Annotated in this window: 54 protein-coding genes (2 of these 54 cut by a window edge); 26 read left to right on the forward strand and 28 right to left on the reverse strand. The window is 59.9% G+C overall.

Annotated features, from left to right (window positions below):
* A protein-coding gene (gene hemF, locus ACM6I5_RS23815) for an oxygen-dependent coproporphyrinogen oxidase (RefSeq protein WP_008155665.1) crosses the window boundary here: on the forward strand, positions 1–343 show its end. Its footprint begins 572 nt before the window's first position; the window shows 343 of its 915 coding nt (coding positions 573–915); its start codon lies off the left edge, out of view; it ends in the stop codon at positions 341–343.
* Between the two features lie 13 nt (positions 344–356).
* A complete protein-coding gene (gene aroE, locus ACM6I5_RS23820; RefSeq protein WP_017341728.1) occupies positions 357–1,178 on the forward strand; it encodes a shikimate dehydrogenase in 822 nt (273 codons plus the stop codon).
* A gap of 127 nt (positions 1,179–1,305) precedes the next feature.
* On the opposite strand, the gene ACM6I5_RS23825 is transcribed toward aroE, so the two are convergent.
* From ACM6I5_RS23825 to betC, 3 genes are all read right to left on the reverse strand, one after another.
* Complete coding sequence (locus tag ACM6I5_RS23825; RefSeq protein ID WP_017341729.1) at positions 1,306–2,874, reverse strand: SulP family inorganic anion transporter; 1,569 nt, start codon at positions 2,872–2,874, stop codon at positions 1,306–1,308.
* Between the two features lie 153 nt (positions 2,875–3,027).
* Entirely contained in the window at positions 3,028–3,948 is a 921-nt protein-coding gene (gene choX, locus ACM6I5_RS23830) for a choline ABC transporter substrate-binding protein (RefSeq protein ID WP_017341730.1), read from the reverse strand.
* Between the two features lie 16 nt (positions 3,949–3,964).
* Entirely contained in the window at positions 3,965–5,479 is a 1,515-nt protein-coding gene (betC, locus tag ACM6I5_RS23835) for a choline-sulfatase (RefSeq protein WP_414884826.1), read from the reverse strand.
* Positions 5,480–5,593: 114 nt separating this feature from the next.
* Here betC and ACM6I5_RS23840 point away from each other — a divergent pair, with 114 nt between their 5' ends.
* Positions 5,594–6,544, forward strand: coding sequence for a choline sulfate utilization transcriptional regulator (locus ACM6I5_RS23840; protein WP_017341732.1), 951 nt, complete (start codon positions 5,594–5,596; stop codon positions 6,542–6,544).
* 85 nt (positions 6,545–6,629) lie between these two features.
* Here the strand turns inward: ACM6I5_RS23840 and ACM6I5_RS23845 are convergent, their stop codons facing one another.
* Positions 6,630–7,289 (reverse strand): NAD(P)-dependent oxidoreductase, encoded by a 660-nt coding sequence (locus ACM6I5_RS23845; protein ID WP_414880293.1) that lies wholly within the window; start codon positions 7,287–7,289, stop codon positions 6,630–6,632.
* A gap of 84 nt (positions 7,290–7,373) precedes the next feature.
* Between ACM6I5_RS23845 and ACM6I5_RS23850 the strand changes: the two genes are divergently transcribed.
* Positions 7,374–7,700 carry a DOPA 4,5-dioxygenase family protein gene (locus ACM6I5_RS23850; RefSeq protein ID WP_414884827.1) on the forward strand — a complete coding sequence of 109 codons (327 nt, stop codon included), beginning with the start codon at positions 7,374–7,376 and terminating at the stop codon, positions 7,698–7,700.
* Here the strand turns inward: ACM6I5_RS23850 and ACM6I5_RS23855 are convergent, their stop codons facing one another.
* Positions 7,701–8,102 (reverse strand): GFA family protein, encoded by a 402-nt coding sequence (locus ACM6I5_RS23855; protein ID WP_017341735.1) that lies wholly within the window; start codon positions 8,100–8,102, stop codon positions 7,701–7,703.
* Positions 8,103–8,512: 410 nt separating this feature from the next.
* Here ACM6I5_RS23855 and ACM6I5_RS23860 point away from each other — a divergent pair, with 410 nt between their 5' ends.
* The 9 genes from ACM6I5_RS23860 to ACM6I5_RS23900 all read left to right on the forward strand — a co-directional run bounded on the left by ACM6I5_RS23860 (position 8,513) and on the right by ACM6I5_RS23900 (position 18,990).
* Positions 8,513–9,820 carry a CitMHS family transporter gene (locus ACM6I5_RS23860; protein WP_017341736.1) on the forward strand — a complete coding sequence of 436 codons (1,308 nt, stop codon included), beginning with the start codon at positions 8,513–8,515 and terminating at the stop codon, positions 9,818–9,820.
* 85 nt (positions 9,821–9,905) lie between these two features.
* Complete coding sequence (locus ACM6I5_RS23865; protein WP_017341737.1) at positions 9,906–10,673, forward strand: TerC family protein; 768 nt, start codon at positions 9,906–9,908, stop codon at positions 10,671–10,673.
* Between the two features lie 267 nt (positions 10,674–10,940).
* Positions 10,941–12,599: a Na/Pi cotransporter family protein gene (locus ACM6I5_RS23870; RefSeq protein WP_017341738.1), complete on the forward strand. Its 1,659-nt coding sequence runs from the start codon at positions 10,941–10,943 to the stop codon at positions 12,597–12,599.
* Between the two features lie 192 nt (positions 12,600–12,791).
* Positions 12,792–14,168: a M16 family metallopeptidase gene (locus ACM6I5_RS23875; RefSeq protein WP_017341739.1), complete on the forward strand. Its 1,377-nt coding sequence runs from the start codon at positions 12,792–12,794 to the stop codon at positions 14,166–14,168.
* Between the two features lie 230 nt (positions 14,169–14,398).
* On the forward strand, positions 14,399–15,427 hold the full coding sequence (locus ACM6I5_RS23880) for a DUF5924 family protein (RefSeq protein WP_017341740.1): 1,029 nt from the start codon (positions 14,399–14,401) through the stop codon (positions 15,425–15,427).
* 54 nt (positions 15,428–15,481) lie between these two features.
* Positions 15,482–16,630 carry an MlaE family lipid ABC transporter permease subunit gene (locus ACM6I5_RS23885; RefSeq protein ID WP_414884828.1) on the forward strand — a complete coding sequence of 383 codons (1,149 nt, stop codon included), beginning with the start codon at positions 15,482–15,484 and terminating at the stop codon, positions 16,628–16,630.
* Entirely contained in the window at positions 16,627–17,430 is an 804-nt protein-coding gene (locus ACM6I5_RS23890; protein WP_017341742.1) for an ABC transporter ATP-binding protein, read from the forward strand. The genes ACM6I5_RS23885 and ACM6I5_RS23890 overlap by 4 nt, the downstream gene beginning before the upstream one ends.
* A 1-nt stretch (position 17,431) precedes the next feature.
* Entirely contained in the window at positions 17,432–18,370 is a 939-nt protein-coding gene (locus ACM6I5_RS23895; RefSeq protein WP_017341743.1) for an MlaD family protein, read from the forward strand.
* Entirely contained in the window at positions 18,367–18,990 is a 624-nt protein-coding gene (locus tag ACM6I5_RS23900; RefSeq protein WP_414884829.1) for an ABC-type transport auxiliary lipoprotein family protein, read from the forward strand. The genes ACM6I5_RS23895 and ACM6I5_RS23900 overlap by 4 nt, the downstream gene beginning before the upstream one ends.
* A 74-nt stretch (positions 18,991–19,064) precedes the next feature.
* Here the strand turns inward: ACM6I5_RS23900 and ACM6I5_RS23905 are convergent, their stop codons facing one another.
* The 5 genes from ACM6I5_RS23905 to ACM6I5_RS23925 all read right to left on the reverse strand — a co-directional run bounded on the left by ACM6I5_RS23905 (position 19,065) and on the right by ACM6I5_RS23925 (position 23,563).
* Positions 19,065–20,294, reverse strand: a complete 1,230-nt coding sequence (locus ACM6I5_RS23905; protein WP_017341745.1) for a nucleoside recognition domain-containing protein — start codon at positions 20,292–20,294, stop codon at positions 19,065–19,067.
* A 221-nt stretch (positions 20,295–20,515) separates the two neighbouring features.
* Positions 20,516–21,847 carry a glutamate/aspartate:proton symporter GltP gene (gltP, locus tag ACM6I5_RS23910; protein WP_414884830.1) on the reverse strand — a complete coding sequence of 444 codons (1,332 nt, stop codon included), beginning with the start codon at positions 21,845–21,847 and terminating at the stop codon, positions 20,516–20,518.
* A gap of 715 nt (positions 21,848–22,562) precedes the next feature.
* The gene (locus ACM6I5_RS23915) at positions 22,563–23,027 is read right to left on the reverse strand and encodes an inhibitor of vertebrate lysozyme family protein (RefSeq protein ID WP_414884831.1); all 465 of its coding nucleotides are present in this window, start codon (positions 23,025–23,027) and stop codon (positions 22,563–22,565) included.
* Between the two features lie 2 nt (positions 23,028–23,029).
* Positions 23,030–23,194 (reverse strand): DUF1328 domain-containing protein, encoded by a 165-nt coding sequence (locus tag ACM6I5_RS23920; protein ID WP_003177151.1) that lies wholly within the window; start codon positions 23,192–23,194, stop codon positions 23,030–23,032.
* An 81-nt stretch (positions 23,195–23,275) separates the two neighbouring features.
* The gene (locus ACM6I5_RS23925; protein WP_017341748.1) at positions 23,276–23,563 is read right to left on the reverse strand and encodes a hypothetical protein; all 288 of its coding nucleotides are present in this window, start codon (positions 23,561–23,563) and stop codon (positions 23,276–23,278) included.
* Positions 23,564–23,999: 436 nt separating this feature from the next.
* Here ACM6I5_RS23925 and algB point away from each other — a divergent pair, with 436 nt between their 5' ends.
* Entirely contained in the window at positions 24,000–25,346 is a 1,347-nt protein-coding gene (gene algB, locus ACM6I5_RS23930; RefSeq protein ID WP_017341749.1) for a sigma-54-dependent response regulator transcription factor AlgB, read from the forward strand.
* A gap of 10 nt (positions 25,347–25,356) precedes the next feature.
* A complete protein-coding gene (locus ACM6I5_RS23935) occupies positions 25,357–27,147 on the forward strand; it encodes a KinB sensor domain-containing domain (RefSeq protein ID WP_414884832.1) in 1,791 nt (596 codons plus the stop codon).
* Between the two features lie 7 nt (positions 27,148–27,154).
* Here the strand turns inward: ACM6I5_RS23935 and ACM6I5_RS23940 are convergent, their stop codons facing one another.
* The 7 genes from ACM6I5_RS23940 to ACM6I5_RS23970 form a co-directional block, all read right to left on the reverse strand.
* Positions 27,155–28,768 (reverse strand): EAL domain-containing protein, encoded by a 1,614-nt coding sequence (locus tag ACM6I5_RS23940; protein ID WP_017341751.1) that lies wholly within the window; start codon positions 28,766–28,768, stop codon positions 27,155–27,157.
* Positions 28,769–28,844: 76 nt separating this feature from the next.
* Complete coding sequence (locus ACM6I5_RS23945; RefSeq protein WP_017341752.1) at positions 28,845–29,627, reverse strand: N-acetylmuramoyl-L-alanine amidase; 783 nt, start codon at positions 29,625–29,627, stop codon at positions 28,845–28,847.
* A 100-nt stretch (positions 29,628–29,727) separates the two neighbouring features.
* Complete coding sequence (locus ACM6I5_RS23950; RefSeq protein WP_414884833.1) at positions 29,728–31,773, reverse strand: diguanylate cyclase; 2,046 nt, start codon at positions 31,771–31,773, stop codon at positions 29,728–29,730.
* On the reverse strand, positions 31,770–32,648 hold the full coding sequence (locus ACM6I5_RS23955; protein ID WP_017341754.1) for an endonuclease/exonuclease/phosphatase family protein: 879 nt from the start codon (positions 32,646–32,648) through the stop codon (positions 31,770–31,772). The genes ACM6I5_RS23950 and ACM6I5_RS23955 overlap by 4 nt, the downstream gene beginning before the upstream one ends.
* A 14-nt stretch (positions 32,649–32,662) precedes the next feature.
* Positions 32,663–33,304, reverse strand: coding sequence for a thiol:disulfide interchange protein DsbA/DsbL (locus tag ACM6I5_RS23960; RefSeq protein WP_414884834.1), 642 nt, complete (start codon positions 33,302–33,304; stop codon positions 32,663–32,665).
* Between the two features lie 200 nt (positions 33,305–33,504).
* Positions 33,505–34,116 carry a c-type cytochrome gene (locus ACM6I5_RS23965; RefSeq protein ID WP_017341756.1) on the reverse strand — a complete coding sequence of 204 codons (612 nt, stop codon included), beginning with the start codon at positions 34,114–34,116 and terminating at the stop codon, positions 33,505–33,507.
* Positions 34,117–34,162: 46 nt separating this feature from the next.
* Positions 34,163–34,453 (reverse strand): c-type cytochrome, encoded by a 291-nt coding sequence (locus ACM6I5_RS23970; protein ID WP_017341757.1) that lies wholly within the window; start codon positions 34,451–34,453, stop codon positions 34,163–34,165.
* A gap of 191 nt (positions 34,454–34,644) precedes the next feature.
* Between ACM6I5_RS23970 and yihA the strand changes: the two genes are divergently transcribed.
* Entirely contained in the window at positions 34,645–35,286 is a 642-nt protein-coding gene (yihA, locus tag ACM6I5_RS23975; RefSeq protein ID WP_017341758.1) for a ribosome biogenesis GTP-binding protein YihA/YsxC, read from the forward strand.
* A gap of 290 nt (positions 35,287–35,576) precedes the next feature.
* Here the strand turns inward: yihA and polA are convergent, their stop codons facing one another.
* Positions 35,577–38,348, reverse strand: a complete 2,772-nt coding sequence (gene polA, locus ACM6I5_RS23980) for a DNA polymerase I (RefSeq protein ID WP_414884835.1) — start codon at positions 38,346–38,348, stop codon at positions 35,577–35,579.
* A 74-nt stretch (positions 38,349–38,422) separates the two neighbouring features.
* On the opposite strand from polA, the gene ACM6I5_RS23985 reads away from it, so the two are divergent.
* Together ACM6I5_RS23985 and ACM6I5_RS23990 are read left to right on the forward strand one after the other, a co-directional pair.
* On the forward strand, positions 38,423–38,713 hold the full coding sequence (locus ACM6I5_RS23985; protein WP_017341760.1) for a DUF2782 domain-containing protein: 291 nt from the start codon (positions 38,423–38,425) through the stop codon (positions 38,711–38,713).
* 58 nt (positions 38,714–38,771) lie between these two features.
* Positions 38,772–39,722 carry a homoserine kinase gene (locus ACM6I5_RS23990; protein ID WP_017341761.1) on the forward strand — a complete coding sequence of 317 codons (951 nt, stop codon included), beginning with the start codon at positions 38,772–38,774 and terminating at the stop codon, positions 39,720–39,722.
* Positions 39,723–39,828: 106 nt separating this feature from the next.
* Here ACM6I5_RS23990 and ACM6I5_RS23995 read toward each other — a convergent pair whose 3' ends face one another.
* Positions 39,829–40,749, reverse strand: coding sequence for a zinc ABC transporter substrate-binding protein ZnuA (locus ACM6I5_RS23995; RefSeq protein WP_031319205.1), 921 nt, complete (start codon positions 40,747–40,749; stop codon positions 39,829–39,831).
* 66 nt (positions 40,750–40,815) lie between these two features.
* Here ACM6I5_RS23995 and zur point away from each other — a divergent pair, with 66 nt between their 5' ends.
* Genes zur through ACM6I5_RS24015 form a run of 4 tightly spaced genes read left to right on the forward strand, consistent with a single transcriptional unit; the run spans position 40,816 to position 43,618 of the window.
* Positions 40,816–41,298 (forward strand): zinc uptake transcriptional repressor Zur, encoded by a 483-nt coding sequence (zur, locus tag ACM6I5_RS24000; protein WP_017341763.1) that lies wholly within the window; start codon positions 40,816–40,818, stop codon positions 41,296–41,298.
* On the forward strand, positions 41,298–42,083 hold the full coding sequence (gene znuC / locus ACM6I5_RS24005; RefSeq protein WP_017341764.1) for a zinc ABC transporter ATP-binding protein ZnuC: 786 nt from the start codon (positions 41,298–41,300) through the stop codon (positions 42,081–42,083). Before zur ends, znuC begins: the two co-directional genes overlap by 1 nt.
* Entirely contained in the window at positions 42,076–42,864 is a 789-nt protein-coding gene (gene znuB, locus ACM6I5_RS24010; RefSeq protein WP_017341765.1) for a zinc ABC transporter permease subunit ZnuB, read from the forward strand. The genes znuC and znuB overlap by 8 nt, the downstream gene beginning before the upstream one ends.
* 37 nt (positions 42,865–42,901) lie before the next feature.
* Positions 42,902–43,618 carry a PA5502 family lipoprotein gene (locus ACM6I5_RS24015; protein ID WP_017341766.1) on the forward strand — a complete coding sequence of 239 codons (717 nt, stop codon included), beginning with the start codon at positions 42,902–42,904 and terminating at the stop codon, positions 43,616–43,618.
* A gap of 119 nt (positions 43,619–43,737) precedes the next feature.
* Here ACM6I5_RS24015 and katE read toward each other — a convergent pair whose 3' ends face one another.
* Positions 43,738–45,876 (reverse strand): catalase HPII, encoded by a 2,139-nt coding sequence (gene katE / locus ACM6I5_RS24020; RefSeq protein WP_414880281.1) that lies wholly within the window; start codon positions 45,874–45,876, stop codon positions 43,738–43,740.
* A gap of 265 nt (positions 45,877–46,141) precedes the next feature.
* Here katE and ACM6I5_RS24025 point away from each other — a divergent pair, with 265 nt between their 5' ends.
* The 3 genes from ACM6I5_RS24025 to ACM6I5_RS24035 are packed head-to-tail and all read left to right on the forward strand — an operon-like array spanning position 46,142 to position 48,650.
* Complete coding sequence (locus ACM6I5_RS24025) at positions 46,142–47,149, forward strand: methionine ABC transporter ATP-binding protein (protein WP_017341768.1); 1,008 nt, start codon at positions 46,142–46,144, stop codon at positions 47,147–47,149.
* The gene (locus ACM6I5_RS24030) at positions 47,149–47,823 is read left to right on the forward strand and encodes a methionine ABC transporter permease (RefSeq protein ID WP_008002212.1); all 675 of its coding nucleotides are present in this window, start codon (positions 47,149–47,151) and stop codon (positions 47,821–47,823) included. Before ACM6I5_RS24025 ends, ACM6I5_RS24030 begins: the two co-directional genes overlap by 1 nt.
* A 56-nt stretch (positions 47,824–47,879) precedes the next feature.
* A complete protein-coding gene (locus ACM6I5_RS24035; protein ID WP_017341769.1) occupies positions 47,880–48,650 on the forward strand; it encodes a MetQ/NlpA family ABC transporter substrate-binding protein in 771 nt (256 codons plus the stop codon).
* An 85-nt stretch (positions 48,651–48,735) separates the two neighbouring features.
* On the opposite strand, the gene ACM6I5_RS24040 is transcribed toward ACM6I5_RS24035, so the two are convergent.
* From ACM6I5_RS24040 to ACM6I5_RS24060, 5 genes are read right to left on the reverse strand one after another with little or no spacing between them, the layout of a single operon-like run.
* The gene (locus ACM6I5_RS24040; RefSeq protein WP_414884836.1) at positions 48,736–49,371 is read right to left on the reverse strand and encodes an SCO family protein; all 636 of its coding nucleotides are present in this window, start codon (positions 49,369–49,371) and stop codon (positions 48,736–48,738) included.
* Entirely contained in the window at positions 49,368–50,267 is a 900-nt protein-coding gene (cyoE, locus tag ACM6I5_RS24045) for a heme o synthase (RefSeq protein WP_017341771.1), read from the reverse strand. The genes ACM6I5_RS24040 and cyoE overlap by 4 nt, the downstream gene beginning before the upstream one ends.
* Positions 50,255–51,328 (reverse strand): COX15/CtaA family protein, encoded by a 1,074-nt coding sequence (locus ACM6I5_RS24050; protein WP_017341772.1) that lies wholly within the window; start codon positions 51,326–51,328, stop codon positions 50,255–50,257. The genes cyoE and ACM6I5_RS24050 overlap by 13 nt, the downstream gene beginning before the upstream one ends.
* A 10-nt stretch (positions 51,329–51,338) precedes the next feature.
* Positions 51,339–51,932: a hypothetical protein gene (locus ACM6I5_RS24055; RefSeq protein ID WP_414884837.1), complete on the reverse strand. Its 594-nt coding sequence runs from the start codon at positions 51,930–51,932 to the stop codon at positions 51,339–51,341.
* Entirely contained in the window at positions 51,898–52,638 is a 741-nt protein-coding gene (locus ACM6I5_RS24060) for an SURF1 family protein (RefSeq protein ID WP_414884838.1), read from the reverse strand. Before ACM6I5_RS24060 ends, ACM6I5_RS24055 begins: the two co-directional genes overlap by 35 nt.
* 70 nt (positions 52,639–52,708) lie before the next feature.
* Here ACM6I5_RS24060 and ACM6I5_RS24065 point away from each other — a divergent pair, with 70 nt between their 5' ends.
* Positions 52,709–52,912 carry a twin transmembrane helix small protein gene (locus ACM6I5_RS24065; RefSeq protein ID WP_008152470.1) on the forward strand — a complete coding sequence of 68 codons (204 nt, stop codon included), beginning with the start codon at positions 52,709–52,711 and terminating at the stop codon, positions 52,910–52,912.
* A 3-nt stretch (positions 52,913–52,915) separates the two neighbouring features.
* Here the strand turns inward: ACM6I5_RS24065 and ACM6I5_RS24070 are convergent, their stop codons facing one another.
* From ACM6I5_RS24070 to ctaD, 3 genes are all read right to left on the reverse strand, one after another.
* Positions 52,916–53,803, reverse strand: a complete 888-nt coding sequence (locus tag ACM6I5_RS24070; RefSeq protein ID WP_017341775.1) for a cytochrome c oxidase subunit 3 — start codon at positions 53,801–53,803, stop codon at positions 52,916–52,918.
* 25 nt (positions 53,804–53,828) lie between these two features.
* Positions 53,829–54,380: a cytochrome c oxidase assembly protein gene (locus tag ACM6I5_RS24075; RefSeq protein WP_017341776.1), complete on the reverse strand. Its 552-nt coding sequence runs from the start codon at positions 54,378–54,380 to the stop codon at positions 53,829–53,831.
* Positions 54,381–54,545: 165 nt separating this feature from the next.
* Positions 54,546–56,068, reverse strand: partial view of a cytochrome c oxidase subunit I gene (gene ctaD, locus ACM6I5_RS24080; protein WP_017341777.1) — the 3' portion only. Its footprint extends 67 nt past the window's final position; 1,523 of the gene's 1,590 nt are visible here — the last part of the coding sequence; the start codon falls outside the window, past its right edge — the gene reads right to left on this strand; it ends in the stop codon at positions 54,546–54,548.

The following is a 56,068-nucleotide window of genomic DNA, read 5'->3' on the forward strand; positions in this document are numbered from 1 at the left end:
GAACGAGTGGGACTTCGACACCAGCTTCGCCTTCATGCGCGCCATTGGTGATGCTTTTATCGACGCTTACTTGCCGATCGTGCAGCGTCGCAAGAACGATGCGTTCACCGCCAAACAGCGCGAATTTCAGGAGTTCCGCCGCGGCCGTTACGTCGAATTCAACCTGGTTTACGACCGTGGCACGCTGTTCGGCCTGCAATCGGGCGGGCGTACCGAGTCGATCCTCATGTCGCTGCCGCCGCAGGTTCGCTGGAGCTATGACTGGAAAGCCGAGCCGGGCAGCGAAGAAGCGCGCCTGACCGAGTACTTCCTGCAAGATCGCGATTGGTTGGCCAAGGCCTGAACGAGGAATCCTGATGGACCGTTACGTCGTATTCGGTAACCCGATTAGCCACAGCAAGTCGCCAATGATTCATCGTCTGTTCGCCGAGCAGACCGCTCAGCAACTGGACTACAGCACTTCGCTGGCACCGCTTGATGATTTTTCCGACTTTGCCCGGGAGTTTTTCCTTGAAGGTCGCGGGGCGAACGTGACGGTTCCGTTCAAGGAAGAAGCGTTTCGCCTGGCGCACAGTTTGACGGCGCGAGCGCAGCGCGCCGGTGCGGTGAACACCCTGAGCAAACTCGCCGATGGCACACTGCTGGGCGACAACACCGATGGCGCCGGGCTGGTAAGGGATCTGACGGTCAACGCCGGATTCAGTCTCAAGGGCAAACGCATCCTGCTGCTCGGTGCCGGTGGCGCAGTGCGCGGCGCGCTTGAGCCCCTGCTGGCCGAGCAGCCGGCCTCGGTGATCATTGCTAACCGCACGGTGGATAAAGCCGAGTTGCTGGCGGAGTTGTTCGCTGATCTGGGGCCGGTGTCAGCCAGCGGTTTCGATTGGCTGCAAGAGCCGGTGGACCTGATCATCAACGCGACGTCCGCCAGCCTGACAGGCGATGTACCGCCGATTGCCAGCAGTTTGATCGAGCCGGGCAAGACCGTTTGCTACGACATGATGTACGGCAAGGAGCCGACCTCGTTCTGCCGCTGGGCTACGGAACAAGGCGCGGCAGTGTCGATGGATGGCCTGGGGATGCTCGCTGAACAAGCAGCAGAAGCTTTCTTCCTGTGGCGTGGCGTGCGCCCGGACACGGCGCCGGTGCTGGCCGAACTGCGCCGCCAACTGACACTTTAGGCTTTTGTGGCGAGGGAGCTTGCTCCCGCTGGGGTGCGAAGCAGCCCTGATATCTGGAGGGCGCTTCGCTCCCTAGCGGGAGCAAGCACCCTCGCCACAGGTATTTGGTTGTCCAAAAAGCGGTGTTTCAGTCTTCAAACCGGATCGGGCATTTCTCCGCGCCTTCGAGCTTCCTCAACTCCTCCACCACCGGCGGCCGCGCACCGCGCAAGGTCAGGCTGCGGTCCTGCTTACGCAGCCGTCGCGCTTCCTGGTGCAGCATTTCCACACCCGAATAGTCGATGAAGTTGATGTGCTGCGCCTCGATCACCACGCGCGCGCCGTGCATCCGTTGCAGGCGCACTTGCAGGTAATGGCTGGCGCCGAAGAAGATCGACCCGCCGACCCGCAGAATGTCTTCATCGCCGTCGCGCCAGTGCTGCACACGAGGTTGTGAGGTGCGCTTGAGGTAGAAAAACAGGGACGCGAGCACTCCGGCATAAATCGCCGTCTGCAACTCCAGCAACAGCGTGGCGATACAGGTCAGCGCCATCACCACGAACTCGGCGCGGCTGACCCGCAGCAACGCGCGAATGCCGCGATGGTCGATCAATCCCCAAGCGATCAACAGAATGCTGCCGGCCATGGCCGGAATCGGAATATGCGCAATCAGATGGGCGCCGAAGATCGCGAACAGCGCCACCCACATCGCCGAAAAAACCCCGGCCAGCGGCGAGCAGGCACCCGCTTCGTAACTCAGTCCCGAGCGTGTGAAGGACCCGGCTGACAGCGAGCCGGAAAAAAACGCCCCGACAATGTTCGACAAGCCTTGGGCGCGAACTTCCTGATTCGCATCGAGCAACTGCTGCGACCGCGCCGACAAGGAGCGGGCAATCGACAGACTCGTCACCAGCCCGAGCATCCCGACCGCCACGGCGCTGGGCAACAGACGCAGGATCAGATCAAGGTCCAGCGGCAACGGGCTGAAGGGCGGCAGGCGCCCGACAAACGCGCTGACCAACTGCACGTGACCAAACATCGTTGGCCAGAGCCATACCAGTAATCCGCTCAGGACCAGGGTGATCAATAGCGTTGGCCAGCGCGGCAACAGCAGTTTCAGCGTCACCCCCACGACGACAGTTGCCAGGCCCAGCACCAGCGAAGGTTGGTCTACCTCGCCGAGATGCCTGAACAGCATCATAAAACTGTCCAGTGCCGTGGCTTGGTTGGGCACGTCCAGCCCCAGCAGATTGGGTATTTGACCGATGGCAATCACTACCGCGGCGCCAAGCGTGAAACCGAGCACGACCGAGTGCGAGACAAAATTTACCAGCGCGCCGAATCGCAGCAAACCCAGCAGCCACTGGAAAATACCGGCGAGGAGCGTCAGAAGCAGGATCAGCGTGATGTAGTCCTTGGACGCGGGAACGGCCAGAGGACTGACGCTGGCGTACAGGACAATCGAAATGGCCGCCGTAGGGCCGCAGATCAGATGCCACGACGATCCCCAAAGACAGGCAATCAGCACCGGGATGATCGCCGCGTACAAGCCGTATTCCGGTGGGAGACCGGCAATCAGCGCGTAGGCAATGGATTGCGGCAACGCGAGAATGGCGCCGCTGAGGCCGACAATCAGGTCACGGCCGACGCTGGCGCGGGTTTGCCGGGGCAACCACGTGAGGAAGGGAAAGAGTGAATGGCGGCTGGGAAGGGCCATGGGTCCTCTCGGTCGGGGGTTTTGCGCAGGGTAACAGGACGACGCGATCATTGTGGTGAGGGAGCTTGCTCCCGCTGGGCTGCAAAGCAGCCCTAGACATCTGCGGGCGCTTCGCACCCGAGCGGGAGCGAGCTCCCTCGCCACAGATCATGCTTACAACTTGGCTTTCACTGCCGGCAACGCATCCTTCCCGTCCACGGTCTTCACGCCATCCAGCCACTTGTCCAGCACCGCCGGATTAGCCTTGATCCACGCTTTTGCTGCATCGGCATTGCTGACCTTCTTGTTCACCACGTCCGCCATGATGCTGTTTTCCATTTCCTGAGTGAAACTCAGGTTGGTGAGCAATTTGCCGACATTCGGGCAGGCCTGTGCATAACCTTTGCGGGTCAGCGTGTGAACGCTGCCGGTATCGCCGAAGTATTTCTCGCCACCTTTCAGGTAATGCATTTTCAACTGCACGTTCATCGGGTGCGGCGTCCAGCCGAGGAAGGTCACGAACTTCTGCTTCTTCACGGCACGAGACACTTCGGCCAGCATTGCCTGTTCGCTGGACTCGACGAGTTTCCACTGACCCATGTCGAAGTCGTTCTTCTTGATGATTTCTTGCAGTGAAATGTTCGCCGGGGCTCCGGAACCGATGCCGTAGATCTTCTTGTCGAATTTGTCGGCGAACTTGTTCAGGTCGGCAAAGTTATGCACACCCGCGTCCCACACATAATCCGGAACAGCCAGGGTGAACTCGGTGCCATCGAGGTTCTTCGCCAGTTGCGTGACGTCGCCGGTGGCCACGAACTTGTCGTAGAAACCCTGCTGCGCAGGCATCCAGTTACCCAGGAACACGTCAACCTGACCATCCTTCAAGCCGCCAAAGGTAATCGGCACCGCGAGGGTGTCGACTTTGGGCTTGTAGCCCATGCCGTCCAGCAGAAACCCGGTGATGGCGTTGGTTGCGGCGATGTCGCTCCAGCCAGGGTCGGCCATTTTCACCGTCTCGCAGCTCTGATCGGCATACGCCGATGCACTGCCCAGGGCCAGCAGCCCGACCGTCAGTACTGTGGATAACTTTTGCATGGACTTCCCCTTAACATTATTGGTTTTGGCAGGGTTGTGGATAACGTGCTTTGCGCTCCAGGTCGTCGAGGTCGATGTGGTTGCGCATGTATTGCTGACTGGCGTCCACCAGCGGCTGGTGATCCCAGCTCTTCAGCTTGCCGATGGTCAGCGCGTCGGCGACAAAGCGCCGGCGACGCTGGCTTGCGAGCACCTGCTGGTGTATCGCCGGGATGTTCCATTTGGCCCGCGCTTCGGCCAGAAACTCTTCGAACAGTGGCCGATGTTGCGGCGATTGGCTGAGTTCTTCCTGCTCACGCGGGTCGTTGTGTACGTCGAAGAGTAGGCATGGGTCGTCTTCGCTGTAGATGAATTTGTAGGCGCCGCGACGAATCATCATCAAGGGGCTGATGGTGCCCTCGGCCATGTATTCGCCGAAGACTTCGTCGTGACCGCCCTGCCCTTGCAGGTGCGAAACCAGCGAGCGGCCATCCAGTGGCAGGCCCGGCTCCAGCGAGCCACCGGCCAACTCTACAAACGTCGGCAACAGGTCGGCGGTGGATACCGCTGCGCTGACCCGCCCTGCGCCGAACTGTCCCGGCGCACTTATCAACAGGGGAACGCGCGCGGCCATTTCGAACCAGTGCATTTTGTACCAGAGCCCGCGCTCGCCGAGCATATCACCGTGGTCGCCGGAGAAGACGATGATCGTGTCGTTGATCAGCCCCGTTTCTTCGAGTGTTTGCAGGAGTTTGCCGACATTGCTGTCGATATAGCTGCATGCACCAAAGTACGCACGGCGCGCATCCCGGATTTTATCCACAGGCAGCGGTTTGTCCCACAGGTCGTAAACCTTGAGCAAACGCTGGGAGTGCGGATCGAGCTCGGTTTGCGACGGCGTCTGGGGCAACGGGATGTCCGCATCGTCATACATATCCCAGAACGCCTTGGGAATCGTGTACGGATCGTGTGGGTGAGTCATCGACACGGTCAGGCAGAACGGCTGATCGCCATCTTCGCGGATGTGATCGAACAGGTATTGCTGGGCCTTGAACACCACCTCTTCGTCGAAATCCAGTTGATTGGTACGCACGCACGGCCCGGCTTGCAGCACCGACGACATGTTGTGATACCAGGTCGGACGCACGTCCGGTTCATCCCAGTTCACCGCCCAACCGTAGTCGGCCGGGTAAATGTCGCTGGTCAGGCGTTCTTCGTAACCGTGGAGCTGGTCCGGGCCGCAGAAGTGCATTTTGCCGGACAGTGCGGTTCGGTAACCGAGGCGCCGCAGGTAGTGGGCATAGGTCGGTACATCAGCAGGGAAATCCGCCGCGTTGTCATAAGCGCCGATCTTGCTCGGCAACTGACCGCTGACCAGGGTAAAACGCGACGGCGCGCAAAGTGGGCTGTTGCAATAGGCGGCGTCGAACACCACGCCTTCGGCGGCGAGGCGGCTGAGATTGGGGAGTTTGATCGGCGAAGGACCGTAGAACGGCAACATTGGCGCGGCCATCTGATCGGCCATGATGAAAAGAATATTCTTGCGCTTCATGTGATCGCGGCATTCCATAGTGAATATTTATGCGAGAGTGCTGTGATCGAGCATGGAGTCCATGCTCTTTGTGGTAAAGCCCATGCCAGGCAATGACTAGGATAAGCACAGCTTATGTATGACGCTCTGGGTGATTTGTCCCTTGATCTGCTCCGTGCCTTTGAAGCCGCGGCGCGCCAGCGCAGCTTCACCGCTGCCGCGGTTGAACTGGGCACCACGCAACCGGCCATCAGTCAGCAGATCAAACGACTGGAAGATCAGCTCGCCACCCGGCTGTTCGATCGCATTTATCGCGGCATTGAGCTGACCGAGGCTGGGACGATTCTTTTTGAGCAAGTTCAGCTCGGTTTGCAGAATATCGACGCAGGGTTGAGCGCAATCAGTGCACAGCATCAGCATGAAGTATTGCAGGTGGCCACCGATTTCGCCTTCGCCGCCTATTGGCTGATGCCCCGTCTGCACCGCTTTCATGCCGCCAATCCGCAAGTGGACGTCAGCCTGGTCACCAGCGAGCGCAGCCTCAATATGCTGCGCACCGACATTGATGTGGCGGTGCTGTTTGGCGACGGGCGTTTCAAGCAGGGCGAAAGCCACTGGCTGTTCAGCGAAGAAGTGTTTCCGGTGTGCAGTCCGCTGCTGTTGAAGGATCGTGCCCTGCCCTTGCCTGCACAGTCGCTGCTGGAATTTCCGCTGCTGCACCTGCGCGGCGAAAACAGCAGCAACTGGTTCGACTGGAGCGGCGTGTTTCGCGAGTTAGGGATCACGTCGGCGCCAGCGCCCGGACAACTGCGGTTCGACAATTACACCCTGCTGATTCAAGCGGCGATTGGCGGCCAGGGAGTGGCGATTGGCTGGCGGCACCTTGTGGATAACTTGCTCGCGCAAGGTTTGTTGTGTCGACCGATTGCTGACACGGTGATGTCCCGGCTGGGTTATTACGTGGTCCTGCCGCAGCGCAAACGGCGCGGGGCATTGATTCAACAGTTTGTGGACTGGTTAATGGCCGAGCAGGCCAGCAACGCGCAATCGCTCAATGGTCTGCCGTTGCCTTCGATTGCGGTGTGAAAGTTAAAAGATCGCAGCCTTCGGTAGCGCCTACCTGGGAACACATTCCAAGGTAGGCGCTGCCTTCGATTGCGATCTTTTACTGCTATGAAGTCGCGATGAAATTAACGTGTTCGCCAACATGCAGATTCAAGTGCAACTCATCGGCAATCCCCACCGCGACGCGGCTCAACCGCTGAAGGGGTTCGGCCAGCCCTGGTTCCAGGCTGCTGCTGACTTGACTGAAGTGCTCGATTGTCAGCCCGGCAACGCCGCGTGGCGCATTGACCATCGTCCAGTGCAACGCACTGCCTTGCAGCGCCTCGCGGATTTCCTCGGCGGCGTGGCGTTGCAGTTGATCCTCGATCTGCGGATCGTCCAGCACCTCGAAGTCGCCCACCAGAAACAGTCTGGCGATGCCGGCGGCCTCCATGCCATCGACAAGTGCATCGACCGCCAGTACTTGTTCAACCGGACCTAGCAGGATGGATTTTTCTACGTGCTCGCTATTAAACGGTAACCCGGGTGCATCCAGTAGACAGATAACGGCCGAGCAGCCCGCTACGCTTTGCTTGACTCGCTCGGCATCAAACAGATCACCGGTCTTGGTGCGCAGACCGGGGCGTGGTGCCAGCGCCGTCAGGTCGTCGAGAATCGCGATCACTTCATGTTGGCGCCGCAGCATTTCAGCCATCAGCGCACTGCCCAGGCTACTCATGGCACCATACAGCACCACTTTTACCACTGGGGTTTCGGCATTTTTCATGGCTGGACTCCGCACTTTCCTATGTATATGGCGTGTGACCTGCAGGAATCGGTGAGGGTTCGACCGGGTTTCAGAGGGATTCAGATGCAACAGATCAAGGGCTATCACGCCCATGTGTATTTCGATGCCGCCCACATGGATCAGGCGCGCACGTTGTGTGAGCAAGCGGCGCACCTGTTCCCGCTGAAAATGGGCCGCGTGCACGAACGTCCGGTGGGTCCGCACCCGGACTGGAGCTGCCAGTTGGCGTTCGGGCCGGAGCTCATCGGCGACGTGTTGCCGTGGTTGGCCCTCAACCGCAAGGGACTGGTGGTGTTCCTGCACCCGGACACCGGCGACGATCTGCTTGACCACACGGAACATGCAATCTGGATGGGCGCGATCCGGCCACTGGACCTGTCTGTTTTTTGATCACAGGGTTTCTTCGGCTTCACCCGGCAAGTGCTCGTCCAGATGCAGCCACGGCAGACGGCTGTCGGTCCAGATGTGCCGCTCCGCCGGGGCCTGCTCAGGATGATCGAGGGTGGCGATGGTCAGGTCGATGCTCTCGGGACTGAGCTGCGTGACCAACGCAATCTGAGCCCCACAGGTCGGGCAGAAATAGCGTATGCAGCTGGAAGACGAGGCGTACTGCGCCGGTGTGCCTTTCACCCACTCGAAGGCGGACGCGGGCACGGTGATCCAGGTGGTCACGATCCCGCCGCTGACCCTTCGGCAAATCGAGCAGTGACAGTGGGCGATGTCGCGCAAGGGGCCGCTGAATTGATAGCGCAGATGTCCGCAGTGGCAGCCGCCGGTGTGAATGTCGCTCATGACCTTTCCTCCTGTTGCGATATCACGGACGCCATCGCGGGCAGCCCGCTCCACACAGAGAACTCATTTCAATGTGGGAGTGAGACCGGCTTGCTCGCGATGGCCCCAACCCGGTCTCCCTCCCTGCCCCGGCCCGACGACCGGTTGTACATCCCATCAATGCTTTCATCAGCGAAAGCTCGGTGAAAGCTTCCCCGATTAGGATCGCCCCACTACCGGCAACAGACCGGTCGGCCAATGCCAGTGTTTTATCGCTCGCACAGCCCATTTAACAACAACAATGGTGACCCTGATGTCCTTTGCAACCCGCCGCTTCGCTGCAACTCCGCCCGTACGCCTCGTGCTTCCCGTTCTGCGCTGACCCACCCGGTTCGCCCATTCCCTAGCCGCGCTACGCCTGGAGTATTCCCATGCTGACTTTCCTTGGCTTCGCCATGGTCATCACGTTCATGTTCCTGATCATGACCAAGCGCCTGTCCGCGCTGATCGCCCTGATCATCATCCCGATCGTCTTTGCCCTGTTCGGCGGTTTTGCGCCGAAGATCGGCCCGATGATGCTCGAAGGCATCACCAAGCTTGCGCCGACCGGCGTGATGCTGATGTTCGCCATTCTCTACTTCGCCCTGATGATCGACTCCGGCCTGTTCGACCCGGCCGTGCGCAAGATCCTCAAACTGGTCAAGGGCGACCCGCTGAAGGTTTCGGTCGGCACCGCCGTACTGGCGCTCGTCGTTTCCCTCGACGGTGACGGCGCGACCACGTACATGATCTGCGTGGCCGCCATGCTGCCGCTCTACAGCCGCATCGGCATGAGCCCGCGGATCATGGCCGGCCTGATCATCCTCGCCGGTGGCGTGATGAACATGACGCCATGGGGCGGCCCGACTGCCCGTGCGGCCAGTGCGCTGCACGTGGACCCGTCCGACATTTTCGTTCCGATGATTCCGGCGATGGCGTTCGGCGTGGTGGCAATCCTGGCGATTGCCTACTTCTACGGCAAACGCGAGCGTGCGCGTCTGGGTGAACTGCACCTGGTGGGCGATGAAATCGACCACAGTGAAATCAGTGTTTCGCAATTCCCGGATGCCCGTCGTCCGAAGTTGATCTGGTTCAACGGCGCCCTGACCCTGGGCCTGATGTGCACCCTGATCGCCGGTCTGTTGCCGATGCCGGTGTTGTTCATGGTGGCGTTCAGTATCGCGATGATCGTCAACTATCCTTGCCTGCAACAGCAGAAGGATCGCGTCGCGGCTCACGCTGGCAGCGTACTTGCGGTGGTCGGTTTGATCTTCGCGGCGGGCATTTTCACCGGTATCCTGTCGGGCACCGGCATGGTCGATGCGATGTCGAAAAGCCTGCTGGCGGTGATTCCTGATTTCCTCGGCCCGTACCTGGCCGTGATCACCGCGCTGGTGAGCATGCCGTTCACGTTCTTCATGTCGAACGACGCATTTTATTACGGCGTGTTACCAGTACTTGCCGAAGCCGCCAGTCATTACGGTATAACCGCGGTTGAAATGGCACGTGCCTCGATCGTCGGTCAGCCCGTCCACTTGCTGAGCCCGCTGGTACCATCGACCTATTTGTTGGTGGCCCTGGCCGGTATCGACTTCGGTGACCATCAGCGCTTTACCCTGAAATGGGCAGTGCTGGTGTGCATGTGCATACTGGTCGCCGCGTTGCTGATGGGGATCTTTCCGCTGTTCAGCACTCTATAAGCCCAAGACTCACCACAACGGGTCCAGGCTTTGCTGTTTGAAGCCCGGGCCCGTTCTGGTTTAACACTCGCTCAAAGGAATACACATGGAATGGCTGACCAACCCTGAAATCTGGGTTGCCTTCTTTACCCTGACCGCCCTGGAAATCGTCCTGGGTATCGATAACATCATCATGATTTCGATCCTGGTCAGCCGCATGCCCAAACACATGCAGCAGCGCACCCGGATTTTCGGCCTGGCGCTGGCCATGATCACGCGGATTCTGTTGCTGCTGTCGATCACCTGGGTCATGCGCCTCACCGCAGACCTGTTCGAAGTGTTCGGCCAGGGTATTTCCGGACGCGACCTGATCCTGTTCTTCGGTGGTCTGTTCCTGCTGTGGAAGAGCTCGCAAGAGATGTACCACGCGCTGGAAGGTGAAGACGAAACCCATGAAGAGCCTTCGGGCAAGGGCGGCAGCTTCATCTACACCATCATCCAGATCGCGATCATCGACATCGTGTTCTCGCTGGACTCGGTGATCACCGCCGTCGGCATGGTCTCCCACGTTCCGGTCATGGTCGCGGCAATCATCGTGGCTGTGCTGGTGATGATGTGGGCTTCGGGCACCATCAGCGAGTTCATCGACAAGCACCCGTCGCTGAAGATGCTGGCGCTGTCGTTCCTGTTGATCGTCGGTACCGTGCTGATTGCCGAATCCTTGGACGTGCACGTGCCAAAAGGCTACGTCTACTTCGCCATGGCGTTCTCGCTGGCGGTGGAAGCGATTAACATCAAGATGCGCACCGCGATGGCGAAAAAGAAAAAACAGCAGGATCCGGTGAAACTGCGCAAGGACATTCCGGGCCAGTAACACTTGTGGCCGTGAGCTTGTTGTGGCGAGTGGATAAATCCCCTCGCCGCACACGGGCTCTTACAGGAAGTGCGGGGGGACCTTCGGGTCCCTTTTTCTTTGTCCGCATCAAATTGTTTTCATGACAGTTTTGTTTCAATCGCCTCTTTAGCTATGCGATGCTGGCGCCCAGACCGTTAGCCAACTACAGCTTAAGTACACAACGTAGAAAGTCGCGCGGCACCGTCAACTTGCTCCTTTGGGGCGCTACCACCACAGGGGGCCCGTATGCTCACCCTGCTCAATTTGCTTTCTGCCGTGGCCTTGTTGATCTGGGGCACGCACATCGTCCGAACCGGCATTCTGCGGGTCTATGGTTCCAACTTGCGCCATGTGATTGGCCAGAACATGTCCAAGCGCTGGCTGGCATTCATCGCGGGCATTGTCGTGACCGCCATGGTCCAGAGCAGTAACGCCACCGCCATGCTCGTCACGTCCTTTGTCGGCCAGGGCCTGATGGCGCTGATGCCGGCGTTGGCGACCATGCTCGGTGCCGACGTGGGTACGGCGCTGATGGCACGGGTCCTGACCTTCGATTTGTCATGGCTGTCGCCGCTGCTGATTTTCCTCGGGGTGATTTTCTTTCTGTCGCGCAAACAGACGCGGCTCGGGCAGATGGGCCGCGTCAGCATCGGCCTCGGGCTGATCATTCTGGCGCTGCAACTGATTGTCGAAGCGGCTGCGCCGATCACCCATGCCCAAGGGGTCAAAGTGATTTTCGCCTCGCTGACCGGCGACATCCTGCTCGACGCCCTGGTCGGCGCGTTGTTCGCGATGATTTCCTACTCCAGCCTCGCCGCCGTCCTGCTGACCGCGACACTGGCCGGCGCCAGTGTGATCAGCTTGCCCGTGGCCATCGGCCTGGTGATCGGTGCCAACATCGGCAGCGGTATTCTGGCGTTCATGAGCACCAGCATGCAGAACGCCGCGGGCCGTCAGGTGGCGCTCGGGAGCCTGCTGTACAAGCTGATCGGCCTGTTGCTGATCATTCCCGTACTCGACCCGCTCGTGCACTGGATCGACAGTCTGGATTTCAGCCCACAGGAAATGGTCATCGGCTTCCACCTGCTCTACAACACCGTGCGTTGCCTGATCCTGCTGCCAAGCGTCGGGCCGATGGCCAGGCTTTGTGCGTGGCTGCTGCCGGAGCGGCCGGAAACCAACGGCACCGCCAAACCTCGGCACCTTGACCCGACGGCGCTGGTGACCCCCAGCCTGGCGCTCGCCAACGCTGCCCGGGAAACCCTGCGCATTGGCGATCTGATCGACAATATGCTCGAGGCCATGCTCGACGTGCTGCGCGGCAAGCAAACCGCCGTCACCCAGGAAATGCGTCGCCTGACCGATGATGTGGAGTCGCTCTACAGCTCGATCAAGCTTTATCTGGCGCAGATGCCTCGCGAAGACCTTAGTGAACACGACAGTCGGCGCTGGGCGGAAATCATCGAACTGGCGATCAACCTCAAACTCGCCAGCGACCTGATCGAGCGCATGCTGCGCAAAGTGCAGCAACAGAAAACCTCGCAGCGCCGGTCTTTTTCTGAGGTCGGTCTGGACGAATTGGCGGGGCTGCACAGTCAGCTGATTTCCAATTTGCGCCTGGGATTGTCGGTGTTCCTCAGCGCCGACAAGGAAAGTGCCCGTCAGTTGCTGCGGGAGAAACGTCGCTTTCGCGCACAGGAACGCCGCCTGGCCCATGCTCATGTCAGCCGGTTGCAACGCAAGATCGTGCAGAGTATCGAGACCAGCTCGCTGCACCTGGAGCTGATTGCCGACATGAAGCGCCTGAATTCATTGTTCTGCAGCAGTGCGTATGTGGTGCTGGAAACGTCTGACACCGGCGCGCTCATCGTCGATGATTTGTCTGACATCACGCATTCGCCTTGAACGTCTGGCAGTGTGGTCAGTCAGTTACAGTGGTTCAGCCTCAAGACCGTCTTCGCGGGCGAGCCCGCTCCCACAGGTGATCCGGGTCGGACATAATCCCAGTTACACAAAGATCACTGTGGGAGCGGGCTTGCCCGCGATAGCGGCCTAAAGGACGACACGGATCTTCGATTGATTGCCTGGAAGCTTGCTATGCGTTGTCTGTTGTTCGCCTGCCTGTTGCTCGGATCGCTGCCCTCGTTTGCCCTGGATCGTTTTCAGGTCGAGGGCTATACGCTGCCCAATGGCCTGCAAATGCTGCTCAAACCCGGCACCGAACGCGGGCATGTAGCGATTCGACTGGTGGTCGGCGTCGGTATCGATGATTTCAGCTGCGCCGAAAAAGAACTGCCGCATCTGCTCGAACACCTGCTGTTCAGCGGCATCGATGCCACCGGCGAAGGCGGTCTTGAAGAACGCATGCAGACGCTCGGCGGTGAGTGGAACGCTTACACCAGCAACGCCGACACCACATTTGTCATCGAAGCGCCGGCGAAAAACCAGCGCAAGGTCCTCGACCTGCTGCTGGCTCTTCTGACCCAGACCCGAATCGACGACAACGCCATCAACGCCGCCAAACAGGTAGTCGAGCGCGAGGACGGCGGTCATTACTCACACTTGCAACGCTGGCTGGATCGTCAGGATCTGGGCCACACGGCGAGCAATCAACTGGCGGTGGAACTGGGGCTCAAGTGCCCGGAGCGGGCCGAGGTCGATAACCTGACCCGCGAACAACTGGAGACGGTACGCAAGGCCTGGTACGCGCCGAACAACATGACACTGATCATGGTCGGCGACCTCGACCGCTTGCTGCCGGCTTATCTGGAACGGGCCTGGGGCGCACTTCAGGCCGTTGACCCGAGCGAGCATCCGCCACTGCCGCAAATCCAGGCCAGCGCGGCCCATGAGCGCACGTTGAGTCACGGCTTTGTCGGCGGCGGAGCGAAGTTGCACTGGCTGGTGCCGGAGCCGGTGCTGGAAGACCAGCATGACGAAACCTTCGACCTGCTCAAGGACTATCTGGACTGGGCGCTCTATCGCCAGCTGCGTCTGGCGCACAGTTTGTCCTACGGCCCCTCGGCCGAACGCGAGGTGTTTGGCGGCGTGGGTTTCATGAGCCTCAACGCCGACCTTGAGCGCGACGATGTGCCCGAGGCCGAGCAAGTCCTGGATGAATTGAAGGCTGACTTGCTCAAGAACGGACTGGACGTCGACACCTTCAACCGCCTCAAGCAGGCCGCCATCGCTCGCCAGGCCTGGGCCGTGCAAGGCAACAGCGCACTGGCCGACTACTACTGGAGCGCGCTGGGAGACTACGAGGAAGGTCGTTTCGCTAACCCGGCCAGAGAACTGCAGGGCGTGACGCTGGCAGAGGCCAACAAGGCCATGCGTGAGTTGCTGTTGCAACCGGGTTATCTGCGGATCGAGAAGCCGTTGATGAGTTATGACCAGGTGATGTGGGTGGTCGCGGGGGGATTGGGGCTGCTGGTGTTCGGGTTATTGGCCTGGCGTGTTTATCGCAGAAAGTAACGGTTCCCCTGTGGCGAGGGAGCTTGCTCCCGTTCGGCTGCGCAGCCGCCGCCTGCGTATCAGTTGAAAGAATGCGGTTTTCCGGTTTTGGGGGCGCTTCGCACCCAAGCGGGAGCAAGCTCCCCCGTCACAGTGCCGTGTTGGGTCAAACGGACGTATCCCCCTCGCCACACTGCCCCACGGGCGGTAACCTGTCGGGGATTTTTCCCACGACTACTGTGAATCGCCGAATGCCTACCCTGACCTTGTTCGTACAGCGCATCCTCGAACTGATGAAGCGCTACCCAGGGGTCATTGCGCTTGGCGGTTTCATCTCCGGGGTCGGCAGCTTCATGCTGGTCGATCGCCAGCAGGGCCTGGCGACCTGGATCACCATTATCATGGTGCTCAGCTGGATCTGGCTGATGCTGGAAAACAGCCTCACCAAGCTCTTCACCCGAATCTTCAAGCGCGAAATCCCCCAGCCGCTGCTGCGCTACGCCACGCAGATGATCCATCAGGAAAGTCTGTTTTTCGTTCTGCCTTTCTTTTTCATCACCACCACCTGGAACAGCGGCCAGTTTTTTTTCACCGGGCTGCTGTGCATCGCCGCGCTGATTTCCATTACCGACCCGCTCTACTACAAATGGCTGGCGCCCCGGCGCTGGGCGTTTCTGGCGCTGCACACCCTGACGCTGTTTGCCGCGCTGCTGACGGCCCTGCCCGTCATCCTGCACCTGACCACGTCCCAGAGTTTCAAACTGGCCCTGGGCACAGCCGTCGTCCTGTCGTTCCCGAGCCTGGCGTCGATCTTCCCGATCCGGACGGTGCGCAACGCGCTGGCCATTCTGAGCATCACCGTCGGCATCGGCGGCGTGGGTTGGGTGTTGCGCTCATGGGTGCCGCCGGCCACGCTATGGATGACCGATGTCGCGATCAGCACCCAGATGCAGGACCGCACGCCAGGCAAAAGCCTGGAAGAAGTCAGCGCCGAGCAGATTCGTGGCGACGGTCTTTACGCCTACACGGCGATCAACGCGCCGCGCGGTCTGGACGAGCGGATTTACCATGTCTGGCAGTTCAACGGCAAGGAAGTCGATCGCATCGCACTGGACATCCATGGCGGGCGCAAGGAAGGCTATCGCGCCTGGACCCACAAGCAGAACTTCCCCGGTAACCCGGCGGGCAAGTGGCAGGTTCGGGTGCTGACCGAGGACGGTCAGTTGATCGGTGTGTTGCGCTTCAAGATCACGGACAGCACACCGATCAAAGAAAAGTAATGCGGTTCGTGCTATTACGTAACTCTGCGTAATAGCCGAACAAGCACGGAGCTTATGACCAGCAGCACAATGCCCGGCGGTGCCTCACTGGACACCTCGCACACCCCTGCGCAATTGCACGTCACGGGTGACTGGACGCTTGCCCATTACGCTGACCTCAAGAGTTTGAGCGAAAAGCTCCGCGGGCAATACGACGACAGCACCCACATCGACCTCAACAGCCTCGGCGCGCTCGACACCGCCGGCGCATCGTTGTTGGTGGAGTTGCTCGGGTCGGACCGCCTGGGCAAATCCGCCGAACATCCCGACTGCACGTTGTCCGTCGCCGATCGTGCCCTGTTGCAGACTGTTTATTGCTCGATGACCGACTTCTGCGTGCCGATCAAGGAGCCGGAAATCGGCGTCGGCATTCAGCTGCTGACGCGCATTGGCCGCGCGGTAGACGCCATCTGGCAAGACACCTTGCAACTGCTGGGCTTCGTCGGCCTGATCCTGGAAACCATCGCCCGCAACCTGTTGCGCCCCAAACGCTGGCGCATCACGCCAATGATTGCGCACATCGAACAGACAGGCCTCGACGCCGCCCCCATCGTTGCCTTGCTGACGTTTCTGGTGGGCGCCGTCGTCGCGTTTCTCGGGGCGACGGTGCTGAAGAGTTTCGGTGCGAGCATCTTCACCGTGGACCTGGTGGCGTTCTCCTTTCTGCGGGAATTCGGCGTGCTGCTCACCGCCATCCTGATGGCCGGTCGAACCGCAAGTGCCTTCACCGCGCAGATCGGCTCGATGAAGGCCAACGAAGAGATCGATGCCATTCGCACCTTGGGCCTCGATCCGATGGAGTTGCTGGTGGTGCCGCGCGTGCTCGCGCTGCTGGTGGCGCTGCCGATGCTGACCTTTCTGGCGATGCTCTCGGGGATTGTCGGCGGCGGTGTGGTGTGCGCCGTGGCGCTGGATATCTCGCCGGCCATGTTCCTCTCGCTGCTGCAAACCGACATCGGCGTTCAGCATTTTCTGGTCGGTCTCGTCAAAGCGCCAATCTTTGCGTTCCTCATCGCCGCCATTGGTTGCCTTGAGGGCTTCAAGGTCAGCGGCAGTGCTGAATCTGTGGGTGCGCACACCACGTCGAGTGTGGTGCAGTCGATTTTCGTGGTGATCGTGCTCGACGCCGTGGCCGCGCTGTTTTTCATGGAGATGGGCTGGTGAGTCGTCTACCCCGAGCGCCCTCCGAGGCGGTGATCGAAGTCCGAGGGCTGTGCAATCGCTTTGGCCGTCAGAGCGTGCACGAGAACCTCGACCTGGATCTGTACAAGGGCGAAATCCTGGCCGTGGTCGGAGGTTCCGGCAGCGGTAAATCGGTACTGTTGCGCAGCATTGTCGGCTTGCGCCAGCCCAGCGAAGGGGTGGTGAAGGTGTTCGGCAAGAACCTTCCGACGCTGTCCGAACACGAGCGTTCGATGGTCGAGCGGCGCTTCGGTGTACTGTTCCAGAAAGGCGCCCTGTTCTCTTCGCTGACCGTGACCGAAAACGTCGCCCTGCCGCTGATCGAACACGCGGGCCTGAGCCGCAACGATGCCGAACACCTGGCGGCGGTCAAACTGGCGTTGGCCGGGTTGCCGCTTTCGGCCGCTGACAAGTACCCCGCTTCGCTGTCCGGCGGGATGATCAAGCGCGCGGCACTGGCCCGGGCGTTGGCACTGGACCCGGACATCCTGTTTCTCGACGAACCCACCGCCGGCCTCGACCCGATCGGCGCGGCGGCCTTCGATCAGTTGATCCTGACCCTGCGCGATGCGCTGGGTTTGAGTGTGTTTCTGGTGACCCATGACCTCGACACGCTCTACACCATCACCGATCGGGTGGCGGTGCTGGCGCAGAAGAAAGTGCTGGTGGCGGACGCCATCGACAAGGTCTCGGAAACCGACGACCCGTGGATTCACGAATACTTCCATGGCCCTCGCGGCCGCGCGGCGCTGACGGCCGCCCAACAGTTGAATGAGGTCTGACATGGAAACCCGAGCCCATCATGTATTGATTGGCCTGTTCACCGTGATTGTGGTGGCGGGCGCCCTGCTCTTTGGCTTGTGGCTGGCCAAGTCCAGCGTCGACACCGAGTTCAAGGATTACGAAATCGTCTTCAACGAGGCGGTCAGCGGCCTGTCCAAGGGCAGCGCGGTGCAGTACAGCGGGATCAAGGTCGGCGACGTGGTGACGTTGCGCCTGGACCCGAAAGACCCGCGCCGGGTGTTGGCCCGGATTCGCCTGGGCGGTGATACGCCGATCAAGGAAGACACCCAGGCCAAACTGGCGCTGACCGGGATCACCGGAACGTCGATTATCCAGCTCAGTGGCGGTACGCCGCAAAGCCCGACGCTCAAGGGCAAGGGCGGTGATCTGCCGACGATCGTCGCATCGCCCTCACCTATCGCCCGGCTGCTCAACGACAGCAACGATTTGATGGCTGGCGTGAACGTCTTGATGCACAACGCCAATCAGATGTTTTCCGCGGAGAACGTCGAGCGCATCAGCAAGACCCTCGAACACCTGGAACAAACCACCGGCACCATCGCCGATCAGCGCGGCGACATCCGTCAGGCAATGCAGCAACTGGCGTCGGTCGGCAAGCAGGCCGGTGCGATGCTGGAGCAGACGTCGGCGCTGATGCGCAACGCCAACGGTTTGCTCAACGATCAAGGCAAGCAGATGTTCGGCAGCGCCGAGCAGGCGATGAAGTCGCTGGAGCAAAGCAGCGCGACGATCAATACGTTGCTGACCCGGAATCAGGATTCCCTCAACAGCGGCATGCAAGGCCTCAACGGACTGGCTCCGGCGGTGCGCGAGTTGCGCGATACCTTGACGTCGTTGCGGGCGATTTCCCAGCGTCTGGAAGCCAACCCCAGCGGTTATCTGCTGGGCAATGACAAGAACAAGGAGTTCACGCCATGAAGTTGACTCACATCGCCCTCCTCGGCGCTTTTGCGCTGACCAGCGCCTGCTCGATCCTTCCCACGTCCGAGCCGTCTGATGTGTATCGGTTGCCTTCGGCCCAGAGCGTTTCTCCCAGCCACGGCACGCCGCAGCGCTGGTCCCTGCGCCTGACCAAACTGCAGGCCAGCGAGGCGTTGAACAGTCCGCAGATTGCCGTGATTCCTCAAGGCGACCTGATCAGCAGCTACAAGGCTTCCCGCTGGAGCGACCCGGCGCCGGTACTGCTGCGCAATCGACTGCTGGATGGTTTTCAGCGTGACGGTCGGGTGGCGTTGCTGAGCACCGACGACAGCAATTTCCAGGCGGACCTGGAGTTGGGCGGGAGTTTGCAGGCGTTCCAGACTGAATACCAAGGCACCACGGCGAGTGTCGTAGTGCGTCTGGATGCGTTGTTGGTGCGCGGTTATGACCAGCGCATCCTCGCCAGCCGCCGCTTTGAAGTGCGTCAGCCGCTGAGCGATGTGAAGGTGCCGGCGGTGGTGGCCGGGTTTGGCCAGGCGAGTGATCAGTTGACGGCACAAGTCGTCAGCTGGGCGGTGGAGCAAGGACAGAAAGTCGCGCCGCCTCCCCGCCCTTGAATACACTCAGGGCCTTTGTGGCGAGGGAGCAAGCTCCCTCACCACACAAGCCCGCTCCCACAAGGGATGTGTGCTTAACCGAAGAACCAGTAGCAAACCCCGATTGCGCCCAGCACCCCGGCGAACTCCGCCAGCAATGCACACCCCACCGCATGCCGTGCCCGCTGGATCCCCACGGCGCCGAAATACACCGCCAGCACATAAAACGTCGTTTCCGTACTGCCCTGAACCGTCGCCGCGACCAACGCCGGGAAGCTGTCTACCCCGGACGTCTTCATGGTTTCGATCAACATCGCCCGGGCCGCGCTGCCTGAGAACGGCTTGACCATCGCCGTCGGCAACGCATCGACGAAGCGCGTGTCCCAACCGGCCCACTCCACCAGATGACGAATCCCGTCGAGACCAAAGTCCAGCGCCCCGGACGCGCGCAGCACGCCCACCGCGCACAGCATCGCCACCAGGTACGGCAGCAGATTCCTGGCCACGTCGAAGCCTTCTTTCGCACCTTCGACGAACGCCTCGTAAACCTTCACCTTGCGCAGCGCGCCGATCACCAGGAACAGCATGATCAGCCCGAACAGCGTCACGTTGCCGAGGATCGAGGACAAGCCGGCCAGAGCGGTCGCCGAGAGCGTACCCAGCAACGCCATGAAGCCGCCGAGGGCGAGGGCGCCGGGGATCAGATAGGCGAGCACCACCGGGTCCCACAGGCGCAGGCGCTGCATGAACGCCACCGACAGCAATCCCACCAGCGTCGAACAACTGGTGGCGAGCAGGATCGGCAGGAACACCAGCGTCGGATCCGGCGCGCCTTGCTGGGCGCGGTACATGAAGATCGTCACCGGCAGCAGGGTCAGGGAGGAGGCATTGAGTACCAGGAACAGGATCTGCGCGTTGCTGGCAATGGTGTCGCTGGGGTTGAGCTCTTGCAGCGCCTTCATGGCTTTAAGGCCGATCGGGGTGGCGGCGTTGTCCAGGCCCAGGCCGTTGGCGGCGAAGTTCAGGGTGATCAGGCCGATGGCCGGATGACCGGCCGGCACTTCCGGCATCAGGCGCAGGAACAACGGGCCCAGCGCCTTCGCCAGCCATTCGACGATCCCGGCCTTCTCGGCGATGCGCAGAAAACCCAGCCAGAGGGTCAGGGTGCCGAACAGCAGGACCATGACCTCGACCGACAACTTGGCCATGGCGAAAATGCTTTCCACCATCGCCGCGAAGATCCCGGCGTTACCCCCGATCAGCCATTGCGCCAACGCCGAAACGGCCGCCACGATGAAGAAGCCAAGCCACAGGCCATTGAGCATCAGTTGAATCCCCCGAAGAATGTGGCGAATGATAGCGGGGTCACCAGAAACGACAAACCCCGGATTTCTCCGGGGTCTGTTCGTGCGGCTTGCTCAGGTCACTGTGGGAGCCAGCCTGCTGGCGATAAGGCCGGCACGTTCAACATCTCTGTTGTTTGATGCACCGCTTTCGCCGACGGCCTGGCTCCTACATAAAAGCCAGACTCCACAGGGGTCAGCTATCAGTTGCCGGAGGTTTCACCGGCAGGCAGTTTTTCCTTGCTGCGCCAGTGCGGCAGCGAGTTCCAGTAGCGCTGCCCTTTGGCATCGTCGTACATGCCTTCCCAGCGGGAGATGACCAATACAGCCAGGGCGTTGCCGATCACGTTCAGTGCGGTACGTGCCATGTCCATGATGCGGTCGACACCGGCGATGAACGCCAGGCCTTCCAGCGGAATACCCACGCTGCCCAGGGTCGCCAGCAGCACCACGAAGGACACACCCGGAACACCGGCGATGCCTTTGGAGGTGACCATCAGCGTCAGCACCAGCAGCAATTGCTGGCTGATCGACAGGTCGATGCCGTAGAGCTGGGCAATGAAGATTGCCGCGATGCTCTGATAAAGCGTCGAACCGTCGAGGTTGAACGAGTAACCGGTCGGCACCACGAAGCTGCAAATGGCTTTCGGCGCGCCGTAGGCTTCCATCTTCTCGATCACACGCGGCAGCACGGTTTCGGAGGAGGCGGTGGAGTAGGCCAGCACCAGCTCATCCTTGAAGATGCGCATCAGTTTGATCACCGAGAAGCCGAACAGGCGAGCGATCAGGCCCAGCACCATGAAGGCGAAGAAGGCGATAGCGAAGTAAACCAGGATCACCAGTTTGGCCAGCGGCAGCAGGGAAGCGAAGCCGAAGTTGGCGACGGTCACTGCGATCAGTGCGAAAACGCCGATCGGGGCGTAGTTCATGATCATGTGGGTGACCTTGAACATGCTTTCCGAAACGCCCTGGAACATTGTCACCAGCGGGTCGCGCAACTCGGGCTTGAGACTCGACAGACCGAGGCCGAACAGCACGGAGAAGAAGATGATCGGCAGCATTTCACCGCGAGCGATGGCGGCGAAGATGTTCGACGGGATCAGGTTGAGGATGGTTTCGATGAACGCGTGTTCATGCTGTACCTCGGCCGCCGTGGCCTGATACTTGGAAATATCCACGGTACCGAGGGTGCTCATGTCGATGCCGGCGCCCGGATGGAACACATTGGCCAACACCAGACCGACAACGATAGCGATCGTGGTAACGATCTCGAAGTAGATGATGGTCTTCAGGCCGATGCTGCCGAGTTTCTTCGCGTCACCGACACCCGCGATACCGACGATCAGCGAGGAGATCACGATCGGGATCACAATCATCTTGATCAGACGGATAAAGATATCGCCTGCCGGTTGCAGGACGTTGCCAATCCACCAGGCCTTCTCGGCACTGAAATGGTTAAGCAGCGCACCGATTGCAATCCCCAATACCAGACCGATGAGGATCTGCCAGGCGAGGCTGAGCTTTGCCTTCTTCATATCTTTACCCTTACTTGCGTTTGACTCGGGCAGATGCAAGAACTGGAACGCTTGTGGCGAAAAAGTCTTGAGCATCTGCCCCCGTATAAGGTGCCCCGGAGCGATTATTCATGGCTCTCTGGCAGGCGAAAAAAGGCGCAACTATTCCGATGCAAGGAAGCGACGTCTAATGCCGTAAACGCCTACCCTATGCCGAATCGGCATGAGGTTTTTTTACTGAAACCGACGTCGCAAACGGTTCGAATGTGACATTTCGGCAGGCATAAGTGCCGTGAACCGGCCATTTCCGGGCAGGGTGGGTGTTTTTTGATCATTTTTGCGGGAGGGGTATTTCAGAAAAATCCGACCATGAGAGGCGAGAAATCGCTTCAAAATCAGGTGGTTTTTTCTCGATGTACGGTCACGCAAGAAACACCGGGAAATTATTCTCCGGTGATCATTTGTGGGAACAGAGCGTTCTGTAGCGAAACCGAGTGGTTCGCTGTGTTTCAACACATTGCGCGCATAAGCTCTCCGCAAGTCCGTCGCCCCATCACGGGACGGCGAACTTGCGTCGCAGCTTTTACCTGACCCGGCCCTTGCGCAGGCACTCCCTGTACCCGTAGGTCACTCCGCCCCTGAAACAGGCAGAACGTCCCGACCCCTTGGTCATGCGACTACCTTCCTCAGGCAGCGCATTGGAAAGAAACAATGCTGCTTCTTTCTTGTGACAAATTCAGTACCAGTTCGGATCTTTCTTCAGTTGTTCCATCAACAGATCCTGCATGCCCTGGTCAGGCTTGCCCAGGAAGCGGTAATCGGCATGCCGCGTGGGCGACTTGTCGGCCGGCAACCCTGCAGGCACTTCGACCAGCATGGCGTAGGCATCCTTCTTGTCGAAGCTGACGGCAACGATCAGGCGTTTGTTGAGGCATGTGTCATGCGTTTCGCAGAGCGGCCCCACCAGATACTTGTCGCCATCTTCTTCCACCGCATTCATTTGCTCGGCGTCACCGGACAGATTCATCACCCATTCCGGCAGGCGTTCTTCCTTCTTCACCACGCCTTGCCAAGTGTCATGAAACTGCGGGTCTGCGCTTAACAACTCGTTGACCCGCGCCTGGCCGTCATTGGCCGCCATCACGGTGGCACTGCCGCCCAGAAGCAGGGCGGCTGCCAACGTTTTCAGTAAAACGCTCATCTTCAACCTCGGCCGCGACGGCCAAAGAAGAACGAAGCAATGAACATCACCAGGAACACGACAAAGAGAATCTTGGCGATACCCGTGGCGGTGCCCGCGATACCACCGAAGCCCAGTACTGCAGCGATGATGGCAATGATCAAGAACGTGATTGCCCAGCTCAACATGGTGATTCTCCTTACGCTTCTATTTAGAGGTGATGCTTGTGGTGCATGTCCCGGCGCATCGAATGCGCCAAGTTCGTGTGTCTAGAACACCCAGCGCTCCTGACGTGGCATCTCATCCGCAGGCTGAGCCTGGTCGACGTCCATCATTCGCATCGGTGCGCTGTCGACAGCAGTGCTGCTGACGGCGCTGAAGTGGGTTTGGGTCGGATGCTGGATGGACAGGCGTGGCACTTCTTGCTCCTGACTCTGCTCCCAGCGCTGAAACTGCTGGCCGCCGATCAAGGTGATCAATAGCGCCAGGACAGCAAACAGACCTTGCTGGATATGCAGTGGCGAGATACGCAATTGGGCGGCACGTTGGCGACTCATCCTGAAGCTCCTCCCACACTGTGGTGATCTTGTTGAGGGCGACGGTTGCGATGCCCTTGGTTAATCAGACTATTGCAGCCCGCATGCCAGCTTTTTCATAAGAAAAAATACATATAAATCAATAAGTTATGTTTGATGCAGGAAACAGGTGGGACGCATCCTGCACGATGACCCCTTTGGCGTCGTGCGTAATGCACGATAAGTTCGTAGGAAGTTTCAGAATTTTTGAATTGCGGGGAGGGCGTAGATGTCACAGAGGAAGTCGAGAGTGCACCTGAAAACCAGCGATCCGATAAAAAAACAACAAAATCAGATGATTAGCCGTAGGGTGAGTAGATAACTACCCTGATGTGGTCGGAATCGACCAGAATCAACCATGCAACTTGCCCGATTTTTCCGGGACTAACCAAGATCATTCGTTAAGGAGCGTAGGAAAATGGAATCAGCCACCGAGCATCAGGGCCGCATTCTGCTGGTGGACGACGAGTCTGCCATCCTGCGAACGTTCCGTTACTGCCTCGAAGACGAGGGCTACAGCGTCGCCACGGCCAACAGCGCAGCGCAGGCCGATGCGTTGTTGCAACGCCAGGTGTTTGATCTGTGCTTCCTCGATTTACGCCTGGGTGAAGACAACGGCCTCGATGTCCTGGCCCAGATGCGCATTCAGGCACCTTGGATGCGCGTTGTCATTGTCACTGCCCACTCGGCCGTAGACACCGCCGTGGATGCGATCCAGGCGGGCGCCGCTGATTACCTGGTCAAACCGTGCAGCCCGGATCAATTGCGCCTGGCCACCGCCAAGCAACTGGAAGTGCGGCAATTGTCAGCCCGCCTGGAAGCGCTGGAAGGTGAAGTGCGCAAACCCAAGGATGGGCTGGATTCCCACAGCCCGGCCATGAAAGTCGTGCTCGAGACTGCCCGCCAGGTGGCCAGCACCGATGCCAATATTTTGATTCTCGGCGAATCCGGCACCGGTAAAGGCGAACTGTCCCAGGCCATTCACGGCTGGAGCAAACGCGCGAAGAAATCCTGCGTCACCATCAACTGCCCATCGCTGACGGCCGAATTGATGGAAAGCGAACTCTTCGGCCACAGCCGTGGGGCGTTCACCGGCGCGAGCGAAAGTACGCTGGGGCGGGTGAATCAGGCGGACGGAGGAACGCTGTTTCTCGACGAGATCGGCGATTTTCCCCTGACATTGCAGCCAAAGTTGTTGCGTTTCATTCAGGACAAGGAATACGAGCGGGTCGGCGACCCCGTGACCCGCCGCGCCGATGTACGCATCCTGGCTGCCACCAACCTCAATCTTGAAGACATGGTGCGCGACGGTCGTTTCCGTGAAGATTTGCTCTATCGCTTGAACGTCATCACCTTGCATCTGCCGCCGTTGCGCGAACGCCGGGAGGATATCCTGAACCTGGCTGACCGCTTCCTGGCCCGGTTCGTCAAGGAATACGCGCGCCCGGCGCGAGGCTTCAGCGACGAGGCGCGTGAAGCGCTGCTGGGTTATCGCTGGCCGGGGAACATTCGGGAGTTGCGCAACGTTGTTGAGCGGGCGAGCATCATCTGTCCTCAGGAGCGTGTCGAGATCAGCCACCTCGGGATGGCCGAGCCCCCGGTGAACAATGCGCCGCGCATCGGTGCTGCGCTGAGTCTGGACGAGTTGGAGAAGGCGCACATCGGCGCGGTACTGGCCACCGCCGACACGCTGGACCAGGCTGCGAAGACGCTCGGGATCGATGCTTCGACGCTGTACCGCAAACGCAAGCAGTACAACCTGTGAGTCTTGCCCGATGAAACTGGCGATGAAGTTGCGTACTCGGCTTTTCCTGAGTATTTCCGCACTGATCACCGTTGCGCTGCTTGGGCTGTTGCTCGGGCTGGTTAGCGTGATGCAGATGGCCGGAACCCAGGAAACACTGGTGCGCAACAATTTCGTCACCCTGGATCTGGGTCTGAAACTGCGCCAGACCTTGGGCGACCAGTTGATGTTGATGATGGATGACAAGCCCGATCCGGCGGCGTTCGAAGCGTCCAAGCAGCATTATCTCCAGTTGCTGGATGAAGGCATCGCCCATGATCAGGGGGGCGAGGGTCGCCAGTACGGCTTTTTGCAGGCCAAGAACGATTACCTGAGCTTTCTTCAGGCGTTGGACCTGTCGGGTGATCCGTCCCATGTGCTGAGTGGCAACGAAGAGCTCACCGAAAAATTCAACGTGCTGCGCAACGGGCTGATTACCGAGCACAAGCACGCGCTGGACAGCATCAATGAAACGCAACGCAAGGCCCGGGATCGGGCGCTGCTCATTGCCGGCCTGCTCGGGTTGGTCGGGCTGGCAGTGTTGATTATCGGATTCGTGACGGCCCATGCGATCGCTCGACGCTTCGGTGAGCCGATCGAAGCCCTGGCTCAGGCCGCAGACCACATCGGCCAGGGCAACTTCGAAGTGACCCTGCCGATTTCATCGGCAGTGGAAATGAATCTGCTGACCAAGCGCTTCGGGATCATGGCCGAGGCACTGCGTCAGCACCAGGCGACCAATATCGACGAGTTGCTCGCCGGCCAGCAGCGTCTGCAGGCGGTACTCGACAGCATTGACGATGGTTTGTTGATGATCGACCGCGACGGTCATCTCGAACACTTGAACCCGGTGGCGCAGCGCCAGTTGGGTTGGGACACCGACCGTCTCGGCCAAGGGCTGGGCTCGGCGCTCGAACGTCCCGAGCTGGATCAACAGCTGCAACTGGTGCTGCGCGGAGGCACGCTGGAGCGCGCACCGGAGGACCTGAGTATCGAGGTCGATGGTGAATCGCGCTTGCTTACTTACAGCCTGACGCCTGTCAGTCATACCCAGGGCCATATTCTGGGGGCGGTGATGGTGCTGCATGACGTCACCGAACAGCGGGCGTTCGAGCGGGTGCGCAGCGAATTTGTATTGCGCGCCTCCCATGAGCTGCGCACGCCGGTCACCGGGATGCACATGGCGTTCGGCCTGTTCCGCGAGCGCGCGCATTTTGCCGCGGACTCGCGAGAAGCCGACCTGTTGGACACCGTGAATGAAGAAATGCAGCGCCTGATGCAGTTGATCAACGACCTGCTGAACTTCTCGCGCTACCAGAACGGTTTGCAGAAACTTTCACTGGCCCCGTGTTCCATCGAGGAACTGCTGGAGCAGGCCCGTTCGCGGTTTGCCGATTCGGCGCAAGAGAAGGGCATCGACTTGCTGGTCGAAGTGCAGGGACCATTGCCGTGGTTACAGGCCGATCAGCCTCAACTGGACCGGGTGCTCGATAACCTTATCGACAACGCGTTGCGTCATACCGGCGCTGATGGACAGATCCGCTTGCAGGCGCGACGCCACGGCGAGCGGGTGATTATCAGTGTCGAGGACAATGGCGAAGGTATCGCTTATGGCCAGCAGGGGCGGATCTTCGAGCCGTTTGTACAGGTCGGGCGCAAGAAGGGGGGGGCGGGGCTTGGCCTGGCGTTGTGCAAGGAAATCGTGCAGTTGCACGGTGGGCGGATGGGCGTCTATTCGCGGCCGGGGCAGGGCACTCAGTTCTACATGGCGCTAGCGGTTTAACGCGCGTTTACGCTTCGTCATCCAGGCGTCTGCTGGCCAGGCGCCGGCCACGGGTGATCAGCTCGATGAACTGAACGGCGCTCAATGCATGGGCGAACAACCAGCCCTGACCGAATTTCACTCCTTCACTGCTCAGAAACGCCGCTTGCGCTTCATGTTCGATGCCCTCGGCAATCACATTGAGTTGCAGCGCCTGGGCCATGTGAATGATGTGCGGTGCCACGCCACTGCTGGCGGCGTCATGTCCAAGCGCATCGATGAACGCCTTGTCGATTTTCAGGCAATCCACAGGCAGGGTCTGCAGGTAGGCGAGGCTGCAATAGCCGGTGCCAAAGTCATCGATCAGCACCTGATGCCCGACGTCGCGCAAGGACTGAAGGTTTTCCCGGGCCACTACCACGTCGATCAGTCCGCGCTCGGTCACTTCAAAGGCAATCTGTTTGGCTGCGACCCGGTGCAGGAGCAACAGTCGCGCCATGACCTGGCCGATACGCGGCACCATGACGTCGCAGGCCGCCAGGTTGACCGAGATGTACAGCTGCGGATTGGCCCGCAACAAGTGCCCAAGCTGCTCCAGCAGGCGTTGCAGGACGAAGTCGGTCATCTGGCGGATCTGGCCGGTGTTTTCCGCCATCGGAATAAAAAGCTCCGGGCTGGTCAGGGTGCCGTCCGGCCGGCGCCAGCGCAGCAAGGCTTCAGCCCCGACACAATTGCGGCTGTCGAGGTCGAAGATGGGTTGGTACAACACCTGCAACTCGCCTCGCCGTATGGCGCCGGACAATTCGGCATCCAACGACTGTCGCTGGCGCACCAGCAGAAACACCAGGAAGCCCACTACTACGCCCAGCGCCAGGCTGGCCGGCACCAGCCACCACCAGGCGGCGGGCACATTCACGCCGGTGCGCGGGGTGATCAGCACCAATTGGTATTCAGGGCTTTTGGTTGGCATGAGGTAAATCAAGCGAGTCGGGGTGACTTGCAAGACATCGCTGCCTTTCGGTGGCCAAGGCACGGTCGGCGGCCAGGCTTGCGGGGAGCCCAGCACCGGAATCGCCCGAGTGCCGTGGTCGAGTATCACCAAAAGGCTGCTGCCCGGCGACAAGTCGACCATGTCGGTCAAATGTCCGCGAGAGGTCGCGACACGGAAATTGCCACGCCCGAGCATGAGCGCGGCCCGGTTCTCGTCAGGTTCGGTAGTGGTGTTCAACCAGTAACTGTAAGTGGGGTCTTTGATGTCCGGTGGCCGTGTCAAAGATAATCCTGCCTGGCGCGGACGGTTAGAGCAGATCTTCGAGGCATCCATATACGCAGCCTCGTACACGAACCGGTAATTGAAAGTGACCTGCTGCAAAGTGGCGATCATTTCTTTGTCGCAGGTTCGCAGCGGTTGGGCCTCCAGATCATCGAGACTTTCGCGCAGTTGTCCGAACAACTGCTCCAGGCGCGCAAGAAATCGCTCACCTTGCGCGTTCATTTCCGCACTTTCGTTCTGCTCGATCTGACGAACGGCCACGAACAGGCTGAGCGCCAGGAGCAATACGCTGCTCAGGACAGCCGCCAGCATCGCCAAAAACCAGGGGCGATAGAACCAGCTACGTAGCGTCTCTCGAGCAGCGGCCATATTGGAATATCCGAAGAATTACCAATGAGTTATAGCTGCTGATTGGGAAAAAGCGCGGACCGTCGGGCGGGCGTCATTATTTTGTCTGATTCAATACCAGAAGAAGTGCTGCCGTTTGCGCATCCGGCATGCCGTCGAAGCGGGACGGCCGGAAATGCATCTGGAAGGCTGCAATCACGTGACGTGTTGCAACATCCAGCTCACCGGTTTGCGGCGTGGCATAGCCCAGGCGAGCCAGCTGTCCCTGAAACCAGCTGATGCTCGGCAGTTCGGTATTGAACTGCGCTTGTTGGCGCGCCACCGCCTGTTCGTTCGGCCAGACGCCAAGGCCTTCGGCGGCTAGCCGTTTCCAAGGGAAAAGCGGCCCCGGATCCAGCTTGCGCAGTGGGGCGATGTCGCTATGGCCGATGATGCTGCGGGGGGTGATGGCGTAACGTTTGCTGATGTCTTTGAGCAGGACGATCAACGACTGGATCTGGGCTTCGCTGTAGGGATACCAGTAACGCCCTCCGGTGGGGGTTTCCTTGAATCCTGGATTGACGATTTCGATGCCGATTGAGCTGGAGTTCAGCCAGGTCCGCCCCTGCCACTCACTTTCCCCGGCGTGCCATGCCCGCAGGTTTTCATCCATCAGCTTGTAGATGGTGGCGTTTTTATCGTCGCCGATCAGATAGTGGCTGCTGACTTCGCCGTGGGTCAGCAGTTGCAGCGAACGTTCCAGAGAGGCGGAGGTGTAATGCACCACCACGAACTGAATACGGCTGTCGTGATTGGCTGATGGATGGCTGGTGTCGAACCGGGGACCGCTGGTACAGCCGGCCAATAGAACCAGCGACACGATGAGGGCGAGAAATTTCATGGTAGAGGCAGTACACGCAAGACAGTAATGCAACAGTGTAACGTACTGCCTTGCGCGACGACGCTTAGCGGCCCCATTTAAACAAAATGGAACAATTGGCCTAGCCGAGTTCCACCCGATTGCGGCCTGCATGTTTGGCGCGGTACAAAGCCTGATCGGCTCTTTTAAGTACCATATCGCTGTGCTCTCCGGGTTTGAATGCAGTCATTCCCATCGAAACGGTGATGGTCACCGGCTCCCCCTTGAAGTGGAATGGGCAGGCTTCGATGGACGCGCGCAGGTTTTCCAGCAGTTTTGCCCCCGTCGCCGGCACAGTGCCTGGCATCAGCAGGACAAACTCTTCACCGCCAAACCGCGCAATGAAATCGGTCCCGCGCAGGCGCTTGCGCAACACGCTGGCGATGATTTTCAGTACCTTGTCGCCCGCCAGGTGGCCATAGTTGTCATTGATGCGCTTGAAGTGATCAAGGTCGAGCATGGCCAGCAACAGGGTGTTGCCGTGTTGTTGCCACTGGCTGATTTCGTGATCGAGCCGTTCGCTCCAGGCCGCACGGTTGGGCAGTCCGGTCAGTGGGTCGATCAAGGCTTTCTGGCGCTGCTCTTCAAGATGCTCGCGGTAGCCTTGGGCTTCCTGCTCCATGTGCGCCACGCGTTCTGCCAGGCCTTTAAGGCGAGCTGCCACTTCCTGTTCTCGCGCATCGCGCTGCTTCTGGTGCTGATCCATGGTCCCGAGCAGGCCTTCGAGGTGGTTCTCCAGAACGTGCTTGAGGTCTTCGAGGTCCGCTGCCTCTTGCATGCTGCTCTGCAGGCCGTCGACCTGCTCGCGGATCTGCGTGTCCATGTCCCGCGCAGCCGAGCGGTTGTCCGCATGGCCATCGCTGGCGGCTTGCAGGTTGCTCTGGAATGACTCGAGGCGCTCATTGAGTTGCTGCAAATAGACTTCAAATTCGTGCTGGCCACTGTTGTTTATTGCCAGCATCAAGGTCGCCAGATCGTCGAGAATCGGCAGCAACTCGTACCAATTCAAGCCGTTTTGCAGACGATCGCGCATCGCTTCGGCTTGTGGGCGATACCGCTCTGGCAGTGACAGGTCGTCCAGCAGGCCCAGAAGCGTGTCTTCGATGTGCTTGGCGACGGAGCTGTAGGACGGCTCCGGCGAGTCCGGCAGGGCGTAGAGAATATCGTGTTCGGATTGTTCCGGATCGATGGCGGCCAATGCGCTATCGAGAAATACCGCCGGGGTCAACTCGTCTGGATTGGTCGCCAGCTGAGTCTCGGATACCGCAGTGATGACGGCTGGTGAGGCGACTGGTGCCGGTTGCTCTGGCTGTTCACTCTCTGTTTGGACAGAAGGAACAGGCGCTCGCTGAGGTTCATGGACTGGCGGTATAAAAGCCACGACTTCAGCGATCGGTGTCGTCGCTGCGGGTGCTTCGATCATCTCTGGATCGGGCGGGGCAGGATGATCGGCAGGCGGCGTCACAGGTGGCTCGTCGGCAACGGGCTCGGGATCGACGATCAGTTGCGGCAGTTCGTGAGGCGCGGCCGCAATCTCTTCGACAGGCGGCGGGGTGGGCGCTTGCGCCTCCGGGGGAACCACCCGCTGTACCGCATCTTCCGTTTCACGATTGCCAAACAAGCGCTGTAACAAGCCTGGGCGACCGGGTTCCGCCGGGTTCTCCAGCTGACTCAGAGCTTTCCCTTGCAGGCCGCTCAGCTCGCTGAGTAGCAACGGGATCTCGCGCGCCTGGCTGACGCGTCCGTCCAGTGTCTTGGCGAAGTTCTTGAGTGGGCGGCTCACTTCGCGGGGCAGCGGCAATGTCTGCAGTTGCGCCACCAGCGCGGTCAGTGCGGCGCTGGTCTGATTGACCCGGGTCTCGCGGCGCTGTTCTGAGTCGAGTACGGCTTTTTCCAGGCGCGGAAGCAGTGCCGCCAGGCCGGCGTCCATGTCATTGGTGCGGATGACTTCGCGCATTTCTTTCATGCACTGATCAACCGCGCGGTCGGTGCCCTCGGCCGCCAGCGTACTGCGCACCAGTCCGCGCCGCAGCAGGTCGAGCCGGGCATCCCAACGACGTTCGAGCTTTTCCTGTTGTTCGATGCTTTTAAGGTATTTCTCTTTCCAGCGCTGTGTTTCGTCGCTCATTCATGGGTTCCGCGAGGGGCAGGACTCAACGCGGGCAATGCATCGGCCGTGAGCGAACCCGGCAGACGAATCTCAACCGCGACCGGCAGGTGATCGGAAATGGGTTGTGCCAGCACTTCGACCTTTTCCAGCGTCAGCGTCGGGCTCAGCAGAATGTGGTCCAGACAGCGCTGCGGGCGCCAGCTGGGGAAGGTTGCTTCCAATTGCGGCGCCAGCAGGCCGAGGTCGCGCAACGGAGAATTTTGCAGCAGGTCACTGGCGTGGGTATTCATGTCGCCCATCAGCACCTGATGTTTATAACCACCGATCAGCTCGCGGATGTAAGCCAGTTGCATGCTCCGGGCGCGGGCGCCCAGCGCCAGGTGCATCATGACCACCACCAACGCTTCCGGACCTTCACCGAAACGCACCAGGATCGCACCGCGACCCTTGGGCCCCGGCAGCGGATGATCTTCAATCGCCCACGGGCGCAGGCGACTGAGCACGCCATTGCTGTGCTGGCCGAGGCGACCGAGATTGCGATTGAGTTGTTGATACCAGTAGGGGAAGGCACCGAGTTGCGCCAGGTGTTCAACTTGATTGACGTAGCCGGATCTCAGACTGCCGCCGTCGGCTTCCTGCAGGGCGACCAGATCGAAGTCGCCCAACAGATTGCCGATCTTTTGCAGATTGTCAGCACGCCCGGTGTGCGGCAACAGGTGTTGCCAGCCCCGGGTCAGGTAGTGCCGATAGCGCTCGGTACTGATGCCGACCTGAATGTTGAAGCTGAGCAAGCGCAGACGGCTGTCTGCGGGCAGGCCCGTCGATTCCAGGTGATGTTCGTTGACCCGCGGATCATGCAGGCCAACGACGCGTTCAGTTCCCCAGCGGCGCATGGCAGTTGCCGCGCTTAGTTGGCAGCAGCCTTGTTAGCCGCTCGCTCTTTGTCGACCAGTTTGTCGGCCAGTTGCAACGCCTGCTCGGCTCCGCCGGCAGAACCCACGTCAAAGCGATACTTGCCGTTGACGATCATGGTTGGAACGCCGGAGATTTCATACTTTTTGGCCAGCTCGCGAGCTTTGTTGATCTGGCCCTTGATGGCGAAGGAATCGAAGGTCGCCAGGAACTTGTCCTTGTCTACGCCTTGAGTCGCCAGGAAGTCGGCCATATCGTTTTTATCGGTCAGCTTTTTGTGTTCCTTCTGAATGGCGTTGAACACGGCAGCGTGAACCTTGCTCTCGACGCCCATGGCTTCCAGGGTCAGGAACATTTGGCCGTGTGCGTCCCATGGGCCGCCGAACATGGCTGGAATACGTACGAAATTCACGTCGGACGGCAGTTTCTCGACCCAGGGATTGATCACCGGCTCGAAAGCGTAGCAATGCGGGCAGCCGTACCAGAACAGCTCCACCACTTCGATCTTGCCAGGCACGGCTACCGGAACCGGATTACTCAGTTCGACATAAGGGGCGGCGGGTGCCTCGGCGGCTTGGGCAGTCATGCCGAAAAGGCTGGCAGCGACGAGTGCGGCGCTGATGATCAGATTACGCATGCTTTACTCCTGGACAATTCGGGTCGCCTCGCGCGACCTGTTTTCAGACAGGTCATGGCGGGCTTGAGTTCTGTAGTGTAACGGCAGCAGGCACAAAAAAGGGCGGCCTGAGCCACCCTTTTTATACTTGCTGCGACGGATTAATAGAGCGTTAACGTTGCAGGAGATGTACATCTCGCATATCGCTCTATCCGCCGGTCCTAGTGCAGACCCTGAATGTAGCTGGACACCGCAGCGATGTCTTCGTCGCTCAGGCGTTTGGCAATGGTCTGCATGGTTTTGGTGTCGCCGTCGTTGTTGCGACCGCCTTCTTCCTTGCGGAAATCGGTCAGCTGCTTGGCAATGTATTGAGCGTGCTGGCCACCCAGGTGCGGGAAGCCGGCGGCCGCATTGCCTGCGCCGTTTGGCGAGTGGCAGCCGGTGCAGGCTGGCAAGCCCTTGGCAAGGTCACCGCCACGGAACAGTGCTTCACCGCGAGCCACGACTTTAGGGTCGGCGGCGCCAACGCTGCCTTTCTGGCTGGCGAAGTAGGCAGCGATATCGGCCATGTCCTGATCGCTCAGGTTGGTCAGCAGGCCGGTCATTTCCAGTACCGTGCGTTTGCCGGACTTGATGTCGTGCAGCTGCTTGTTCAGATAACGCTCGCCTTGACCTGCCAGTTTCGGAAAGTTAGGCGCCATGCTGTTGCCATCCGGGCCATGACAGGCGCCACATACTGCGGCTTTCGCCTGACCAGCAGTTGCATCACCTGCAGCATGGGCTATGCCGGAGATCCCCACGGTCAACAGCAGACTCACGATCAATTTGTTCATCAGCTAATCCAACTACGGCTAAGGGTTAAAGAGTTATGGACCGGGATCACTCGCTCATCCACTGGATGATGGCTTGGTAATCCTCGGCACTGCAGTCCATGCACAAACCACGCGGCGGCATCGCCTTGAAACCCTGGGTCACGTGTTGCACCAGCGTCTCCATACCTTTCGCCAACCTCGGCGTCCAAGCTTCCTGATCGCCCTTTCGGGGCGCCATGGGGAGTTGGCCGGAATGACAGGCACCACACACACGGTTGTACACAGCTTCCGGATCCTGTGTAGCCTGAGCGCTGTAAAGCGGCATCAAGACACCGGCAGCTAGCAGCCATTTCGTCATAAAACGACCTTTTCAGGGTTGAGAGCGTTCTGCGTTCTAGTGCGCAATCAAGGTCAATCGCTCTCGTGAACTTCATCCTACGCTGGGACAAAGCGCACACAAAATCTGCGGCATTATATACTGGCGTCACTGAAACGGAAACGACACCGCTTGCCGCGTCCATTCCCGGCGCCGCCCACATCGGAAATCCCATGCAACTCAAGAACCCCATCCTCGGCCTGTGCCAACAGTCCACCTTCATGCTCAGCGCTGCCAAAGTCGACCAATGTCCCGACGACGAAGGCTTTGAAGTGGCCTTCGCCGGGCGTTCCAACGCCGGTAAATCCAGCGCGTTGAACACCCTGACGCATGCCAGCCTGGCGCGGACCTCGAAAACTCCGGGTCGCACGCAACTCTTGAACTTCTTCAAGCTAGACGATGATCGTCGTCTGGTCGACCTGCCGGGCTACGGTTACGCGAAAGTACCGATCCCGTTGAAGCTGCACTGGCAGCGTCACCTGGAAGCTTATCTGGGTGGTCGCGAGAGTTTGAAGGGTCTGATTCTGATGATGGACATCCGTCATCCAATGACCGACTTCGACCTGTTGATGCTCGACTGGGCCGTCGCCAGTGGCATGCCGATGCACATTCTGCTGACCAAGGCGGACAAGCTGACTTACGGCGCCGCGAAAAACGTGCTGCTCAAGGTTCAGTCAGACATTCGTAAAGGCTGGGGGGATGCGATCAGCATTCAGCTGTTTTCGGCGCCAAAACGCATGGGCCTGGAAGACGCCTACACTGTACTGGCGGGCTGGATGGAACTGGCTGACAAAGGCTCCGAACTCGCGGAATAACAAATCGCGGGCAAAAAAAACCCCGGACTTCTTATGGGGAGGGGGAAGTTCCGGGGTTCAAGTTCCGGACCGCTAGGGCGGGGTCCAGATTATCTGCCAACACTTAACACAACATAGGAGCATCGAAGGGCTTCACCAGCCATTCAGTTACTCTGAGTGGCAGTTCACAGGTTTAGTTCCGGGGATACAGAAACCATTTGAAATAAGCCGGATCGCCAACCGAAATAAGCGCCCTTCGACCCTTCTGCCGCGGCACTATGCCGCAGCAGACACCGCCTGCTTCAGACGGCTCAGTGAGCTTCGTCCCAGTTATTGCCCACGCCAACCTCAACCAGCAGCGGCACATCAAGCTTCGCGGCATCGGCCATGTGGGAGCGAATCTCCTCGCGAACCTGATCGACCAGGTCTTCACGCACCTCAAGCACCAGTTCATCGTGCACCTGCAGGATGACTTTGGCGTCCAGGCCCGATGAGGTCAGCCAATTATCCACAGCCACCATGGCTTTCTTGATGATGTCCGCCGCCGTGCCTTGCATCGGCGCATTGATTGCCGTGCGTTCGGCGCCTTTGCGCAGGGCCGGGTTTTTCGCGTTGATTTCCGGCAAGTACAGACGACGACCGAAGAGGGTCTCGACGAAACCTTGCTCGGCCGCCTGGGCGCGGGTGCGCTCCATGTACTCCAGGACGCCTGGATAGCGAGCGAAATAGCGGTCGATGTACGCCTGGGACTGTTTGCGATCGACGCCGATCTGCTTGGCCAGGCCAAACGCGCTCATGCCATAGATCAAACCGAAGTTGATCGCCTTGGCGCTACGACGCTGATCAGTGGTGACGTCTGCCAGCTCGACACCGAACACTTCGGCGGCGGTGGCTTTGTGTACGTCCAGGTCATTGCGGAAGGCGTGCAGCAAGCCTTCATCCTTGGCCAGGTGCGCCATGATCCGCAGTTCGATTTGCGAGTAGTCCGCAGCCAGCAGCTTGTAGCCTTTGGGCGCCACGAACGCCTGGCGAATCCGCCGACCTTCGGCGGTGCGGATCGGGATGTTCTGCAGGTTCGGATCGCTGGACGACAAACGCCCCGTCGCCGCGACAGCCTGATGATAAGACGTGTGAATCCGCCCGGTGCGAGGGTTGATCTGCTCCGGCAGGCGGTCGGTGTAAGTGCTTTTCAGTTTGCTCATCGAGCGGTATTGCATCAGCACTTTGGGCAGCGGGTAATCCTGTTCGGCCAGTTCCGCCAGCACCGCTTCGGCGGTAGATGCCTGGCCTTTGGCGGTTTTGCTGAGAATCGGCAAGCCGAGTTTTTCGTACAGGATCACGCCCAGTTGTTTCGGCGAGCCAAGGTTGAATTCTTCGCCAGCGATGGCAAATGCCTCACGCTCCAGCGCGACCATTTTCTCGCCCAGCTCAACGCTCTGGATGCCCAGCAGGTTGGCATCGACCAACGCGCCCTGGCGTTCGATTCGCGCAAGCACCGGCACCAGTGGCATTTCGATGTCGCTCAAGACTTTGCTCAGGCTCGGAATCGCATTGAGCTTTTCCTGCAGGGTTTGATGCAGGCGAAGCGTCACGTCGGCGTCTTCGGCGGCGTACGGTCCGGCCAGTTCCAGGGAAATCTGGTCAAAGGTCAGCTGCTTGGCGCCTTTGCCGGCGATGTCCTGGAAGCTGGTGGTGGTGTGATTCAGGTATTTGAGCGCCAGGCTGTCCATGTCGTGACGGGTCGCGGTGGAATCCAGCACGTAGGATTCGAGCATGGTGTCGAAGGCGATGCCTTGCACGGTGATGCCGCAGCTCTGATCGCCGCCGATGGCGCAGTTGGCCAGGATGTTCATGTCGAACTTGGCGTGCTGGCCGACCTTGAGTTTCTTCGGGTCTTCCAGGATCGGTTTCAGCGCGCGCAGCACGGTGTCACGATCGAGTTGCTCTGGAACGCCCATGTAGGAATGGGTCAGCGGGATGTAGGCCGCTTCGTTGGCCTGTACAGCGAACGACAGGCCGACCAGCTGCGCCTGCTGCGCATCGATGCCGGTGGTTTCGGTATCAAAGGCGATCAGCGTGGCGTCATTGAGTTTTTTAAGCCAGAGGTCGAAATCCGCCTGAGTGAGAATCGTCGTGTACTTGAGTTCGGTCTCGACCGCGGCTTCTTCAGCTACCGGTGCGGTGACTTCCTGGCCGGAGCGCTTGGCGTCGCGCTGGTTTTCTTCGAACCAGCTCTTGAATTCCAGCAGGGTGTAGAGCTCGGCCAGTTTGTCGTGATCCGGCTTGCCCATTTGCAGGTCGTCGAGGCCAATGTCCAGTGGCACGTCGATCTTGATCGTCGCCAGTTGATAGGAGAGGAAGGCCATCTCCCTGTGCTCTTCGAGCTTGGCCGGCAGTGTTTTCGCGCCGCGAATCGGCAGGGTCGGAACGATATCGAGCTGGGCATACAGCTCGGTCAGGCCGCCGTTTACGCCGACCAGCAGGCCGGAAGCGGTCTTGGGGCCGATGCCCGGAACGCCCGGAATGTTGTCGGACGAATCGCCCATCAGTGCCAGATAATCGATGATCTGCTCGGGAACGACGCCGAATTTCTCCTTCACGCCCTCCACGTCCAACGCGCTACCGGTCATGGTGTTGACCAAGGTAATGTGGCCGTCGACCAACTGCGCCATGTCTTTGTCGCCGGTGGAGATGATCACTGGGCGGTCAGCCGCCGCACTGCTGCGGGCCAGGGTGCCGATCACGTCATCGGCCTCGACGCCTTCGACGCACAGCAGCGGGAAGCCCAGAGCGATCACGCTTTGGTGCAGCGGTTCGATCTGCACGCGCATGTCGTCGGGCATGCTCGGGCGGTTGGCCTTGTACTCGGCGAACATTTCGTCCCGGAATGTCCCGCCCTTGGCGTCGAACACCACGGCGAACGGACTGTCCGGGTACTGCTTGCGCAGACTCTTGAGCATGTTCAGCACGCCTTTGACCGCTCCGGTCGGCAGACCTTTGGAAGTGGTCAGCGGTGGCAGGGCGTGAAAGGCGCGGTACAGGTAAGAAGAACCGTCCACCAGGACGAGGGGGGCTTGGCTCATGAGCAGGATCAACCTTTTCGGCGGGTCAGGCGCTAGAATAGCGGGACCGTTGACGACAAAGGGACAAGGTTATCATGCGCACACTAAATCGCCTGTTGCTGGCTGGCTTGTTTGCAATCGCACCATTGGCCGTCATGGCGGCGGACGATGCGCCATCGCCGGAACCGGATGTGACCATCCGCACCGAAGGGGACAAAACGATCCAGGAGTACCGCCAAAATGGTTTCCTGTACGCGATCAAGGTCACTCCGAAGGTCGGAAAGCCTTATTTTCTGGTACGCGCGGACGGGTCGGATGCGAACTTCATCCGCTCGGATCAGCCGGATATGCTGATTCCGTCGTGGAAGATTTTTGAATGGAAGTAGGTTCTTAATTTCAATCGGCGCTGGCTCAATCAGCGGCGCCCGTACTGGCAGCTAAAACATGTCTGTGTTCACCCCGCTGGCTCGGCCCGAGCTGGAAACCTTTCTCGCCCCATACGGGCTCGGCCGCCTGCTTGATTTCCAAGGGATTGCCGCCGGTAGCGAAAACACCAATTTCTTTATCAGTCTGGAACAGGGCGAATTTGTCCTGACCCTGGTTGAGCGCGGTCCGGTTCAGGAAATGCCGTTCTTCATTGAACTGCTGGACGTGTTGCATGAGGCCGACCTTCCGGTGCCTTATGCCTTGCGCACCACCGATGGCGTCGCCTTGCGCGAACTGGCCGGTAAGCCTGCGCTGTTGCAGCCGCGCCTGCCCGGCAAGCACATCAAGATTGCCAACGCACAGCATTGCGCCCAAGTGGGCGAGTTGCTCGCGCACCTGCATCTGGCAACCCAGGCCAACATGATCAAGCGCAAGACCGATCGTGGGCTGGACTGGATGCAGGAAGAGGGCACGCAGTTGTTGTCGCACCTGAATGCCGAGCAGAGTGATTTGCTGCAGCGGGCGCTGGATGAGATCACTCAACAGAAAGAGAAGATCCTGGCGTTGCCCCGGGCCAACATCCACGCGGACCTGTTCCGCGACAACGCGATGTTCGAAGGCACGCACCTGACGGGATTGATCGACTTTTACAATGCTTGCTCGGGGCCGATGCTCTACGACGTGGCGATTGCGCTGAATGACTGGTGTTCGGATGACGACGGGTTGATCGATGGGCCGCGAGCTCGGGCGTTGCTTGGAGCATATGCGGCGTTGCGGCCATTCACCGCTGCCGAGGCGGAGTTGTGGCCAACCATGCTGCGGGTGGCGTGCGTGCGGTTCTGGTTGTCGCGGTTGATTGCCGCAGAGTCTTTCGCCGGGCAGGACGTGTTGATTCACGATCCGATGGAATTTCAGCAGCGGTTGGCACAGCGGCAGAAGGTCAGCACGCCGCTACCTTTCGCCCTCTGAATTGTGACGAGGGAGCTTGCTCCCGCTAGCCTGCGCAGCAGGCCCATCTTGGGGCCGCTTCGCTGCCCGGCGGAAGCAAGCGCCCTCGCCGCAGGGTATCGCAGTGTTACAGCGACTCCAGACACCCCGCCAAATCATTCCCCAATTTCTCCAGCACCTGCTCATAACCTTGAGCAGTTGCCGGCGTGTATCCGCCCAGCGCATCCAGTTCCGCCAGTTTCACCGGCAGGCCAGCCACCAGTGTTTCCGCCAGGCGCGGACGCAATGGCGGTTCACTGAACACACAGGTCTTGCCCACTTCCTGCAACCGCGTGCGCATTGCCGACACATGCTGGGCACCCGGCTGGACTTCGGCGGCGACGCTGAACACACCCGTGTGCTTCAGGCCGTAAGCGTCTTCGAAGTAGTCGAAGGCTTCATGGAACACAAAGTACGGCTTGCCCGCGATACCCGCCAGCCGCGCCTTCAAACGCAGGTCCAGCGCATCCAGGCGCTCATCGAACGCCTTGAGATTGCTTTGATAACGCGCCGCATTGGCCGGATCGGCAGCACTTAAATCAGCGGCCATTTTCGTCGCGATCACCCGAGCATTGACCGGCGACAGCCACAGGTGCGCATCCAGGCTGCCCGGACGGTGATCGTGATCATGCTCATCGGCTTCTTCGGCGTGGGAGTGACTGTCCTCGGCGAAGCGACGCAATTTCAGACCCGGCAGATCCTGCACGGCCACGCTCGGCAACGTACGACCATTCAGCACGCGAGGCAGGAAACCTTCCATGGACGGACCGATCCAGTAAACCAGATCCACCGATTGAACCTTCCGTACGTCGGAAGGGCGCAAGGCATAGTTATGTGGGGAGGCCCCCGGCGGAAGCAGTACCTCGGGGATCGCCACGCCGTCCTGCACCGCAGCGGCAATCAGCTGTAGCGGCTTGATGCTGGTGAGGACCTTGACGTCGGCTTGAGCAGAACCAATCAACAGAAAACTGGCGACAAATGCGACAAAGATAGAAAAAAGTCGGGACACGATGACCACTCGAAGAGGCGAGAACGGGTAACATAATAACGTCTCTCACAAAACTCGTCGCCGCTCATGCCTAAAACACCGATTGCCAGCCGTCCCCACGACCACTCTCATTGCGTTCACAGCGCACTGTCTGAGGCCGATGCCCTGTGCGCACGTCAAGGCCTGCGCCTGACCGCCTTGCGCCGGCGGGTGCTGGAACTGGTGTGGCAAAGCCACAAGCCGCTGGGTGCCTACGACATTCTTGCCGTGCTCAGCGAGCAGGATGGCCGCCGCGCCGCGCCACCGACCGTGTACCGCGCGCTGGATTTCCTGCTGGAAAACGGTCTGGTGCACCGCATCTCCTCGCTGAACGCCTTCGTCGGCTGCAATCACCCGGAACACGCCCACCAGGGCCAGTTCCTGATCTGCCGTGAATGCCACGCCGCCATCGAACTTGAGCAGAAGTCCATCAGCGACGCGATCATCGGCAGCGCCAGGGATGTCGGATTCGTCGTTGAAAGCCAGACCGTTGAAGTGGTCGGCGTCTGTTCGGGTTGCCAGGGGGCTTGATGAGCAACGCGCTGATCCGCCTTGAGCAGGTTGCCGTCACCTTTGCCGGGCAAAACGTGCTGGATAACATCGAACTGAGCGTCGAACCGGGGCAGATCGTTACCCTGATCGGTCCCAACGGTGCAGGCAAAACCACCCTCGTGCGGGCGGTGCTCGGTTTGTTGAAGCCGGACAGCGGCAGTGTGTGGCGCAAGCCGAAACTGCGGGTCGGTTACATGCCGCAAAAACTTCACGTCGATCCGACGCTCCCGTTGTCGGTGCTGCGCTTCTTGCGGCTGGTGCCCGGTGTGGATCGCACGCGTGCGTTGGCGGCACTCAAGGAAGTGGGCGCCGAACAGGTGATCGACAGCCCGGTGCAAAGCGTTTCCGGTGGTGAAATGCAGCGCGTGCTGCTGGCCCGGGCGCTGTTGCGCGAGCCTGAATTGCTAGTGCTGGACGAGCCGGTGCAGGGCGTCGACGTAGCGGGGCAGGCCGAGTTGTACAGCCTGATCACCCGTCTGCGTGATCGTCACGGTTGCGGCGTGTTGATGGTTTCCCACGATTTGCATCTGGTCATGAGTACCACCGATCAAGTGGTCTGCCTCAACCGTCATGTCTGCTGTTCCGGTCATCCCGAGCAGGTCAGCGGCGATCCGGCTTTCGTCGAGTTGTTCGGAAAGAACGCACAAAGCCTGGCGATTTATCACCACCATCACGACCACGCCCATGATCTGCATGGTTCGGTGGTCACCACGGCCCCGACGGCCCAACCCCACGTTCATGGAGATAGCTGCAAGCATGGCTGATTTTCTGCTCTACGCCCTGCTTGCAGGCCTGGCCCTGGCGCTGGTGGCGGGTCCGTTGGGATCTTTCGTGGTCTGGCGGCGCATGGCTTATTTTGGCGACACCCTGTCTCACGCAGCCTTGCTCGGCGTGGCGTTGGGCTTTCTGCTGGATGTCAGCCCGACGGTAGCCGTTACCGTCGGCTGTTTGTTGTTGGCGGTGTTGCTGGTGACCTTGCAACAGCGTCAGCCACTGGCATCCGACACGCTTTTGGGAATTCTCGCACCGAGCACGCTCTCTTTGGGCTTGGTGGTACTAAGCTTCATGCACGAAGTGCGGATCGACCTGATGGCCTATCTGTTCGGCGACTTGCTGGCGATAAGCCCGACCGATCTGGCGTGGATTCTCGGCGGTAGCGCGGCCGTTCTGGCCCTGCTGGTGACGCTGTGGAGGCCTTTGCTGGCGATCACGGTGCATGAAGAGCTGGCCAGGGTGGAAGGTTTGCCGGTGCCGGCGCTGCGCCTGACCCTGATGTTGCTGATCGCCGTGGTGATCGCGGTAGCGATGAAAATCGTCGGTGTGTTGTTGATTACATCGCTGTTGATCATCCCTGCGGCTGCGGCACAACGTCACGCCCGGTCGCCGGAACAGATGGCACTGGGGGCGAGCCTGCTGGGCATGCTCGCGGTGTGTGGCGGGTTGGCATTGTCATGGTTCAAGGACACCCCGGCAGGCCCGTCGATCGTGGTGACGGCCGCCGCGCTGTTTCTGCTGAGTTTTGTCCTGCCCCGTCGAGGGGTGTAGACTTGCTCGTTTTTTGCGCAAATAGAGAGTCGCAGGAATGAAGCTGTTAGCCTCCCGTTATCTGCTCCTTGTTGCATTTTCGCTGCTACTGGGCGCCTGTCAAAGCACGCCACCAGCGGCCACCGAGGTCACTGATGCGCAGGCCACGGCCATCGCACAGCTCGAGCAAAGCCTCGCCAGCAGCGAACTGGCCACTGCTGAAGATCAACTGGCTGCCTTGCAGGCCGGGTCGCCAAACGACCCATCGCTTGTGCAGTACCAACGGCAACTCGCCGAAGCCTATCTGCAACGCAGCCAGATCGTGCTGCAAAAAGGCGATGTGAATGCTGCTGCCACCGCCCTGAGCCGGGCGCGGGCACTGATGCCCAAGGCGCCGGCGCTGACCGGTGGGGTCAACAACGCGATCGTCAATGCGCGCAAGGCAGAGCTCGATAGAGCTGAAGCGGCGCTGCTGGCTGCCGAGGCTAAACCGCAGGCGAAGGTGATTGATCCGACCGCTGAAAGCACCACGGTAGCGCTGAATCTCACCGATATGGGCAAACTTCGTCGGCAACTGGATGCGATCGCGGCCGATGTAGTGAATTACCAGTGCGACGTGAGCATTCAGGCGCCGCGCACGCAGGATTATCCTTGGTTGGCGACGTTGTTGACCAAGCGGGTGAAGAAGCTGGACTCGAATTTCGATCTGAATCTTCAGAAGCAGATCGTGCGCAACATTCCGGCGCAGATTGTCTTGAGTCCGCGTAAACCTTAAAAGCATCGCGAGCAGGCTCGCTCCCACAGTGGATTGAGGTGACCCTATATTTGTGGTGAACCCATAACCCTGTGGCAGCGAGCCTGCTCGCGATAGCGTCCTTGCTATTGATTCACAACCTAAGCCGGAATCGCCTTGGCCTTAGGTTCCCGATCCCAAACCCGATGCTGCCCGATCGCCGCGAAAAACGCTTTGATCAACTTCGCGTCCGTCCCCACGATCAACCCCGCATCAGCTTCCAGTTTCAACATATCCAGCAGTTGCTTGGCCTCGCCTTGCAGCGCGATAGCCTTCAAATGCTTATACGCCTCAAGCACGTAATGCAGCGCCACGCCATCACCGCTCAACGCTTTGATGGATGCCGCGCCACCTGGCACAAAGACCGCATCGAAGGCGATGGATGGCATGCCTTCCATGGAGGCATCCACCGGCAGCGACTTGCCATCGGCCGTTGTCACCGGGGCGGACGTCGGGCCGAGCAACTTGGCGTGCGCGCCTTCAGCTTTCAGCGCTTTCTTCATGGCATCGATTGCAACGCCATCGACACCGTTGGCCGCCAGAATCGCGACTTTTCGGGTTTTGATATCGCCGGGCAACAAATTGGCCTGGCTCAGGGCGGGTGAACGGTCCAGGGATATTTTCGGTACATCGACCGTCCCGGCCTTCGGTGCCGGCAAGCCAAGGTTCTGCGCCACACGCTTGGCCAGTTCCAGGTCGATGTTGGCAAGGATCTCATTCACTTCGCGCGCACGGATAAATTCCCGCTCAACCTTGCCCAGCTCAAAGCTGTAGGCCGCAATGATGTGTTCCTGCTCGTGTTTGCTCATGCTGTGAAAGAACAGTCGCGCTTGAGAAAAGTGATCGCTGAACGACTCGCTGCGCTGGCGGATCTTGTTGGCATCGATGCGCTCTGGATACGTCTCGAAACCACCATCCTGCGCGGCGGGCGGTGTTTCCTTCGGCCAACCACCGTCGATGGAGTTCGGCTCGTAGGACGCGCGACCCTTGTCGATGGTGGTGCGGTGCATCGCATCCCGTTGGCCATTATGGAAGGGGGCGACCGGACGGTTGATCGGGATCTCGTGAAAATTCGGCCCGCCGAGTCGGCTGATTTGCGTATCGGTGTAGGAAAACAACCGACCTTGCAGCAACGGATCGTTGGAGAAATCGATCCCCGGCACGATGTGCCCCGGGCAGAAAGCGACCTGCTCGGTTTCGGCGAAAAAGTTGTCCGGGTTGCGGTTGAGCACCATTTTGCCCAGTGGGGTGATGGGTACGATTTCCTCGGGAATGATTTTGGTCGGGTCGAGAATGTCGAAATCGAAGGCATGTTCGTTTTCCTCCTCGACGACCTGTACGCCCAATTCCCATTCCGGGTAATCGCCCATCTCGATTGATTCCCAGAGATCGCGGCGGTGGTAGTCGGTGTCTTTACCGGCGAGCTTCTGGGCTTCATCCCAGACCAGCGAGCAGGTCCCGGCGGAAGGGCGCCAGTGGAATTTGACGAAGCGTGATTTGCCCTCGGCGTTGATCAGCCGGAATGTGTGCACGCCAAAGCCCTGCATGCTGCGCAGGCTTTTCGGGATCGCCCGGTCGGACATTGCCCACATCACCATGTGCGCTGATTCCGGAACCAGCGAGACAAAGTCCCAGAAGGTGTCGTGCGCCGAACCGCCCGTAGGAATCTCGTTGTGTGGCTCCGGTTTTACCGCGTGAACGAAGTCAGGAAACTTGATCGCGTCCTGTATGAAAAACACCGGCATGTTGTTCCCCACCAAGTCGAAGTTGCCTTCGTCGGTGAAGAACTTCACGGCGAAACCGCGTACATCGCGCACGGTATCGCCTGACCCGCGCGGGCCTTGCACCGTGGAAAATCGTACGAAGACCGGGGTTTTCTTACCCGGGTCCTGTAAGAAACCGGCCTTGGTCAGTACGGAATGGTTTTCATAGGTCTGGAAAAAACCATGAGCCCCAGTGCCCCGGGCATGGACGATGCGCTCCGGGATCCGTTCATGGTCAAAGTGCGTGATCTTTTCACGCATGATGAAATCTTCCAGCAACGATGGCCCGCGGGCGCCGACTTTCAACGTGTTCTGATTGTCCGAAACCTTCACGCCCTGGTTAGTGCGCAGGGCCTGTTCGGTGGCGTCGGAGCGGAATTTTTCCAGGCTGTCGAGCTTGGCATTGGTGTTGCCGCGGTCCAGTGTGTCGGTCCCGGCCATTGCGCTTTTAGGTGCGGCAGGCTTTTTAGTACTCATCAGTCGTTAACTCCTCGTTGCGATTCCTGCCGTAGCCAGGACTCTTATGTATTCCCCAGGCACGGCACCGGGGGGCGTTTTCGAGTTGCCTTATTAGTGACTGATGGGGTTTTTAGCCGTTCCTTTTTTATGACCTTTGATCGCGTTATTGCCAAATGAAAGGTTGAATGCGGAATAAATGCTAATAACCTCTATACGGACAGGCTAAAATGCGCGCCCGGCTAACCGCTGATCCTTTTCTAACGCGCCCCACAAGGTTCGCTACGTGATCGAGTTTCAAAACGTCCATAAAACCTACCGCGTCGCCGGTAAGGATATTCCCGCCCTGCACCCGACCAGTCTGACGATTGAAAACGGTCAGGTCTTCGGCCTGATCGGTCATTCCGGTGCGGGAAAAAGTACTCTGCTGCGTCTGATCAATCGCCTGGAGAACTCCAGTGGCGGCAAGATCATCGTCGACGGCGAAGAAGTCACGGCGCTCGACGCCAACAGCCTGCGACGTTTTCGTCAGCAGGTCGGGATGATTTTCCAGCACTTCAACCTGCTGGCGTCCAAGACCGTTGCCGACAACGTCGCGTTGCCGCTGACCCTTGCGGGCGAATTGTCGCGCAGCGAGATCGACCAGCGTGTGGCCGAGTTGCTGGCGCGGGTTGGCTTGTCCGATCACGCCAAAAAGTACCCGGCGCAGTTGTCCGGCGGCCAAAAGCAGCGCGTCGGGATTGCTCGTGCGCTGGCGACCAAGCCGAAAATCCTGCTGTGCGATGAAGCCACCAGCGCCCTGGACCCGCAGACCACAGCGTCGGTCCTGCAATTGCTGGCCGAGATCAACCGCGAGCTGAAGCTGACCATCGTCCTGATCACCCACGAGATGGATGTGATCCGTCGCGTCTGTGACCAGGTTGCGGTCATGGACGCGGGTGTGATCGTCGAGCAAGGTTCGGTGGCCGAGGTGTTCCTGCATCCCAAGCACCCGACTACCAAGCGTTTCGTGCAGGAAGACGAGCAGATCGACGAAAGCGAACAGCGCGACGATTTTGCTCACGTGCCAGGCCGTATCGTGCGCCTGACCTTCCAGGGCGAAGCGACCTACGCGCCATTGCTGGGGACTGTCGCTCGGGAAACGGGCGTGGACTACAGCATCCTGGCCGGTCGTATCGACCGCATCAAAGACATCCCCTACGGGCAATTGACCCTGGCGGTCACCGGCGGCGACATGGAGGCGGCGTTTGCCCGCTTCACCGCGGCTGATGTCCACATGGAGGTGCTGCGCTGATGGAAGCCCTGACAAGTTTCTTCGCCAATATCGACTGGTTCGAAATCTGGCTGGCCACTGGCGATACCCTGCTGATGCTCGGCGGTTCGCTGTTGTTCACCGTGCTGCTGGGCCTTCCGCTAGGCGTGCTGTTGTTCCTTTGCAGCCCGCGTCAGTTGCTGGAAGCCAAAGGCGTATACGCAATGTTGTCGCTGGTGGTGAACATTCTGCGCTCGCTGCCCTTCATCATTTTGCTGATCGTGATGATTCCGTTCACCGTGTTGATCACCGGCACTTCGCTAGGTGTTGCCGGTGCAATTCCTCCGCTGGTGGTGGGTGCCACGCCGTTCTTCGCACGACTGGTGGAAACCGCCCTGCGTGAGGTGGATCGCGGCATCATCGAAGCGACACAGGCCATGGGCGCGACGACACGTCAGATCATCACCAATGCCTTGCTGCCAGAAGCCCGCCCGGGCATCTTCGCGGCGATTACGGTGACAGCTATTACACTGGTGTCTTACACGGCGATGGCCGGCGTGGTGGGTGCGGGTGGTCTGGGTGACCTGGCGATCCGTTTTGGCTACCAGCGTTTCCAGACCGATGTGATGGTCGTCACCGTGGTATTGCTGCTGGTCCTGGTTCAAGTGTTGCAAACCGTTGGCGATAAGCTGGTCGTACACTTCTCGCGTAAATAAGTCATGAGCCGGCCATTCGCTGGCAGGCGCCATGCGCCTCACAAGGAGTTTGCTGAATGAAAAAACTACTCGTCGCGTTCGCTGCTGTTGCAGCTTTTTCCGCCCACGCCGGCACCCTGACCGTTGCGGCCTCCCCGGTCCCGCACGCAGAAATCCTCGAATTCGTGAAACCGGCCCTGGCCAAGGAAGGCGTGGACCTGAAAGTCAAAGTCTTCACCGACTACATCCAGCCGAACGTGCAAGTGGCCGAGAAACGCCTGGATGCCAACTTCTTCCAGCACCAGCCGTACCTCGATGAGTTCAACAAGGCCAAGGGCACCAACCTGATTTCCGTGGCCGGTGTGCACCTGGAACCCTTGGGCGCTTATTCGAGCAAGTACAAAGCGCTGACCGAACTGCCGGGCGGCGCCAACGTAGTGATCCCTAACGACGCCACCAACGGCGGCCGCGCGCTGTTGCTGCTGGCGAAGGCTGGCCTGATCAAGTTGAAGGATTCGAACAACATTCTGTCGACCGTCAAGGACATCACCGAGAACACCAAGGACCTGAAATTCCGCGAACTGGAAGCCGCGACCCTCCCGCGCGTACTGACCCAGGTCGACCTGGCGCTGATCAACACCAACTACGCGCTGGAAGCCAAGCTTGATCCGGCCAAGGATGCGCTGGTTATCGAAGGCAGCGACTCGCCGTACGTGAACATCCTCGTTGCCCGTCCGGACGACAAGGACAGCGAAGACATGAAGAAGCTGGTTACCGCGCTGCACAGCCCGGAAGTGAAAGCCTTCATTCTCGAGAAGTACAAAGGCGCGGTAGTGCCGGCGTTCTGATCTGAAGCTGTAACGAAAAATGGGGCGCATTCAAATGCGCCCCATTTTTTTATGCCTGAAACACGGACCCTGCAGGAGCCGGGTGTTATTTGCGGTTAAGCATCACCGGCAACTGCGCCACCAACTTGGCGTTGTTCAACGGCGCCCGGATGAACCCGCGCTGCGTCCCGTCCGGCCCGATCACCGCCAGGTTGCCGCTGTGATCAACCGTGTAATTCGGCTTGCTGGTGTCCGCCGGAATGAACGGAATGCTCACCGCGTTGGCCAGCTTCTGAATGTCCTCGACCGAGGCCGCCGTCAGCCCTTGAAACTGCGGGTCGAAGTAACCCAGGTATTGCTTGAGCTGCTTGGGTGTATCGCGGTTCGGATCGACGCTTACCAGGGTGATCTGCAATTTATCCACAGCCTCCGGCGGCAATTCGCTCTTGATCTGGCGCAGCTGGGCGAGGGTGGTCGGGCAGATGTCCGGGCAGAAGGTGTAGCCGAAGAACAGCAACGACCACTTGTCTTTCAACGCATTGACCGCCACCGGTTTGCCGTCCTGATCGGTCATCGTCACGTCCGGCAGGTTGCGGCTTTGCGGCAACAGGATAATCCCGGCGTCGATCAGTGCCGTAGGGTCACCCTGGCCTTTGCCGGACAGCACTTTGTTGATGGTCAGGCCCAGGACCAGCGCGATCAGGGCGACAAGGATGAAGACGGTTTTCTGGGTTCGAGTCATAGGTTCAACAGTAGGTAGTGGTCTACGAGCAGCGCGATAAACAGCAGGAACAAGTACCAGATAGAGTACTTGAACGTGCTGATCGCCGCGTGCGGCCGAGTGCCACGGTACAGCACGACGGCCCATTGCAGGAACCTCGCGCCAAGCCCGACGGCGCAAATCAGGTAGAGGACGCCGCTCATGTGAATCACGTACGGCATCAGGCTGACGGCCAGCAACGCGAAGGTATAAAGCAGGATATGAATTTTCGTGTAGTGCTCGCCATGGGTCACCGGCAGCATCGGAATATCGGCCTTGGCGTATTCCTCTTTGCGATGGATCGCCAGCGCCCAGAAGTGCGGCGGGGTCCAGGCGAAGATGATCAGCACCAGCAACAGCGGTTCGGCACTGACGTGGCCCGTGGCTGCGGTCCAGCCGAGCAGCGGCGGGGCGGCACCGGCCAGGCCGCCGATGACGATGTTCTGTGGCGTCGCGCGTTTGAGGAAACCGGTATAGACCACGGCGTAACCGAGCAGGGAAGCCAGGGTCAGCCACGCCGTCAGTGGATTGGTGAACGCCAGCAACAACGCCTGACCCAGCACCGCCAGCACCAATGCAAATGTCAGCGCAGCCTTCGGTGACACCCGGCCTTCAGCCAAGGGCCGTTTGTGTGTGCGCGCCATCACCGCATCGATCCGCCGGTCCACCACATGATTGACCGCCGCCGCCCCGCCGGCACACAACGCGATCCCCAGATTGCCGAACACCAGCACCGTCCATGGCACCCCGGCGCGGGTCGCGAGGAACATGCCGACCAGCGAGGTGATGAGCATCAGCACCACCACTTTCGGCTTGGTCAGCTCCAGGTAGTCACGCCAGATCGCCTGGCTGTGACGTGCGCCGATCAGAGTCGCCATGGCATCTCTCCTTTTATTGTTATGGGCCCGGCCGAGTGTTTGCGCGGGCTGAAGCGCCAGCGCGTCGGTTGTTTGACCCGAACCAGACTGGTACGGGCGTGGTAATTGACCAGCACCATTGTCAGCAACAGCGCTGCGCCGCCGGCGTTATGCGCGACAGCCACCGGCAGCGGCAGGTGAAACAGCACGTTGCTGATGCCGAGGGTGATCTGTGCGGCGAGAGCAATCAGCACCAGTCCCGCCAGGCGTGTCATGCCGACGACTTTCAGTTGCCACGCCAGACCGAACAGCACCAGCGTCACCAACAGCGCGCCAATGCGGTGAGTCAGGTGAATCGCCGTGCGCGCATCGCTGTCGAGCTGCCCGCCCAGGTAATTGGGGCCGATGTGTTGGGTCAGATGAAAGCCGTTGGCGAAATCAGCGGGCGGCAGCCATTGCCCGTGACAGGTCGGAAAGTCGATGCAAGCCACCGCCGCGTAGTTGGAGCTGACCCAGCCACCGAGGGCGATTTGCAGGATCACCAACAGCAATCCGGCCGTCGCCCAGTACTGCAAACGCCGCGGCACCGTCAGCGCCGGCAGTACGCCGGACAGGCGCAAGGTCAGCAGAAACAACAGGCTCAACGTTGCGAAACCCCCGAGCAAATGCCCGGTCACCACTTGTGGCCAAAGCTTGAGCGTTACCGTCCACATGCCGAACGCCGCTTGGGCGATTACCACTGCCAACAGGAACAATGGCAGCTTCACCGGTTGCCCCGGATGCCGACGATGCACCCAGGCGCGCCCGGCCAGTACCAAAATCAGCAACCCCAGTGTGCCGGCAAAGTAGCGGTGGACCATTTCGTTCCAGCCCTTGTGCGCCTCGACCGGGGCATCGGGAAAATGCAGTTCGGCATGAGCCAGCTGGGCTTCGCTTTTCGGCACGCTGATAAAGCCGTAGCAGCCCGGCCAGTCCGGGCAACCGAGGCCGGCGTGGGTCAGGCGGGTGTAGGCACCGAGCAACACCACGATCAGTGCCAGCAAGGTGGCAAACAGCGCGAGGCGAAATCCAGGTTTGGCCATGACGATGCCCTTATCCGATGTTCGACAGTTTCAGCAAATGGCGCAGGTCATTGAGCAAGTCCTTGCCTTTCACGGTTGGGTCGTAGCGCAGCACCAGATTGCCGTGCGGGTCGATGATCCACAGCTGCGGCACGGTTTGATCGCCAGTGGTCTTGCTGAACGTGGTCAGGTCCATGGGATAACGCTGCAGCTGCGGGTATTCGCGGGTCAGCTTGGCGTCGTAGTCGCTGTTCAGCGGTTGCGCGGCGGCCAGGGCGTGACTGGCGCGCCCGGCATCACGGCCAAGGCCGATCTGGACTTGTCGCGCCAGATACACCAACTGCTGGCAATCAACCGAACACTCCTTGGGCGCAGTGACCAGCAATTGCCAGCGGTCCTCCTGCGCCTGCACGCCAAGGTTGGCGCGGGTCTGGCCGTTGCCGATCAGCTCGCCGTGATAGCTGCGACCTTCCGGCACCCAGAACTGCAACTTGTACATGCCGGTGGCGAGGATCATCGGACCGATCACCCCAAGCAGGATCAGCAGCAACTGCAAGCGACCCTTGCGCCGGTTCGCCGGCGTTTTCGCCTCAGACATGCTGGGTGGATTCATGGCCGCTCCCATGGTGTTTCTCCTTTGCGTTGTGCCAACCGAGATAGACGTAGAGGCCGAGCAGGGCGATCGACATGGCGAACCACTGCACGGCATAAGCGATGTGTTTTTCCGGCCCCATGGCCACTACCGGCCAATCGGCCTGGTAGGACGCGGGGCCGGTTTCTGCGCGTAATTCGTAGGCGAACCCGTCACGGTCCAGCGCCGCCCAGAGCTTGGAAGGTTCGACTGCGGTGACTAATCGAGGCCAGGTGGTGGTGCTCGGATCGGCCTGCAATTGAAAGGTCGCGCCGGGCGAGACGTAGACCCAGGCATCCAGGCTCAAGGCCTGAGTCGGCGTGGTGAATTGCGGCGGTGCGCGCCGGTCCGGCCACGGCAGCCAGCCGCGATTGACCAGCAGCCACAGTCCGGTCGCCTGCTCCTGAAACGGTTGCAGCAGCTCAACGCCGACTTTGCCGTCGCGCTGGCGGTTATCCAGCAACAGGCTGTGCGCCGCATCGAACTGGCCGTGCAGGCGAACCCGGCGAAACGCCGGATCTTCGGTGTGTTGCAGCTCGGTGCTGGCCATCGGCGCGGCGGCACGGCGCTCGGCATAGGTGTGCAGCAACGCGCTTTTCTCCGCGCCCCGGCTCAGTTGCCAGAAGCCGAGCGAGACCAGCAGCGGCAGCAGGAGCGCGACCACCAGCGTCGGTACGATGCCCGGCCGAAAGCGCTTCATGGCTTCGCCAGAAAGTCGGTAGTCGCGATAGCTATACTCAAGTGCATCGCCTTTCCCCCGGAGTCCCACCATGCTCAAAGCAGCCATCGTCCTGATGCTGATTGCCACGGTTGTCAGCCTGTTCAGCGGCCTGTTTTTTCTGGTCAAGGACGACAGCAGCTCGAACCGCCTCGTCATTGCCTTGAGTGTTCGTGTTGCCCTGGCCGCCATCACCGTCGGCTTGATCGCCTGGGGTTTTTTCAGCGGCCAGCTGGTGTCGCATGTGCCCTGGTAAGCCTCAGAGCACGTAGACGAAAACGAACAGTCCGATCCACACCACGTCCACGAAGTGCCAGTACCAACTCGCCGCCTCGAAGCCGAACTGGTGCTCGTTATCGAAATGCCCACGCATGACCCGCATCAGCATCACGAAGAGAATGATGGTGCCGATAGTGACGTGAGCGCCGTGGAAACCGGTGAGCATGAAGAACGTCGCGCCGTAGATGCCCGAACCCAGGGTCAGGCCCAGTTCGTGGTAGGCATGCAGGTACTCTTCGGCCTGAAAACCGAGGAACGCGCAGCCCAGCAACACGGTGATCGCCAGCCAGATTTTCAATGCGCCGCGGTGGCCTTTTTTCAAGGCGTGGTGGGCTATGGTCACGGTGACGCTGGAGCTCACCAATAGAATGGTATTGATCAGCGGCAAGCCCCAGGGACTGATAACTTCCTTCGGCGGCGGAAACAGTTTGGAATCAGGGTTGTTCAGCAATGGCCAGACGAATTCGAAGTTCGGCCAGAGCATATGTGCGATGCCTTTGGGACCTTCACCGCCGAGGGCCGGACCGGAAACGTGGCGCACGTAAAACAGCGCACCGAAGAACGCGATAAAGAACATCACCTCCGAGAAAATGAACCAGCTCATGCCCCAGCGGAACGAGCGGTCCATCTGCGCGCTGTACAAGCCGCCGCGACTTTCCTTGATGACCGTGCCGAACCAGCCGAACAGCATGTACGCCAGCAGCAGGCCGCCGACGAAAAAAATCAGCGGGCCGTGGGATTCCGGCCGCGCCGCTTTCAGATCGTTGAACCAGGTGGCCAGGCCGAACACGGTGACGAACATCCCGACCGTGGCGATGATTGGCCATTTGCTCTGGGCCGGAACGTAATAATGTTCATGAGTTGCCATTTATTGTTCTCCTTATCGGGCACGCTCAGCCGCCAGTATTTACAGCCACCGGTGGATGTCGGGCGGTGATATCGAACAGCGTGTAGGACAGCGTCAGGTGCTTCACATCCTTGGGCATGTCACGGTCAACGATGAAACGTACCGGCATCTCGATCCGTTGACCGGGCTGCAGCACTTGCTGGGTAAAGCAGAAACATTCGGTCTTGTGGAAATACGCCGCCGCGGCGCTCGGCGCGATGCTCGGCACCGCTTGCGCGCTCATCGGCTTGTCAGTGGGGTTGTGCGCGATGAAGATCATCTCGTTCACCGCCCCCGGGTTGGCCGTCAGCTCGTCGCTCTTGGGGTAGAAATCCCAGGACATGTCAGCCGAGTTGGTCGACAGGAACTGCACGCGGACCTGCCGCGAGGTATCGACGGTTTGTTCGCCCTCATACTGGCCGCCAGTCTTGCCATTGATGCCGAATGCCTTGCACATCACGTCGTAGATCGGCACCAGGGCAAACCCGAAAATAAACATCGCCACCACTACCAGCAGCAGGCGGGTGACCAGCTTCTTCATCGAAATCGAGTCAGCCATGATTTCCAGCCTCTACGCATAACCCGATAGGAGTGGGCCTTTGTGGCGAGGGAGCTTGCTCCCGCTGGGTCGCGAAGCGGCCCCAAAAGTTTTGCGTCTGCTTCGCAGCCGAACGGGAGCAAGCTCCCTCGCCACACAAGCCCGCTCCCACAGGAGTTTGTGTGTTCATTTCACTTCCGGCGGCGTAGTGAAGGTGTGATACGGCGCCGGTGACGGGATGCTCCACTCCAGGCCTTCCGCGCCATCCCACGGTTTGGCCGGTGCTGGCGGGCCGCCGCGGATGGTCTTGATCACGATGAACAGGAAGAAGATCTGCGTGGCACCGAACATGAACGCGCCGATCGACGACACCATGTTGAAGTCGGCGAATTGCAGGTTGTAGTCCGGAATCCGCCGCGGCATGCCCGCCAGCCCCACGAAGTGCATCGGGAAGAACGCCATGTTCATGCCGATGAACGAGAGCCAGAAGTGCAGCTTGCCGAGGGTTTCGTCGTACATGTGGCCGGTCCATTTCGGCAGCCAGTAGTAGGCCGACGCGAAAATCCCGAAGATTGCCCCTGGCACCAGCACATAGTGGAAATGCGCGACCACGAAGTAGGTGTCCTGGTACTGGAAGTCTGCCGGGGCGATGGCCAGCATCAACCCTGAGAACCCGCCAATGGAAAACAGGATCACGAACGCCACCGCGAACAGCATCGGCGTCTCGAAGGTCAGCGAGCCTTGCCACATGGTGCTCGCCCAGTTGAACACCTTCACTCCGGTGGGCACCGCGATCAGCAGCGTGGCGTACATGAAGAACAGCTCGCCCACCAGCGGAATGCCGACCACGAACATGTGGTGCGCCCAGACGATGAACGACAGGAACGCGATACTGGCCGTGGCATAAACCATCGAGGTGTAGCCAAACAGCGGCTTGCGCGAAAAGGCCGGAATGATCGAGCTGACGGCACCGAAGGCCGGCAGGATCATGATGTACACCTCAGGGTGACCGAAGAACCAGAACACGTGCTGGAACAACACCGGATCACCGCCGCCGGCGGCACTGAAGAAACTGGTGCCGAAGTGAATGTCCATCAGCATCATCGTCACGCAACCGGCCAGCACCGGCATCACCGCAATCAGCAGGAATGCGGTGATCAGCCAGGTCCAGACGAACAACGGCATTTTCATCAGCGTCATGCCGGGGGCGCGCAAGTTGAGGATGGTCGCGATCACGTTGATCGCGCCCATGATCGAACTGATCCCCATCAAGTGGATGGCGAAGATGAAGAACGTCACGCTTTCCGGCGCGTAGGTCGTCGAAAGCGGGGCGTAGAACGTCCAGCCGAAGTTCGGCCCGCCACCGGGGGTGAACAGGGTCGACACCAGCAGGATGAACGCCGCCGGCAGCAGCCAGAAGCTGAAGTTGTTCATCCGCGGCAGGGCCATGTCCGGTGCGCCGATCATCAGCGGGATCATCCAGTTGGCGAGGCCGACGAACGCCGGCATCACCGCACCGAACACCATCACCAGACCGTGCATGGTGGTCATCTGGTTGAAGAATTCCGGCTGGACGATCTGTAACCCCGGCTGGAACAGTTCGGCGCGAATCACCATCGCGAACGTACCGCCCAAGAGGAACATGGAGAACGCAAACCACAGGTACAGCGTGCCGATATCCTTGTGGTTGGTGGTCAGCACCCAGCGCA

Origin of the sequence: Pseudomonas sp. IT-P171, from assembly GCF_949767765.1 — a bacterium.
In the GTDB taxonomy this organism is placed as follows: Bacteria; Pseudomonadota; Gammaproteobacteria; order Pseudomonadales; family Pseudomonadaceae; genus Aquipseudomonas; species Aquipseudomonas fluorescens_B.

Coding starts and splice junctions, on each gene's coding strand:
- aroE (WP_017341728.1), top strand. CDS start 357: ATGGACCGTTACGTCGTATTCGGTAACCCGATTAGCCACAGCAAGTCG.
- ACM6I5_RS23825 (WP_017341729.1), bottom strand. CDS start 2,874: ATGGCCCTTCCCAGCCGCCATTCACTCTTTCCCTTCCTCACGTGGTTG.
- choX (WP_017341730.1), bottom strand. CDS start 3,948: ATGCAAAAGTTATCCACAGTACTGACGGTCGGGCTGCTGGCCCTGGGC.
- betC (WP_414884826.1), bottom strand. CDS start 5,479: ATGAAGCGCAAGAATATTCTTTTCATCATGGCCGATCAGATGGCCGCG.
- ACM6I5_RS23840 (WP_017341732.1), top strand. CDS start 5,594: ATGTATGACGCTCTGGGTGATTTGTCCCTTGATCTGCTCCGTGCCTTT.
- ACM6I5_RS23845 (WP_414880293.1), bottom strand. CDS start 7,289: ATGAAAAATGCCGAAACCCCAGTGGTAAAAGTGGTGCTGTATGGTGCC.
- ACM6I5_RS23850 (WP_414884827.1), top strand. CDS start 7,374: ATGCAACAGATCAAGGGCTATCACGCCCATGTGTATTTCGATGCCGCC.
- ACM6I5_RS23855 (WP_017341735.1), bottom strand. CDS start 8,102: ATGAGCGACATTCACACCGGCGGCTGCCACTGCGGACATCTGCGCTAT.
- ACM6I5_RS23860 (WP_017341736.1), top strand. CDS start 8,513: ATGCTGACTTTCCTTGGCTTCGCCATGGTCATCACGTTCATGTTCCTG.
- ACM6I5_RS23865 (WP_017341737.1), top strand. CDS start 9,906: ATGGAATGGCTGACCAACCCTGAAATCTGGGTTGCCTTCTTTACCCTG.
- ACM6I5_RS23870 (WP_017341738.1), top strand. CDS start 10,941: ATGCTCACCCTGCTCAATTTGCTTTCTGCCGTGGCCTTGTTGATCTGG.
- ACM6I5_RS23875 (WP_017341739.1), top strand. CDS start 12,792: ATGCGTTGTCTGTTGTTCGCCTGCCTGTTGCTCGGATCGCTGCCCTCG.
- ACM6I5_RS23880 (WP_017341740.1), top strand. CDS start 14,399: ATGCCTACCCTGACCTTGTTCGTACAGCGCATCCTCGAACTGATGAAG.
- ACM6I5_RS23885 (WP_414884828.1), top strand. CDS start 15,482: ATGACCAGCAGCACAATGCCCGGCGGTGCCTCACTGGACACCTCGCAC.
- ACM6I5_RS23895 (WP_017341743.1), top strand. CDS start 17,432: ATGGAAACCCGAGCCCATCATGTATTGATTGGCCTGTTCACCGTGATT.
- ACM6I5_RS23900 (WP_414884829.1), top strand. CDS start 18,367: ATGAAGTTGACTCACATCGCCCTCCTCGGCGCTTTTGCGCTGACCAGC.
- ACM6I5_RS23905 (WP_017341745.1), bottom strand. CDS start 20,294: ATGCTCAATGGCCTGTGGCTTGGCTTCTTCATCGTGGCGGCCGTTTCG.
- gltP (WP_414884830.1), bottom strand. CDS start 21,847: ATGAAGAAGGCAAAGCTCAGCCTCGCCTGGCAGATCCTCATCGGTCTG.
- ACM6I5_RS23915 (WP_414884831.1), bottom strand. CDS start 23,027: ATGAGCGTTTTACTGAAAACGTTGGCAGCCGCCCTGCTTCTGGGCGGC.
- ACM6I5_RS23920 (WP_003177151.1), bottom strand. CDS start 23,194: ATGTTGAGCTGGGCAATCACGTTCTTGATCATTGCCATCATCGCTGCA.
- ACM6I5_RS23925 (WP_017341748.1), bottom strand. CDS start 23,563: ATGAGTCGCCAACGTGCCGCCCAATTGCGTATCTCGCCACTGCATATC.
- algB (WP_017341749.1), top strand. CDS start 24,000: ATGGAATCAGCCACCGAGCATCAGGGCCGCATTCTGCTGGTGGACGAC.
- ACM6I5_RS23935 (WP_414884832.1), top strand. CDS start 25,357: ATGAAACTGGCGATGAAGTTGCGTACTCGGCTTTTCCTGAGTATTTCC.
- ACM6I5_RS23940 (WP_017341751.1), bottom strand. CDS start 28,768: ATGGCCGCTGCTCGAGAGACGCTACGTAGCTGGTTCTATCGCCCCTGG.
- ACM6I5_RS23945 (WP_017341752.1), bottom strand. CDS start 29,627: ATGAAATTTCTCGCCCTCATCGTGTCGCTGGTTCTATTGGCCGGCTGT.
- ACM6I5_RS23950 (WP_414884833.1), bottom strand. CDS start 31,773: ATGAGCGACGAAACACAGCGCTGGAAAGAGAAATACCTTAAAAGCATC.
- ACM6I5_RS23955 (WP_017341754.1), bottom strand. CDS start 32,648: ATGCGCCGCTGGGGAACTGAACGCGTCGTTGGCCTGCATGATCCGCGG.
- ACM6I5_RS23960 (WP_414884834.1), bottom strand. CDS start 33,304: ATGCGTAATCTGATCATCAGCGCCGCACTCGTCGCTGCCAGCCTTTTC.
- ACM6I5_RS23965 (WP_017341756.1), bottom strand. CDS start 34,116: ATGAACAAATTGATCGTGAGTCTGCTGTTGACCGTGGGGATCTCCGGC.
- ACM6I5_RS23970 (WP_017341757.1), bottom strand. CDS start 34,453: ATGACGAAATGGCTGCTAGCTGCCGGTGTCTTGATGCCGCTTTACAGC.
- yihA (WP_017341758.1), top strand. CDS start 34,645: ATGCAACTCAAGAACCCCATCCTCGGCCTGTGCCAACAGTCCACCTTC.
- polA (WP_414884835.1), bottom strand. CDS start 38,348: ATGAGCCAAGCCCCCCTCGTCCTGGTGGACGGTTCTTCTTACCTGTAC.
- ACM6I5_RS23985 (WP_017341760.1), top strand. CDS start 38,423: ATGCGCACACTAAATCGCCTGTTGCTGGCTGGCTTGTTTGCAATCGCA.
- ACM6I5_RS23990 (WP_017341761.1), top strand. CDS start 38,772: ATGTCTGTGTTCACCCCGCTGGCTCGGCCCGAGCTGGAAACCTTTCTC.
- zur (WP_017341763.1), top strand. CDS start 40,816: ATGCCTAAAACACCGATTGCCAGCCGTCCCCACGACCACTCTCATTGC.
- znuC (WP_017341764.1), top strand. CDS start 41,298: ATGAGCAACGCGCTGATCCGCCTTGAGCAGGTTGCCGTCACCTTTGCC.
- znuB (WP_017341765.1), top strand. CDS start 42,076: ATGGCTGATTTTCTGCTCTACGCCCTGCTTGCAGGCCTGGCCCTGGCG.
- ACM6I5_RS24015 (WP_017341766.1), top strand. CDS start 42,902: ATGAAGCTGTTAGCCTCCCGTTATCTGCTCCTTGTTGCATTTTCGCTG.
- katE (WP_414880281.1), bottom strand. CDS start 45,876: ATGAGTACTAAAAAGCCTGCCGCACCTAAAAGCGCAATGGCCGGGACC.
- ACM6I5_RS24030 (WP_008002212.1), top strand. CDS start 47,149: ATGGAAGCCCTGACAAGTTTCTTCGCCAATATCGACTGGTTCGAAATC.
- ACM6I5_RS24035 (WP_017341769.1), top strand. CDS start 47,880: ATGAAAAAACTACTCGTCGCGTTCGCTGCTGTTGCAGCTTTTTCCGCC.
- ACM6I5_RS24040 (WP_414884836.1), bottom strand. CDS start 49,371: ATGACTCGAACCCAGAAAACCGTCTTCATCCTTGTCGCCCTGATCGCG.
- cyoE (WP_017341771.1), bottom strand. CDS start 50,267: ATGGCGACTCTGATCGGCGCACGTCACAGCCAGGCGATCTGGCGTGAC.
- ACM6I5_RS24050 (WP_017341772.1), bottom strand. CDS start 51,328: ATGGCCAAACCTGGATTTCGCCTCGCGCTGTTTGCCACCTTGCTGGCA.
- ACM6I5_RS24055 (WP_414884837.1), bottom strand. CDS start 51,932: ATGGGAGCGGCCATGAATCCACCCAGCATGTCTGAGGCGAAAACGCCG.
- ACM6I5_RS24060 (WP_414884838.1), bottom strand. CDS start 52,638: ATGAAGCGCTTTCGGCCGGGCATCGTACCGACGCTGGTGGTCGCGCTC.
- ACM6I5_RS24065 (WP_008152470.1), top strand. CDS start 52,709: ATGCTCAAAGCAGCCATCGTCCTGATGCTGATTGCCACGGTTGTCAGC.
- ACM6I5_RS24070 (WP_017341775.1), bottom strand. CDS start 53,803: ATGGCAACTCATGAACATTATTACGTTCCGGCCCAGAGCAAATGGCCA.
- ACM6I5_RS24075 (WP_017341776.1), bottom strand. CDS start 54,380: ATGGCTGACTCGATTTCGATGAAGAAGCTGGTCACCCGCCTGCTGCTG.